Source organism: Nonomuraea sp. PA05, from assembly GCF_008086045.1.
GTDB lineage: Bacteria > Actinomycetota > Actinomycetes > Streptosporangiales > Streptosporangiaceae > Nonomuraea > Nonomuraea monospora.
In genome coordinates this window covers 268,079-323,589 of record NZ_VSEY01000003.1, presented here as the reverse complement: position 1 = coordinate 323,589, position 55,511 = coordinate 268,079, and the positions used below count along the sequence as shown (strand labels likewise).

Genomic DNA, 55,511 nt, shown 5'->3' with positions numbered 1-55,511 from the left:
CGTCGAACAGGTCGAGCATGGGCTCGGCCAGGCTGAGGTGCGGGCTGGTGAGCACCAGGTCCAGCACGCCGTGCCCACCGGGCACGGGGATGAGGGTCTGCATGACCACCGAGTCGAGCTCGCCCGTCTCGACGCCGGCCACGCGTACGGCGCGGCCCGCGTCCAGCTCGACGATCTCGACGGCGCGCCAGCCCGGCGTGCCGGGGGTGGGCGGCACGGCGACGACGCCCGAGGCGATCGCCTCGACCGTGTTGCCCCCGGGGTCGGAGCGGCCCCGCGTGTGCAGCACCATGAGGGTGGCCAGCACGGTGCCGGCGTCCTCCAGGTGGTCGGTCATCGCGGCGCCGAACACCGCCCCGTGCCGCGTCGCCAGCTCGGCGACCTCGCGCAGCACCTTCAGCAGCACCGCCCGGTGCGGGGCCAGCTCGGGCGTGGCCGCCACCCGGGCGTCCACGAGGCGGGCCAGGTCGCCGGTGCGTCCCGCGCGCCAGACGTCGAACTCGTACCACGAGTCGGGGACCCGCACGGTGAATCCGAAGGGTAGGTCAGCCATGGGTCAGCTCCTCGATGAAGGCGTCCACGGGCTCGGGTTCGAGCGTGACGCCGCCGATCCGGACGTCCCGGCCCGGCACGAGCCGGGGTGCGGGCTGCTCGGCGTCGCCGAAGCGCACGGCGCCGACCTGGCGCCCGCCCGGCAGGACGATCCAGCCGCCGACGACCGACGCGCCGCGCACCTGCTCCGTCGCCCTGTAGAGGCCGGACGGCCGCTCGACGACGGGGGCGGTGAAGCGGAAGGCGGCCTCGCCGAGCACCAGGTCGCCCGTGGCGTCGTCGTCGCCGAGTTCGGCGGTCATCAGGGTCTCGCCGTCCTCGGTGCCGGTGAGCGTGGCGCGGTTGTCGCGCGCGTCGCCGGACATCCACACCTCGCGGCGGCCGTCGCAGAAGTAGCCGACGGCCTTGCCGCCGCGGATCGAGAGGGCGACGAGCCCGCCGGCCACCCGTCCGGCGAAGTCGGCCTTGTCCGTGGTGGGGTCCTCGGTCGCTTGTGTCTTCCGGGGTGCGGCCGCCTGCCCGGACGGCTCATCGACGTACAAGGCCCGCGCCTGCGGCTGGTCCGTCAGCGCGAACACCAGCGACGCCGCGACCGTCGCGACCAGGACGCCGGTGAGCACACCCAGGCCGAGCGCCTTCATCCCGAGCCCCCGGAACTGGTCGAGAGCGAGTCGGCCAGCGAGCCGTCGAGCGTGCCCGTGCCCTCGACGAGGGCGTCCAGCAGGCCCGCCGCGCGCTCCAGGAGCTGGTTCATCCGCTCCCGGTTGTCGGAGGACTCCTCGAAGAACCTCCGTACGGCGTCGTCGACCTTCTCCGAGCCGGTCCGCGCGTCGAGCGCGCCGGCCTGTCCGTCGTCCAGTGCCGCGCGGATGGCCTTGAGGTCCCGCGCGACGTTCGCGGCCTCCTGGCGGTTCGCGGCGAATTCCTCAGCCATTGGTCCTCTCCCCCTTGATGGCCTCGAACGCGCGCCAATCCCGGTAGACGGTCTCGACGGTCTGGGCCGCGCCGCCGCGGCTCTCCATGCGCAGGCGCAGCCGTACCGGCAGGCCCTGGCCGTCCACCTGGAGCGTGAACCGCACCGGACCCTCGGCGGGCAGGCCCGCGTAGGTGGCGTCGCCCTCCTCGCCCCTGACCCGGTGCGCGGGGACCGATCCGGTGAGCGTGCGGCCGTTCCCGGCCGCCGGCGCGCTGGTCACGCCGGTGCCGGCGGCGTCGATCAGGCCCTGGACGGTGCGCGGCGAGCTGAGCTCGCGCACGGTGGGCGCCGTCGACTGGACGCACGACTCCCCCGGCGGACGGTCGGTGTCGAACACCGCCCCCGCGGCCGTCCCCCTGGTGCCGACGAGGGACACGGAGACGGGCTGTGGATCGTTCCCGCAGGCGAGTTTCATGTCGTACGACGTGGCGGGCGCGCCGGGGTCGAAGCTCAGCCGCCCCTCGGACCGCACCCGGCCCGCCGTCCCCACGCCGTCCGACACCTGGCTGAACGTGGCCGTGCGTCGGCCGACCGCGGTGACCACGTCGCTCGCCTCCGGCGCGCTCCCCTGGCCCGAGATCAGGATGACCGCGCCGGCCGCCGCCGCGACGAGCGCGATGCCGATGGCGACGCCGGTGAGGTACGCGGGCCTGCGCCAGAACGGCGTGGGCACGACGTGCTCCTCGTACGGCGCGGGCTCCTCCGGCCTGGTCCGCCGCTCGGCCTCCAGCAGCAGTTCGTGCACCGTGGCGCCCTGGGCCGCGCCGGAGTGGCCGAGCAGGATGCGGACCAGATCGACGGCCGACGGGCGGGAGGCGGCGTCGGCGCGGCGGCACTCGTCGATCACCGCGCGCAGCGCGGGGAGCAGCTTGTCGAGGTCGGCGCCCTGGTCGGGCTCGCGGCCCGTCGCCGCGAACACGACCACGCCGGCCCAGTCCCTGACGTCGTGAGCGGGAAAGACGCTGTCGCGCGGCCCCGCCGCGAACGACACCTGGCCGCGCGGCCCGACCACGACGTTGCCGGGGGTGAGCCGCAGCCCGGCGATGCCGCCCAGGTGCAACCGGGCCATGGTGGTGGCGCTGCCGAGCGCGAACAGGTAGAGCGTTTCGTCCCGCAGGGGACCCGCCGTGCCGACGGCGGCGGCCAGCGTGTGGCCCTTTCCCAGGTAATCGCGCGGCCGCAGGGCCAGGCCGTCGCTCCATCCCTGAAATTCCATCGCCATCCCCGTGGCAGCCGGTCAGCGCGGCGAAGCACGCTCGAAATACGCCTTCGCGCAGGTCAGGTGGCGTTTTTCGGTGTGGGCGCGTGCTGTTGTCCGACAGGTTGTACGCGGCGGGGCGGGGGTGGGTTCAATCGAATTCGCGAGAATCCTTCTGGGTTGCCGGGATCGGCATGGGTTCGGCCGTGAAGAGCTCGTAGCTGTGGCCGTCGGGGTCGCGGACGTACACGCCCCTGCCGCCGCCGAGGTGGTTGATCCGCCGGTCCCATCCGTTCATGGGGCCCGAGCCGTGGTCGATCGCGGCGTCGGCGCGGAGCCGGTCGAGCACCGCGTCGAAGGTGGCGTCGTCCACCAGGAACGCGTAATGGCCGGGCTGGGGGTGGTGGCGGTCGTCGAAGTCGAGCGTGAGGTCGTCGTTGACCCTGACGGGGGCGAACGGGCCGGACGGCGGCCCCACCCGCAGGCCGAGCAGGTCGGCGAGGAACGTGGCGGCGGTGCTCTTGTCGGTGGCGGGGATGATCAGGTGGTTCATGACGATGGCCATGGCGATGCCTTCCTCTCCGGAATGTATGCGATTCGCATGGAATCATATGTGCGTATCGCATGCAATCCGTCGTAGGCTGGAGCGCATGAACGATCTCGACGAGGGCGGGCCCGCACTGTTCCGACTGGTGCGGTTCTGGTCGCGCCGCTGGGCCGGGCAGGCGGCGGCGCTCACCGGCGAGGCCCGGCACGTGCAGCACATCCTCGTGGTGGAGGCCGTGCGGACCGACCCTACGGAGGCGACCGTCGGCACCGTGGCGCACCAGCTCGGGCTCGACCACTCCGGCGCCAGCCGCATGGTGAAGGAGGCCGTGGACGCCGGCTACCTGGCCCGCGCCACCTCCGAGCACGACCGCCGCCGCGCCGCGCTGCGGCTCACCGACAGCGGGCGGGCGCTGCTGGAAGGGGCTCGGGAATGGCAGCGGCACGCCTTCGGCGAGCTGACCGCCACCTGGGAGGAGCACGACCGGCTGCGGTTCGCGGCCTATCTGGAACGGCTGGCCGACGAGGTCGGCGCCTGACCATTTCGGCGGCGGGTCATTCCCGGGACTTATTCAGGACCTGTGCATCAGGTGGCCCGACGGCCTTTCCCGGCATTGTTGAGCCGTGCCCGAAAAGGCGGCACGACCGACAATCCGAAAGGACCAGAACAATGACCGAGACCGCTATTCACGGCCTTTCCGTGGCAGACCTCGACGACCTCATCGCGCGGGCCCGCCAGGCGGCTCAGGACGACGCGAGCGCACTGGAGCGGGCGAAGTCCGCCCTGTCCGGCAGCGAGCCGACGACCCAGGAGGGCGGCCTCGACACGGAGGGGTGGAAGCGGCGCGTGCTGATCCTCGCCCTCCGGATGAGCGGCTCCGCCCTGGCGGGGATCCTGCAGTCGCTGGTCCCGCAGGCGGCCGACTTCGTCAGGGACCACGCCGGGCAACTGGCCGCCGCCATCGACGCAGGCGTGATCAAGGTGAAGTCCGAGCTGGTCACCTGGCTGGTGCGGATGGGCGCCGACCTGCAGCTGGCCAACATGATCGCCGACGTCCTGGACTGGTACCTCTAGCAGTGCTCCACGGGTGCGGCGCCTCCCGGGCGGCGCCGCACTCCCGCCCTGATCTCAGGCCGCCTCCCGCGCCGCTCCGAAACCGGCGTCCCTGGCGCGGGCGACGGCCTCCGCCCGGCGGGTGACTCTCAGCTTCTGGAAGATGTTGGAGACATGATTGCGCACCGTCTTCTCCGACACGACGAGAGCACGGGCGATGGTCCGGTTGTCCTGGCCACGGGCGAGCAGGTCGAGGACTTCCCTCTCACGTGCGGTCAACGTCTCGGCGAAGGGCCGGGCCTGGCAGCATCGGTGGACGGCCTCCCCCTTTTCCGCAACGGGAATCAGTATGAGCACGAGCACTGATTCGAGCGCGATTGAGCTCATCGAATTACTGATCTTCACGCGATAGGTTTCCTCTTCTTTCGCGGCCCCCTCCTTTGGACGGGTTGAGCGGGATCGCAGTTCCTCATGATCGAGGGTCATCCCGATTCTGCAATTTCCGGGTTGACCTTGACGCGACGTCAACGTGTCTCATGAGAGGTGAGTGAACGCGTCGAGGGAGGGCCGATGGTCAGGTTGGTGCTGCGGGTCGTGGGGTTCGAGCTCAAGGGCCTGGCCGCCATCGGGCTGTGGATCCTGCGCCGCAGGCACGGGGTACCCGAGGGGGCGGCCGTCGCGACGTATGCCAGGGAGCAGGCATTCGTGCTGACGTTGTTCGCCTTCGCGATGGCCGTCGAGACCGTGGTGATCGACCTGCTGCTGGTAGGGCTCGACGTGCCCGCGTGGCTGCGGTTCGGGGTGTTGATCGCCGACCTGTACGGGCTGCTGTTCGTAGCCGTGATGGCGGCCGGATGCGCGACCCGGCCGCACGTCGTCACCCGGGAGGAGTTGCACATCCGGTACGGGGTCTACTTCGAGCTGCGGGTGCCCCGTGAGCGCATCGTCGCCGTGCGGAGCAGCCGGAGCCTCAACGAGGACGGCATGGTGTCGGTCAAGGACGGGCGGCTGGTGGTGGCGGTGTCGTCGCGGACGAACGTGACGGTCGAGCTGGACGGGCCCGTCACGGTGGTGCGGCCGCTCGGGCGGCGGGCCGAGGTGAGCTCGATCCGGTTCTTCGCCGACTCGCCCGAGGTGATGCTGGCGGCGCTGCGGGCCGAGGAGGCCACTCACTCATAAGCGGCGACCGGGACGTGAGCGGGCCTAGGCGAAGGGCTTTTGTGGCGTTACGTTCCAGAGAAGCACCATCTCGGGATCTTCCACCCTCGACCTCGGATGGAGGCGCCGCCATGCTCTTATCCAGCCGTCGCACCTGGAAAAACGGCATGAGATCACTCATCGTCGCGGCGATCGTCACCCTCACCCTGACCCCGGCCCCCACCCCCGCCCTGGCCGCGGCCCCGCCGGACATCCCGCTGGCCAACGTCAAGGCGCACCTGACGCAGTTCCAGTCCATCGCCAACGCCAACGGCGGCACCCGGGCGCACGGCCGCCCCGGCTACCTGGCCTCGGCGAACTACGTCAGGTCCCAGCTCGACGCCGCCGGTTACACCACCGCCCTGCAGTCGTTCACCTACAACGGCGCCACCGGCTACAACGTCATCGCCGACTGGCCGGGCGGCGATCCGAACGACATCCTGATGGTCGGCGCGCATCTCGACAGCGTGACGGCCGGGCCGGGCATCAACGACAACGGCTCGGGCAGCGCGGCCATCCTGGAGACCGCGCTGGCGGTGTCCCGCCAGGCGCTGCAGCCGACCAAGCATCTGCGTTTCGCCTGGTGGGGCGCGGAGGAGCTGGGGTTGCGCGGCTCGCAGTTCTACGTGAACAACCTGCCGGCCGCCGACCGAGCGCGGATCAAGGGGTATCTGAACTTCGACATGGTCGGCTCCCCGAACGCCGGATATTTCGTGTACGACGGCGATAACTCGGACGGAACGGGGTCGGGGCCTGGACCGGCCGGCTCGGCGCAACTGGAGCGGACGATCCAGGACTACTTCACCTCCATCGGCGTGCCCACCCGCGGCACCGACTTCGACGGGCGCTCCGACTACGGGCCCTTCATCGCCGTCGGCATCCCGGCGGGCGGCACGTTCACCGGCGCGGAGGGCATCAAGACGGCCGCCCAGGCGACGCTGTGGGGCGGCACCTCGGGGCAGGCGTTCGACGTCTGCTACCACCGCGCCTGCGACACGACCGCCAACATCAACGACACCGCGCTGGACAGGAACGCCGACGCCATCGCGTACGCGGTGTGGACGACCGCCACCGCCGTCCCGCCCATCACCGTCTACCAGGACACGTTCGAGTCGGCCACGGGCTGGACCGCGAACCCCGGCGCCACCGACACGGCCACCCTGGGCCAGTGGGAGCGCGGTGACCCCGAGGCGACCACGTCCAGCGGCGCCAAGCAGCTCGGCACCACGGTCAGCGGCACGAACGACCTGGTCACCGGCAGGCTGGCGGGCGCTTCCGCGGGCGCGAACGACATCGACGGCGGGATCACCTCGATCCAGTCGCCGCCGATCACGCTGCCCGCCACGGGCGCGCTGACCCTGTCGTTCTCGTGGTACCTGGCGCACGGCTCGAACGCCTCCACCGCCGACTACCTGCGCGTACGCGTGGTCGGCAGCACCACCGCCACGGTGTTCAACCAGGCGGGCGCGGCGACAAACCGCAACGGCGCCTGGGCCACGGCCTCGGCGAGTCTGAACGCGTTCGCCGGGCAGACCGTCCGTATCCTCGTCGATGCCGCCGACGCCTCAGGCGCCTCGCTGGTCGAGGCGGGCGTGGACGACGTACGGATCACCCGTTAGCTCCCCTCACCATCGCGGGCCGGACCTCCGACAGGTCCGGCCCGCCATCCCTCGTGGAGCAATGTCATGGCACTGACACCGCTCATCCGTAAATCGGCCCTGCCCTTCTGCGCCGCCGCCCTGCTGGCCGGGGTGCTGACGCCCGCCGCCGAGGCGGGCGCGCCGCGCGACGCGGAGATCGAGAAGATGGTCCGGCAGGTGGACGCGCGCAACCTGGGCCGCGTCATCACCGAGCTGGCCTCCTTCGGCACCCGCCACACGCTGTCCAGCCAGGACGACCCGGTGCGCGGCATCGGCGCCGCCCGCGACTGGATCTACGACGAGTTCTCCAGGATCGCCGCCACCTCCGGCGGGCGCATGACGGTGGAGAAGCAGTCGTTCGTCCAGCCCGTCTCGCCGCGCATCCCCGCCCCCACGGTGATCACGAACGTGGTCGCCACGCTGCGCGGCACCCAGGACGCCTCCGCCGGCCGCACGTACGTGGTCAGCGGCCACTACGACTCCCGCTGCTCCGACGTCATGAACGCCACCTGCGACGCCCCCGGCGCGGACGACGACGCCTCGGGGGTGGCGGTCGCCATCGAGGCCGCCCGCGTCATGGCGACCCGCACGTTCGACGCGACCGTGGTGTTCATGGCGGTGGCGGGCGAGGAGCAGGGCCTGTACGGGGCCGCGCACTTCGCCCAGCAGGCCAAGCAGAACAACGTCGACATCCAGGGCATGTTCACCAACGACATCGTGGGCAGCGCCGACGGTGAGAACGGCCGGGACGCCAAGGCCGTGCGGGTCTTCTCCGAAGGGGTGCCCACCTCGGAGACCCCGGCGCAGGCCGCCGTCCGCCAGTCGGTCGGCGGCGAGAACGACGGGGTGTCGCGGCAGCTCGCCCGCTTCGTGCATGAGACGGCCACGCAGTACGTGCCGCGCTTCGACGCGCGGCTGTACTACCGCAGGGACCGCTACCTGCGCGGCGGCGACCAGATCCCGTTCCTGCAACAGGGGTACGCGGCGGTGCGCTTCACGGAGGTGCACGAGGACTACCGGCACCAGCACCAGGACGTGCGCGTGGAGGACGGCGTCCAGTACGGCGACCTGCTGCGGTTCGTCGAGACCGACTACGTGGCGCGGGTGACGCAGGTGAACCTGGCCGCGCTGGCGGCGCTGGCCCGCGCGCCGCGCTCGCCGGGGCGGGCGGCGATCGTGACGAGCCGGCTCACCAACGACACGGACCTGCGGTGGGACGCCAACCCCGAGCCCGACATTTCGGGGTATGAGGTGGTCTGGCGGGACACGACCGAGCCGTTGTGGACGCACTCGCGCTTCGTGGGGAACGTGACCTCGTACACGGTGGAGGGATTGTCGAAGGACAACTTCCAGTTCGGCGTGCGGGCGGTGGACGAGCAGGGGCATCGCAGCCCGGTCAGCCACCCGGCACCCGCGACCAGCTAGAACGAGGCCGGGTGGGCGGACGCGCCGCCCACCCGGTCAGGACCCGCTATTCGGCCGAGGCCGACAAGGCGGCGGCCGGCGGCGCCGTCCTGGGCGGGATGGCGCGCAGGTTGTAGGCGAACCTGGCGACCGAGTCCGCGATCGCGTCCGAGTCCACGTCGAGCGCGGTGTCGTTGATGTTGGCGATGGTGTCGCAGGCCTGGTGGTAGCAGGCGTCGTACGCCACCCCGGCCGTACCGCCGAACAGCGCCGCCTCCTCAGGCGTCTTGATGCCCTCCGCACCGGTGAAGATGCCGCCGGACGGGATGCCGACGGCGATGAACGCCCCGTAGTCGGAGCGGCCGTCGAAGTCGGTGCCCACGGTCGGCAGCGACCGGGAGCCGAAGAACGCCGCGAGCTGCGCCTCGATCTGGGCCGATCCGGGCGGGCCGGCGGGCGAGCCGACGCCGTCGGAGTCGTCACCGTCGTACAGCTTGTACGCGTAGTTCGGCGAGGCGATCATGTCGAAGTTCAGGTACACCCTGATCCGGTCGCGCTGCGCCTCCGACAGGGCGTCCACGTACTGGTCGGACCCGAGCAGACCGATCTCCTCGGCTGCCCAGAACGCGAAGCGCACCTTGTTCTTGACCGGGACGTACGCCATCTCCTCCGCGATCTCCAGGAGCGCCGCGCTGCCGGAGCCGTTGTCGTTGATGCCGGGCCCCTCGGTCACGCTGTCGAGGTGGGCGCCGACCATGACGACGTTGCGCGGGTCACCGAAGGGACTCTCGGCGATCACGTTGTCGTTGGTGCCGAGCACGAGGTTGGCGTCGACCTTGAGCCGGACGGTGGCGCCGGGCGTGGCGGCCAGCTCGTTGCCCACGGCGAAGCTGGCGAACACCATGGGGATGCCGCCCCGCCACTCGCCGATGTCCAGCGGGAACGGGTCGGTGCGGCCAGGCTGGCCCTCGTTGAAGACGATGAGCCCGGAGGCTCCGGCCTCGGCGGCGTTCATCACCTTGTTGACGAACGGGCAGGTCCCGCGCTGGACGAGCGCGATCCGGCCGGGGACGAAGCCGGCGAAGTCGGCGGCCTCGCAGCCGCTGGTGGAGCTGGGCGCCGGGGTCGGCGGCAGCGTCAGGTCCACGCCCTGGACCTGCGCGGTCACGTCGCCGGGCGGGGAGGGCTGGAAGGTGACGAAGTCGGTGCCCGGCACGTACGACTTGGGGGTGGGCGCGGTGATGTCGAGCACGGGCGGGCTGTTCTCGCTCCAGCTCTCGACGAAGTTGATCGGCTGGCGGGTGACCTTGTAACCGGCCCTGCGCAGCTTGCCCTCGACGTAGGCGACGGAGGCGTCGTAGCCGGGCGTGCCGGCGGCGCGGTTGCCGCCGTTGGCGTTCGCGATGGCCTGGAACGCGTCCAGGTGCTTCTTGACGTTGGCGCCCTTGACCTTCTTGACGAGCACCTTGGCGAAGGCGTCGTCGAGCCCGCCAGCGTGCGCGGGCGGAGCCATGGCCAGGGCTAAGGCGAGTACGGTGAGCAGGACGATGGCGAATCTTCGCATGCGGGTGTCCCCCCATGGGCTGAACGGGAACGCGGCCCTTCCCCCCGAGCGACCGCTGCCCGAACGTAACCCGTCGGCGAACTACCGTGAAGACCCACTAATGTGGCAATTTGCGGACATTACTCCGCGCGGCGGGCGCGGGCCCGCCGCTTGCCCTCGTGCATCGCCTGTACGCGGGCGACCGGGATCGTGTGCCCCTCCTCGACGAGGTCGTCAGGCAGCCGCTGCGGCTCGGGCATCTGCCCGGCCCACGGGTCGGCGTCCTTCAGCAACCCCGGCGCGGTCCGCACCGTGAAGTCCCGCGGCGACACCGAGTCGAGCTCCGACCACGCCAGCGGGAAGGAGACCGGCACGCCCGGCCTGATGCGAGGGCTGTAGGCGGCGACGACGGTGGCCCCGCCCGCCCTGGTGGAGTCGAGGAACACCTTGCCCTCGCGGTCCTCCCTGATGAACGCCGTGGTCGCCAGCGCCGGGTCGAGCCGCTCGGCCCGCGCGGCCAGCGCCCGGGTGGCCGCCGCCAGGTCGTCCATGGCGGTGCCCGGCACCACGGGCACGAACACGTGCACCCCCTTGGCGCCGCTCGTCTTGACCGCCCCAGCCAGCCCCATGTCATCGAGGGCCTGCCGGACCAGCAGCGCGCCGCGCACGGCCAGCGAGAAGGAGTCGTCGTGCTCGGGCGGGTCGAGGTCGAGCACCAGGTGCGTGGCGTGCTCACCGGCGAACAGTGCCGGGTGGTACTCCACCGCCCGCTGGTTGGCGAACCACAGCAGCGTCCGCCTGTCGTCGCACAGCGCGTACGTCACCTGCCTGCGCGACGCCTCCGCCCACATCGACACCGACCGCACCCACTCCGGGGCGTACTTGGGCAGGTTCTTCTGCATGAACGGCGCCTGCCCCGGCCGCACCCTGACGACCGAGAGCGGCCGGTCACGCAGCACCGGGACGATGCGGTCGCTGACGGCGTCGAGGTAGTCGACCAGGTCGCGCTTGGTCGCGTCGGCGCCGTCGAACAGCGGCTGGTCCAGGTTGGTCAGCTCGACCCCGTCACGCGTCTCATCAGCGGCCACCCGCCCTACGATGCCGACACTCGAACGTGTGGTCAACAACCCCTACGCCACCCGCACCGCGTAACCCTCCAGGCCCGGCACGGCCGGATAGCGCTCCAGCACGAGCGGGTCGTGCCCGGCCACGACCAGCTCCGGCGAGCCGGCCAGCTCACGGACCCGGTCGAAGGCGTCGTACATGGCCGGCAGGTCGTTGACGATGCCGTACGGCCGGTCGGCCTCGATGTTGGCGTAGAAGTGGCTGGCGTCCGAGGCGACGACCGCGTACCCGCGCGCGGTGCGCACCCGGACGACCTGCATGCCGGGCGTGTGACCGCCCACGTGGTGCACGCTCAGGCCCGGCAGCAGCTCGTGGTCGCCGTCGAGCTGCCGCACGCGGCCGGTGAAGTTCTCCCGCACCAGGTAGGCGATGTCGCCGGGCTCGGCCAGGTGCGGGTGGTCGCCGCGGTGCGCGTGCGGCCCGGTCCAGAACGCCAGCTCGGCCCGCTGCAGCACGATCCTGGCGCCGGGGAAGTCGCGCAGGTGGCCGGTGTGGTCGTAGTGCAGGTGGGTGAGCACCACGTGGCCCACTCCGGCGGCTTCCACGCCCAGGGCGGCCAGGGTGTCCACGGGTGAGCGCAGGTGGTGGCGGTTGCCGCGGCGCGCGGCGGTCTCCTCGGTGAAGCCCGCGTCCACCAGCACCACGCCGTGCTCCCCGACGGCCGCCCAGACGTAGTAGTCGATCGGGTAGGGGTCGAGGGCGCACGGATCGTGGCCGTAGAAGTGCTCGCCGCGCACCGACGCGTCGCGATGCGCGTAGCGAATGGCGTACAGCTCATACATCGGCTGCTCCGGCCGCGTGGACGCCCGCGCGGCGGCCGAAGACGGTGCCGGAGGTGAGCCCTGAGCCGCCCGGGTAGTTGCCGGAGAACAGGCCGCCGACCAGCTCGCCCGCCGCGTACAGGCCGGGGATCGGCGCGCCGTCGCCGTCGAGGACGCGGGCGTCGGTGTCCACCCGCACTCCGCCGAACGTGAACGTGATGCCGCACGTCACCGCGTACCCGTAGTAGGGCGGCGCGTCGAGCGCGAGCGCCCAGTTCGACTTGGGCGGCTGGACGGCCGCCGCCCGGCCGTCCTTGACCGACGGGTCGAACGGCACCGCGGCGTCGATCGAGGCGTTGAAGCGCGCCACGGTCTCCTCCAGCCCGGCCGGGTCGATGCCCAGCGCGGCGGCCAGCTCCGCCAGTGTGTCCGCCTGAGCGGCGGTGATCGGGTGCGAGTCGTACTCCTCGCTCCGCAGCAGCGGCCTGCTCCCGGCGTCGAAGAGCTGGAAGGCGACGCCGCCCGGCTGGCGGAGGATCTCCCTGCCGTACTTGGCGTAGGTGTAGTTGCGGTAGTCGGCGCCCTCGTCCACGAAGCGGCGGCCCTCGCGGTTGACCACGATGCCGACCGGATAGCTCTGGCGGGTGAGCTGGTTGGTCAGGGTGCGGTTGCCGCCGCCGTCGGGGGCGTTCGCGTCCCAGGCGGTGCTGTGGCAGGAGGTCCAGTCGCCGTACGGCTGCGCGCCCGCCGCGATCGCCAGGTCGAGCACCTCGCCGGTGTTCAGCGGGTTGCCGCGGATCTTGGCCCGCCGCCACTCCGGCCCCAGGTGCCGGGCCCGCCGCTCAGGGTCGGCCTCGAAGCCGCCCGCCGCCAGCACGACCGCGGACGCGGTGACCTCGTGGGACGCGCCGGACGCGTCGCGGTACTCGACGCCCGTCACCCGCCGCCCGTCGTGCGGCAGCGCGGTGACCGCCGCGCCGTACCGGATCTCGACGCCCGACGCGACCGCCGCCTCGGTGTGCCCGGCGATCAGCCCCTTCCCGCCGCCGGACGTGCCGACGACCAGGCCGCCGAAGAAGCGCCAGTGCCCGTCCGACTCGTAGGCCTGCCGCTCGTACATCAGCCGCCACCGGATCCCCTTGCCCGCCAGCCACCTGACCGCCTCCGCCGCGTCGCCCACCAGCACGTCGGTGAGCACGGGGTCGCAGCGGCCGTCGGTGACCCGCTTCATGTCGGCCAGGAAGTCCTCGGCCGTGTAGGGCGGCACGTCGGTCGTGGCGTGCCTGGGGTCCTGCTCGATCAGCGGCCGCAGCTCGTCCAGGCCGGAGAAGGGGAAGCGGAAGGCGCCCGCCGTGTAGAAGGAGTTGCCGCCCGCCTCGTCGGCCGCGCCCTTCTCCAGGAGCAGCACGCGGGCTCCGCGCTCGCGCGCGGCGTGGGCGGCGGAGAAGCCGGCGTTGCCACCGCCCACCACGATCACGTCGTACGAGGTCATGCTCACTCCTTCTCCGAGATGGGGCGGCCGGTCCACTGCTCCCACAGGGTGGCGATCGAGGCGTAGTCCTGGCGGCCGAGCCCGCCGCCGACGGCGATCTCGTACACGCTGTGGCAGGCCTGGATGGCGAACAGCGGGATGCCGGCGTCCTGGGCCAGGGCCAGCGCGAGCGTGGAGTCCTTGCGGGCGGCGGCGGTCGGCATGCCGCCCTCGTAGTCGCCGGGCAGGACGCGCTCCAGGAAGCGGTGGGTGAGCGGGCGGGTGAGCCCGGCCTCGGGGTCGGCCAGCAGCTCGGCGAGCCGCCGCTCGGACACCCCGGTGGCCGCCGCCATCGCGCCGGCCTCGGCCAGCACGACCATGACGGCGTGCGCCACGGCGTTGTTGATGACCTTGGCGGCCATGCCCGCGCCGATCCCGCCGAGCACGAGCTGCCGGGGCGCGAGCGCGTCGAGCACCGGGCGGGCGCGCGCGACGTCCTCCTCGTCACCGCCGATGAGCAGCGTGGACGTGCCCGCCGCCATCTGCGCAACCCCTGACAGGATGGCGGCGTCGAGCACGCGGACCCCGTGCGGCGCGCACAGCTCGCGCAGCCGGTGCATGTCCGCCGGGTTGACCGTGCTGGTCTCGACGATCAGCGACCCCGGGCGCATGCCGGGCGCGATCGCGGCGGCGGCCTGCGCCGAGGCGGCCGGGGTGGGCAGCGACAGCACGACCGTCTCTGCCTGTGCCAGGTCGGCCACTTCCGCGACCCCCGTCACGCCGTCCAGCTCGCCCGCGGCCTCGGTGCGGGCGGGGTCGAGGTCGTAGGCGAGCACTCGGCAGGTCTCGGAGAGCCGCCGCGCGACGGCGGACCCCATGTTGCCGAGGCCGCACAGCCCCACTGGTGATCTCATGTGGCGTTCCCTTCAGGTCCGCATGGCGAACGGGTCGGCGGCCCGGCCGGACAGGTCGATCATGACGTTCTTGGTGCGCAGGTACTCCTCCATGGCCTCCTCGCCGCGCTCGCGGCCGTACCCGGACATCCGGGTGCCGCCGAACGGCGCCTGCGCCGCGCTCGCCCGGTAGGTGTTGACCCAGACGGTGCCCGCGACCAGCCGCTTGGCGACCCGGTGGGCGCGGGCCAGGCTGGTGGTCCAGATGCCGGAGGCCAGCCCGAAGTCGCTGTCGTTGGCGATCGCGACGGCCTCCTCCTCGTCGCCGAACGGGATGACGCTCAGCACCGGGCCGAAGATCTCCTCCCTGGCGATCGGCATGCCGTTGTGCACGTCGGCGAAGACGGTCGGCCGGACGAACAGCCCCTTGTCCGGCACCTCCCGCTCGGTGGTGACCCGGCGCGCGCCCGCCTCGTCACCGGCCGCGATCATCCGCTGGATGCGCTCGTGCTGCGGCGCGTTGGCCACCGGGCCCATCTGGGTGTCCGGCAGCAGCGGGTCGCCCAGCCTGATGGCGTCAGCGCGCCGTGCCAGCTCGTCCACGACCCGCTGGTAGACGGGCCGCTCGACGAGCAGGCGGCTGCCCGCGATGCAGGTCTGGCCGCCTGCGGCGAAGATCCCGGCCATCGCGCCGGCGATCGCCGCGTCGAGGTCGGCGTCGGCGAAGACGAGGTTCGGCGACTTGCCGCCCAGTTCCAGGGTGACGGGGACGAGCGTGCGGGCCGCCGTGGCGGCGATGGCCTGGCCGGTGGCGACGCTGCCCGTGAAGCTGATGCGGCCCAGGCGCGGATCCGCGACCAGGCCGGTGCCCGCCTCGGCTCCGCCGGTCACGATGTTGATCACGCCGGGCGGGAAGCCGGCGCGTTCGACCAGGTCGGCCAGCTCCAGCGTGGTGGCGGAGGCGTGCTCCGACGGTTTGATCACCACGCAGTTGCCGGTGGCCAGCGCGGGGGCGAGCTTGTTGGCCAGGAGCTGCATCGGGGAGTTCCAGGCCGTGACGAGCGCGGCCACGCCCACGGGCTCGCGCAGCGTGTAGTCCAGGGTGTCCGGGTTGTCCAGCGGGATCGTGCGGCCGTACAGCTTGTCCGCGTACCCGGCGAAGAACCGGTAGTTGCGCGCGGCGAACCTGGCCTGCCCGGCGGTCTCCTTCAGCAGCTTGCCGTTGTCGGTGCTCTCCAGGCGGCCCAGCTCGTCGGCGCGCTCCTCGATCAGGTCGGCCAGCCGGTGCATCAGCCGCGCCCGCGCCACGCCCGGCGTCGCCGCCCAGGTGCTCTCGAACGCCTCCGCCGCCGCGGTGACCGCCGCGCTCACGTCGGCGGCCGTGGCGTCGGGCACCGTGGCGAACTCCGCCCCCGTGTACGGGCTGACCGCCGCGAGCCTGCGGTCGCCGGCCGCGTCCACCCGCTCGCCGCCGATCAGCATGCGATATCTCATCCGGCCGTCTCCCTCGTCTTGCCGTCGATCTCGTCCAGCGCCCTGAGCAGGTGCCCGGCGAACTCCGCCGGGTTCTCGGCCATCGGGAAGTGGCCGAGCCGGGGCATGGTCATGAAGACCGCGCCCGGGATGCGCTCGGCCGTCCGCCGGGACATCTCCGGCGTGCACGAGTAGTCGTACTCGCCGGTCAGCATCACCACCGGGCAGCGGGCCGTGTCGATGCGGCCGACCCGGTCGCGGGCGTCCCAGTCGCCGCTGTAGAACGCGATGTCCCCGGCGAACGTGCCGAAGCCGCCCTGGGAGTAGCCCCACCACACCTCGCGCCGGTGCTCCGGCGGGCTCTGCGGGGCCATCAGCCCCTCCACCCATTCCGGCACGAACAGCGTCTGGTTCACCCTCGGGTCGCGGGCCCAGCCGACCTGCCGGCCCGGCACGTGGTCGGCGGCCTCGCAGGCCACCACGCCGCCGAGCCGGTCGGGGTGGCGCAGGGCCAGCTCCAGGCAGATCTCGCCGCCCATCGAGCAGCCGACGACGATGGGGCTGTCGAGGTTCAATGCCTCGACCACGGCCATGACCGTGGCGACGTAGCGGTCGGTGTCGAGCGCGTACGCGCCGGGGTGCTCACTGGGCGGACCGCCGGAGCGGCCGTGCCACGGGAGGTCGAAGGCCACCATGTGGCAGCGTTCCGCCAGCCGGTCGTCGTTCATGAGGTGGTGGAACTGACGGCCGTCCGCGCCCGCGGTGTGCAGGAAGAGCACGTCGCGGCCGGTGCCCGCGTGCTCGTAGAACAGCCGCACGGTCTCCTGGCCCACCTCTGCCCGCAGGTAACGCCCCTCGATGCGATCCACCCGCGCCACTGCTGGAGCCGCGGCCGGCGCGGGCGGCGGGCCCGCGATCACCGCGCGGCCGATCTCCAGCACCCGTCGCACCAGGTGGGCGTGCTGGGCGAAGCACACCTCGTCGCCGGTGACGGCGGTGCCGGGGACGCGCATGAGCATGCCGAAGAGGTGATGGTGCGGCGGCCGGGGCTCGGCCGTGAAGAACAGCCGCCACGCCGCGGGCTCCGCGACCACCTCGAAGTCGGTCCGCGCCGCGGCGCCGGTCAGCCTCCCGTCGCGGAAGGCGAAGGTCGCCACGTCGTCCCCGGCCCTGATGCCGAAGCCGACCTCGCCACGGCAGCCCAGCGCCGCCAGCGCGGTGTCGGCCACGCAGGCCGCGTGCCAGTCGTCGGCCCGCTCCGCCAGCCTCACGGTCACCTCCTCAAGTGCGATGTATACCGTTGAATACGGAGATATCCACTCATCGGGGTTCGTGTCAACTACGGCGGCCAACCATTGACAATATCGGGATACCGTTGCATACACTCGCTCCTCACACGCTCCGGCACCCCATCGTGCGACGCGGTGCAACGCAGAGAGGCAGCGCCTGTGACCCCCCAGAACCAGCAACCGATCAGGCAGGTCGTGCTCGCCAGCTTCATCGGCACCACCATCGAGTGGTACGACTTCTTCATCTACGGCACGGCCGCCGCGCTGATCTTCAACCAACTCTTCTTCCCGACGTTCTCCGACGTCGCCGGCACGCTCGCCGCCTTCGCGGTCTTCGGCGCCGGCTTCGTGGTCCGCCCGCTGGGCGGGATCGTCTTCGGCCACTTCGGCGACCGGCTCGGCCGCAAGTCGATGCTGGTCCTGAGCCTGTTCATCATGGGCGCGGCCACGTTCCTGATCGGCCTGCTGCCCACCTACGACTCACTCGGCGTGCTCGCGCCCGTCCTGCTGGTCGTGCTGCGGCTGCTGCAGGGTTTCGCGGTCGGCGGCGAGTGGGGCGGCGCCGTGCTGATGGCGGTCGAACACTCGCCCGAGAACCGGCGCGGCTACCACGGGAGCTGGCCGCAGTCCGGCGCGCCCGCCGGGCTGGTGCTCGCCTCTGCCGCGTTCGCCCTGGTCTCGCTGCTCCCCAAGGACGACTTCATGAGCTGGGGCTGGCGGGTGCCGTTCCTGTGCAGCGTGGCGTTGCTGCTGGTCGGCCTGTTGATCCGGCTGCGGCTGGCGGAGACGCCCGACTTCGAGAAGGTCAAGCAGTCGGGCGGGCAGGCGCGGCTGCCGGTGGTCGAGGCCATCCGCCGCCACCCGAAGAACCTGCTGCTGGCCTTCGGCGCCTGCATCGCGCCGTTCCTGCAGTTCTATCTGTTCGGCACGTACATCCTCACCTACGCCACCACCGAGCTGAAGATGGAGCGCGGCACGGTGCTGCTCATCGTCTCCATCGCCGCCGCCCTGGAGGTGATCACGATCCCGGCGTTCGCGGCGCTGTCGGACCGGATCGGCCGCCGCAAGGTGTTCCTGGGCGGCACCATCGCCTTCATCCTGTACGCCTACCCGTTCTTCCTGCTCATCGACACGGGCTCGCCGCTCGTGCTGGCCCTGGCCACGATCCTCGGTTTGTCGGTCATCCACCCCGCCATGTACGGGCCGCTCGCTGCCCTGTTCGCCGACATGTTCAGCGCCCGCGTCCGCTACAGCGGCGCCTCGCTCGGCTACCAGATCGGCGGCATGCTCGGCGGCGGCTTCGCCCCGGTGATCCTGACCTCGCTGCAGGCGGCGGCGGGCAGCGCCATCGTCGGCATCCCGCCCTACATGATCGCGGCCGGGCTGATCACCATCGTGGCCACCTATCTGGCCACCCGCGCCGCCACCACCCGGGAGGCCCACGCCGTCGAGGTCTGAGCGCCTGTTATTGTGGCCGATGACGCGGGGTGCCCGGGAAGGCCGGGCTGAGATCACACCCGTCGAACCTGATCTAGTTCGGACTAGCGAAGGGACGTCACGGCCGTGAGCGCTGTTCCCAAAGTCCTGTCCATCGCGGGCACCGATCCCAGCGGCGGCGCCGGGATCCAGGCCGACCTGAAGACCTTCTCCGCGCTCGGCGCGTACGGCATGACCGTCGTCACCGCGCTGGTCGCGCAGACCACCACCGGCGTGACCGGCATCCACGAGGTGCCGGCCGCGTTCGTGGCCGAGCAGCTCGACACGCTGCTGACCGACGTGCCCGCCGACGCCGTGAAGATCGGCATGCTGGGCAACGCGGCGCTGATCAAGGCGGTGGCGGCGGCGCTCGACACCTACCGGCCCGCCTACGTCGTGCTCGACCCGGTCATGGTGGCCAAGAGCGGCGACCGGCTGCTGCCCGCCGACGCGGTGGCGGCGCTGCGCGAGACCCTGCTGCCCCGCGTCGATCTCATCACGCCCAACCTGCCGGAGGCGGCCGACCTGCTCGGCGAGGAGCCGGCCGGGAGCCTGGCCGCGATGCACGAGCAGGCGGCGCGGCTGCGGGCGCTGGGCGCGCGGCAGGTGCTGCTCAAGGGCGGCCACCTCGACGGCGACACCTGCGTGGACGTGCTGGCGACGCCGGAGGGCACGATCGAGCTGGCCGCGCCCCGCGTGGACACGAAGAACACGCACGGCACGGGCTGCACGCTGTCGTCGGCCATCGCGGCGCTGCGCCCCCGTCACGACGACTGGGCGGGCGCGGTGCGGGCGGCCAAGACCTACCTGACCGAGGCGCTGCGCGCGGCCGACAGCCTGCACGTCGGCTCGGGCCACGGCCCCGTCCACCACTTCCACGCGATCTGGTAGGGGCGGCATGTTCTGCGACGACGTCTGGCAGCGCACGGCCGAGCTGATGCGCGCCGTCCACGAGCACCCCTTCATCACCGCCCTCGGCGACGGCACCCTCGACCGCGAGCGGTTCGGGTTCTACATGGTGCAGGACGCCCGCTACCTGGAGGCGTTCGCCAAGGTGCTGGCCACCGCCTCGGTGCGGGCCACCACGCCTGACGACGCCGCTTTCTGGGCGCAGAGCGCGCACACGGCGCTGGCGGCCGAGCGCCTGCTGCACGCCGGGTACATCGAGGAGCTCGACGCCTCGGGCCCGACCTCGCCGACCTGCCTGGCTTACGCGTCGTACTTGCAGGCCACCGCGCTGAGCGCGCCCTACCCGGAGATCGTGGCGGCGGTGCTGCCGTGCTTCTGGATCTACCAGGACGTCGGCGCCGCCCTGCTGAAGCGGGCCGGCGACACCGGCGGCCACCCGTACGGCAAGTGGATCTCCACCTACGCCGACCCCGGCTTCGCGGCCTCCGTCGAGCAGGCCAAGGCCATCGCCGACCGGCTCGCCGCCGCCGCGGGGCCGGACACCCGCGAGGCGATGGCGCGGGCGTACTGCCGGGCGGCGGCGTACGAGTGGATGTTCTGGGACAGCGCGTGGCGGCGCGAGGCCTGGCCGACGGAGCGGTGGCTAACCGCTCGATGACGACGCCTTCGCCATCGCCTCCTTCTCCTCCCTGGTGGCGATGAGCCCGGCCGGGGCGTAGATCTTCGACTCCTCGAACGGCGCCTCCGTGCTGGGCAGCGGCTCCCTGGCTCTGATCGCCTTCATCCACACGCGGGCGGCGTCGAGGATCACCACGATGATCAGGACCGCGAACAGCGCCGCCAGGATGCCGTCCACGGTGGAGTTGACGACGATCTGCCGCATCGCGTCGGTCGTCTTGGCCGGCGCGAGGAGCTGCCCCTGGTCGAGCGCCGTCTGGTAGCGGTCGCGCTGGGCGAAGAAGCCGAGCGTCGGGTCGGGCGAGAACACCTTCTGGTAGCTGGCGGTCAGCGTGACCGCCGCGTCCCAGGCCAGCGGCACGCCCGTCACCCAGGCCCATTTGAGCCGCCCGCTCTTGATCAGCAGGGTCGTGGCCACGGTGAGCGCCACGGCGGCCAGCAACTGGTTGGCGATGCCGAACAGCGGGAAGAGCTGGTTGATGCCGCCGAGCGGGTCGTTGACGCCCTGGTAGAGGAAGTATCCCCAGGCGGCCACGACCACGGCGCTGGTCACCACCAGGCCTGGCCACCAGCTCACCCGGGAGATCGGCTTCCACAGGTTGCCCAGGGTGTCCTGGAGCATGAACCGCCCCACCCGCGTGCCGGCGTCCACGGTGGTGAGGATGAACAGCGCCTCGAACATGATCGCGAAGTGGTACCAGAACGCCTGCAGCGCCGCCCCGCCGAGGAAGCCGGAGAAGATCTGCGAGATGCCCACGGCCAGCGTGGGCGCGCCGCCCGTCCTGGCGATCAGCGTCTCCTCCTGCACGGCCGCCGCGGCGGCCTGCAGATCCTGGGGCGTGATGACGAAGCCCATGTTGGTGACCGCCTCGGCGGCGGTCTGGACGGTCGGGCCGAGCACCCCCGCCGGGGAGTTCATCGCGAAGTAGAGGCCGGGGGTCAGCACGCAGGCCGCGGTGATCGCCATGACCGCCACGAACGACTCCATCAGCATGGAGCCGTAGCCGATCATGCGGACCTGGGTCTCCTTCTGGATCATCTTGGGCGTCGTGCCGGACGAGATCAGCGAGTGGAACCCGGACAGCGCCCCGCAGGCGATGATGATGAACACGAACGGGAACAGCGACCCGGCGAAGACCGGGCCCTTGCCGGTGAAGGCGAAGTCGGTGAACGCCGTGGTCTGCAGCGGCGGCGCGGTGATCGCGATGCCGATCGCGATCAGCACGATGGTGCCGATCTTCATGAAGGTCGACAGATAGTCGCGCGGGGCGAGCAGCATCCACACGGGCAGCACGGCCGCGACGAACCCGTACGCGATCAGCCACAGCGCCAGCGCCGACGGGCTCAGCGTGAAGAACGGCGCCCAGCTCGACTCCTGCACCCAGCCGCCCGCCACGATCGCCAGGAGCAGCAGCGCGACCCCGATGACCGTGACCTCGACGACCCGGCCGGGCCGCAGCACCCGCAGGTAGAAACCCATGAACAGGGCGATCGGGATCGTCATCGCGATGGAGAAGACGCCCCACGGCGACTGCGCCAGCGCGTTCACCACGACCAGCGCCAGCACCGCCAGCAGGATGATCATGATGGCGAAGACCGCGATGAGCGCCGCCGCCCCGCCGACCGGGCCGATCTCCTCGCGGGCCATCTGCCCGAGGCTCCTGCCGTTGCGGCGCATGGAGAAGAACAGGATCACCATGTCCTGCACCGCGCCGGCGAAGATCACGCCGGCGATGATCCAGATGGTGCCTGGCAGGTAGCCCATCTGGGCCGCCAGCACCGGCCCGACCAGCGGCCCCGCCCCGGCGATCGCGGCGAAGTGGTGGCCGAACAGGATCCGGCGGTCGGTCGGCTGATAGTCGATGCCGTTGTCGAGCCGCTCCGCCGGGGTTGCTCTGCGGTCGTCGGCACGCAGCACCTTGCGCACGATGAAGCGGGCATAGAACCGGTAGGCGATGGCGTACGAGCCGAGCGCGGCGCACAGCAGCCACACCGCGTTGACGTTCTCGCCCCTGGACAGGGCGAGCACCGCCCACCCCACGGCGCCGACGAGCGCCACCGCCGTCCAGATGATGATGGAACGCAGCTTCACCGGTTACCTCCCGTGAAGAGGGCCATATAGAGGGCGCCCCAGGCAGCAGCGCAGACCGGCGTCCGGCGGCAGATCGGAGGTGAAGCGCCGCCAGCGCCACAGCGGGCGGCAGTCGATCGTCACGGGAAGGTCGGCGAGGTGCAACCAGGCGATGGGATGGGCGTACACCGGCTCTGACCGACTCAGCGGGCGGGCCCGCCTGGGCAGCCTGGCTCGGCTCAACGCCCTGACCGAGAACTCCCCCGCGTCCGCGCAGCAGAGGCCGGTGACATGCCAGTCGAAGAAGACCACTTCTCCGTCGCGGAGGGCCTCACGGGCCGCGGGAGTGAGCGTGATACGGGACATCTGGGGCTCCTGAAGATCAGGCAGCTCAGAATCAACCCGACCCTTACCCACGGTGATCGCCGCTGAAACGGCGGAAGCGCCCCCCGATATCCCGGGGGGCGCTTCCTCTCGTCAGAAGGTCACTTACTCCACGGCTCGAAGTAGGCCACCGTGGCGAAGTCGACCTCCAGCGCGAACGGCGGGGTGCCGCCCGTCGCGCTGGAACCCGTCACGAAGATGCGGACCCCGTCGGCGGCGGTCGCGTCCACGGCCACCCCGTGGGCGTTGTCACCCGCGCCGACCGCGCCGTCGTAGCGGCCCGTCCAGAGCGGGGAGCCGCTCGCCGCGTCGTAGGCGATGGTCACGTAGTCGGCGCCCTTCGCCTGGTCGTCGGCGCTCTGACCGGCGACGACGACCTTGCTCCCGTCGGGCGTCACCCTGACGGCCCAGGCGTAGTCCTCGTTCTTCGCCTGCCCGTCGAAGCGCTGCACCCAGGCCCGCTGCCCGGTCGCCGCGTCGTAGGCGAGCGTGGTGTAGTCGGAGCCGGTGCCCTCGCCGGTGGTGTTGCCGGTGACGTACAGCCTGCCCTGCGCGAGCGTCACGTCGTGCGGGGTGTCGCTCTCGTGCCCCGGGCCGTCGTAGCGGTCGGCCCACAGCTCCTTCCCTGTGGCGACGTCGTAGGCGACCGTCATCACGTCGCTCTGCGTGTCCTGGGTCTCGATGCTGCCGGTCACGTAGACGGCCTTGGCGTCGGCGGCCATGCCCGAGGGCACGTCGATGCGGTTCGCCGGGCCGTTCCGCCTGGCCGTCCAGAGCTGCTGCCCGGTGGCGGCGTCGTAGGCGACCGTGCCCCAGTCGGACAGGCCGGTGCCCTCCTCGCCCTGGCTCTGGCCGCTGACGAACAACTTCGTCCCGTCGGGGGTCAGCTCGACCACGCGGGCGTCGTCGGTGCCCTTGCCGGGGCCGTCGTAGCGGGCCTGCCACTTCTCCTTGCCGTCGGCGGTGTCGTAGGCGGCCACGAAGTAGTCGGCCTCGCCGTTGTCGCCGACCGTCGTCATGCCGGTCACGTAGGCGGTCTTGCCGTCGGGCGCCACGTCGATCCCGTTGGCGTGGTCGGAGTGCGCGTTCGCCGCCGTGTAGCGGGCCTCCCAGAGCTGCTCGCCCGTCGCCGGGTCGTAGGCGAGGGTGACGGCGTCGGTGCCGCTCTCCTTGCCCGCGCTGATGCCCGCCACGAACAGCTTGCCGCCGTCAGGGCTCAGCTCCAGCGCGAACGGCTCGTCGTAGTTGCCCGCCGGGCCCGTGTACCGCTTGCTCCACAGCTCCTTGCCGGTGGCGGCGTCGTAGGCGACGGTGGCGATGCTCGGGCTGAGCAGGCCGGGCGTGGAGCCGTAGCTGGCGCCTGTCACGTAGATCCGCTTACCGTCGGGGTCGTTGACGATGAACTCGGCCGAGTCCTGGCCGCCGGCCACGCCGTACGTGGCCGCCCACTTCTCGGGCACCGGGCGCACCACGACGGGCACCCGTACGGTGTGCTTGCGCTCCTTCCAGGCGAGCTGCCCGCCCGCGTAGGCGTTCATCGCGGCCGTCGTCCGGGTGAAGGTGACCGTGAACGACTTCGTCTCCCCCGCGCGCAGCTTCAGCCGGCTCGGCGACACCTTGACGTCGATCCCCTCCAGGCCCGTGACGGAGGCGGTGTACGTGGCGGTCGAGCGGCCCACGTTGGTCACCTTGCGGGTCACCTTCTGCGTGCCGGGCAGCCTGCCGACGGCGATCGAGGGCACGTTCATGTCGCTGGGGTCGAAGGAGTGGCCGCGCTCGGCCAGCGCGTCGCAGACCTTCGGCTCGACGGCGTTGGTGCTGCCGCACAGGAAGGCCATCCAGTCCTTGATGCCGCTGTCGTAGACGAGGCCCGGGTCGGCCGCGCTGTTCGGAGCGACGTGCCCGGCCCCCTGGCCGAAGATGACCGACGGGTCGGTGGACGGGCCGTCCTTGACGTCGTAGCCGCTGGTCATCAGGGCCGACTTGACGGCCATCGGGGACCAGCGCGGGTTCAGGTCCTTCAGCAGCGCGGCCAGGCCCGCCACGTGCGGGGCGGCCATGGAGGTGCCGCTGGAGACGTTGAACTCCAGCCCGTTGGCGCCGGGCGGCGCGAACGCGGCCAGGATGTCCTGGCCGGGGGCGATCAGGTCCGGCTTGAGCAGGTCGCCGCCGGCCGCCTGGAGCGGGCCGCGCGAGGAGAACGCCGCCACGTACGGGGCGGGCGCGTCCGTGGTGATCTTCGCCTGCTCCACCGTGGCCGTGGCGCCAGCCGTGGCGGCGTAGTCCTTGACGGCCTGCCGGTCCTTGACCGCGAGGTGCACGGTGGGGATGGGATGCAGGTCGGCGTTGAGCGAGTTCTCATCCGTGTTGGTCAGGATCACGCCGGCGCCGCCCGCCTCGGAGACCGCGACGCTCTTGTTGACGCGCGGCGTCGTCCCGCGGTCGCAGAGCACGATCTTGCCCTTGACCTTGGCCGGGTCGAGCACCGCCGTGCCGCCGTTGTCCCTGGCGGCCCAGCACTGCGCCGCCTTCACCGGGTCCGCGCCGGCCACCCCGGCCGCCGCGGCGTCGATCAGCGGAGCGGGCCCCGCCTTGGTGGCGGCCACGGAGACGCCGGAGTACGAGGCGCCGTTGCCGAGCGTCGCCGTGCCCTGCGTGCCGCGGTTGTGCGTGCCGGCCGCGACCGTGGTCACCCACGGGGACGGGTGCGCCACCGTGGCCGCCGCCGGCCCGTCGTTGCCGCCCGCCGCGGCCACGAACACGCCCGCCTCGGCCGCCGCGAGGAACGCCATCTCGGCCGGGTCGAGCAGGTCCGTGCTGGTGCCCGAGACCGAGTAGTTGATCACGTCCACGCCGTCGGCCACCGCCTGGTCGATGGCGGCGACCAGGTCGGAGTAGTAGCCGTTCGCCGTCGAGGCGTCCTGGGTGGACCACAGTGCCTTGTACGCGGCGATCCTGGCGCGCGGCGCGATGCCGCTGATCTTGCCGAACCCCGCCGCGGGGCCCGTCACTGTCACGTCATGGTTGCCGCCCGCCGTGGAGGCCGTGTGCGTGCCGTGGCCGTTGTAGTCGCGCGGCGACTGGAACTCCCACGGGAGCTGCTCCTTGATCCCCGCGTCGCCGCCCCAGCCCTCGTTGAAGTGCTTGGCCGCCACGATCTTGCCGTTGCACAGCGCGGCGTCCCACGACTGGTCGGGGCTGCTCTGCGCGCAGCCGCCCGCGAAGCCGCGCAGCGGCCCGTACCGCTTCCCGGAAGCGTCCGGGTTGGCGAAGCTCTGGCTGCCGGCCCAGATGCCGCTGTCGATCACACCGATGACCAGGCCGTCGCCGGCGCCTCCGCCCTTCCGGCCGCCTGTGGGGCCGCCGAGCCGGTCCCACAGGCCGCCGCGGTCGTCCAGGCCGAGGAAGGCCGGGGTCGAGGAGGTCGCCACCGAGACCTTCCTGTCCTCGGTGACCGCCATGACCTCGGGTAACGTCCGCATCTTGGCCGCCTGGCCCGCGGTCATCCGTGCGGCGAAGCCGTCGTAGGAGTAGACGTACTCGTAGAGCTTCTGGCCACCCGCCTTGCGCAGCACGGCGTCGCCCCGGCCCTTGAGGTGGTCGACGTACTCGCTCACCTCGGCGGAGCCCGTCTCGATCTTCTCGCCCTCGCCTGGCTTGGTCTTCGCCAGACCGGCCACGTCACCCTCGTACGTGGCCACGGGGTCGGCGGCCAGTTGCACGATGTAGGTTTTCTGCTCCTCCGCGGCGGCAGCGGCGCTCGGCCAGCCCGGCCCGGCCATCGTCAGACCGGCCAGCGTGGCGGTCGCCACCAGCCGTCTGGGGGTTGTGGACAGATGCATCGTCGCCCCTTCATGCGCGTTCCGCGATCACGCGGATGATCGCTGACGGTATTGAGGGGCGGGCGGCAGCCACATCCGTACCGGATACGGATTTATGCCGTCATTAAACGGAAATTTAGGATCCGGTAGCCTGTTGCCGCTGATATCCGGTAGGAGGTGGCCGCTTGCCTCTGGGACCGGCCCCTTCGGGCTCGCTCTCCGACGTGCTCGTCGGCCGCCGCTCCGAGCTGGCGCTGCTGCGTTCCTCCATCGCGGCGCCGCCGTCGCTCGCCCTGGTCGAGGGTGAGGCGGGCATCGGCAAGAGCCGCCTGGTGGCGGAGCTGTTCGCCGCGCCCGACCTGGCCGGGACGCGGCGGCTCGTCGGCCAGTGCGAGCAGCTCCAGGAGCCGCTGCCGCTCTCGCCGCTGCTCGACGCCTTCCGCCTGGCGGGAGACGAACTCGCCCGTTCCCCCTTACCGCTCAACCCCGTGGCGGGCGCGCTGGCGCCGCTGCTGCCCGAGATCGCCGAGCACCTGCCCCCGCCCCTCCCGCCGCTGCCGGACCAGCGGGCGGAGCGGCACCGCGTCTTCCGCGCGGCCGTCGCGCTGCTCGAACACCTCAGCCCGCTCGTGCTCGTGCTGGAGGACGTGCACTGGGCCGACGCCGGCACCCACGACTTCCTCGCCTTCCTCGCCGCCCACCAGCCGCGCGACGTGGCGGTCATCCTCACCGTACGCACCGAGGCCGGCCTGCTCCCCATCCGCGAGGCGTTCGCCAGGGCGCCCTCAGGCCCGGCCCGCACGATCAGCCTGGCCCCGCTCAGCCTGCCCGAGGTGGAGGAGCTGGCGCGCGGCGTGCTCAAGGCCGACCTGCCCCCGGAGTTCGCCGCCCCCCTCTACGAGAAGACCGGCGGCATCCCGTTCGTGGTGGAGGAGGTGCTGCGCACGCTGCTGGAGCGGCTGCCCGCCGGCGAGATCCCCGGCCGCCCCGACGTGCTGGCCGACCTGGCCGTGCCGACCGTGCTGCGGGACGTGGTGCTCCAGCGCCTGTCCTCGCTCGACGACCCCGCGCAGGAGATACTCGGCGCCGCCGCCGTCATCGGCATGACCCCCGACGACCGCGTGCTGGCCGAGGTCAGCGACCGCAGCCCGCCCGAGGTGGCCAGGGCGCTGGCCAGGGCGCAGGCGGTGGGGCTGCTGCACGAGGAGGACGGCCGCTCCCGCTTCAGGCACGCGCTGGCCCGGCAGATCGTGTACGAGTCCGTGGCCGTCTCCGGGCGGCGCTGGCTGCACCTGCGCACCGCGCGGGCCCTGGAGTCGGGCAGCGGCCCCCGGCCCGTGGCCAGGCTGGCGCACCACTTCCAGCGCGCCGGCCGCACGGCCGACTTCGTGGGCAACGCCGAGGCCGCCGCCGACACGGCGCTGTCCCACGGCGACGACGCCACGGCCGCCCGCTTCCTGCTGCGGGCGCTGGAGGTCGAGGAGCTGCCGCGCGACGTGCGGGTGCGGCTGGCCGTCAAGCTCGGCCGGGTGGCCGTGGACGGGCTCGCGCACGCTCAGGCCGTACCGATCCTGGAGCGCCTGCTGGCCACCGAGCCGCCGCCCGCCCCGCTGCGCGGCGAGCTGCGCTTCGCGCTCGGCCGCCTGCTGCGCCAGCACGGCGAGGTCAGGGCCGGCTACCTGCAGATCGAGGCCGCGATCGAGGACCTGCGCGAACGTCCCGCGCTCCTGGGCCGGGCGCTGGCCGTGCTGTCCGCACCCGAGACCGTCGCCGACCGGGGCATCGGCGAGCACACCGCCCGCTGCGACCAGGCGGAGCTGGCCGCGCGCCGCAGCGGCGACCCGGACATCGGCATCGCGGTCCGCATCGCCCGCGCGTCGCTGCTGCTGGAGCAGGGGGACCCGGCGGCGTGGCGGTTGATCGACGCGCTGCTGGCCGACGAACGGCTGCGCGCGACGCCGCGAGAGCACGCCCGCGCCTGCCTCAACTGGGCGCAGGGCGCGCTGCACATCGGCCGCCTCGACCGCGCCGAAGCGCTGCTGGCCGAGGGGCGGCAGGTGGCGAACGAGGCCGAGTACCTGCGGGTGGCCGAGGTCGTCGAGCTGGTCACGGCCGCCGTGGACCACGCGGCCGGGCGGTGGGACGGGCTGGAGGCCCGCGTCGCGCGGCTGGCCGGCGCGTTCGCCAGGTTCGCGGCGGCCCTGCCCGACTCCCGGCTGCTGCACGGGGCGCTGCTCGCCGCCATGGGGCCCGCCGAGCGGGCCGCCGGCTGCCTGCGCGAGGTGATCGCCGTCGCGTCGCGGGTGGGGGCGGTCTGGCCGCTCATCCCCGCCCGGATGACGCTGTCGCGGCTGCTGCTGTCCCTGGACGACGCCACGGGGGCCGCCGAGCAGGCCCGCGCCGCCCTGGCGCTGGTACGGGCGAAGGGCAACTGGGTGTGGGGCGCCGAGAGCGTGTTGTGCCTGGTCGACGCCATGGACGCGCAGGGGCGGGCGGCGGAGACGGCGGGGCTGGTGGCGGAGCTGCGCGCCGGGCTCGCCGGGGCCGGCGCGCCGCTCGCGCAGGCGGCGCTGCTGACCGCCGAGGCGGTGCTGGCACGCGCGCACGGGGGCGAGCGGGCCGATCAGCTTCAGGACCGGGCGCGGGTCCTGCTGGGCGAGGCCGGGCTGCGTTACGAGGAGGCGCTGGCCGGGGAGCGGCTGGGGCGGTGGCGCTGCGAGCGCGGCACCGGCGACGGCGGGACCCTGCTGGAGAAGGCCTTACGGGCCTACGGGGCGCTGGGCGCGGATCGCGACATCGCCCGGATCTGCCGGGTCATGCGCCAGAACGGCGTCCCCATCCCGTACCCCTGGCGAGGCGGGCGGCCCTCGCACGGCGGCACGCTGTCGTCCCGGGAACGCGAGGTCGCGCTGCTGGCGGCGGCGGGCAGGACCAACCAGGAGATCGCCGACGCGCTGTTCCTGTCCAGGCGGACGGTGGAGAGCCACATCGCCAACGCCTTGCGCAAGCTCGGCCTGGCCTCGCGCAAGGAACTGCGCACGTTCCCGGTCGCCTAGGGCAGGAGGCGGCTCTCCCAGGCCCAGGCGACGATCTCGACCCGGTTGCGCATCCCCAGCTTGGTCATCACGGACGACACGTGGCCCTTCACCGTGCTCAGCGAGATGCGCAGCTCCGCGGCGATCTCCTGGTTGGTGCGCCCCCTGGCGACGGCCCGGACGACCTCGGTCTCGCGCTCCGACAGCGCCGGGGAGGGGGCGCGGGCGGTTCGTCGCGTGGTGGCCGTGAGGTGGCGCAGGAGGCGGAGGGTGATCGACGGTGAGATGAGCGCGTCGCCGGCGTGCGCGGCCCTGACCGCCTCGACGAGCAGCTCGGGGCCCGCGTCCTTCAGTACGAATCCGGCCGCGCCGCCCCTGAGGGCGCCGTAGACGTACTCGTCGAGGTCGAACGTGGTGACCACGATCACCCGGAGCGGGTCGCGGACGTCGGGCCCGGCCAGGGCGGCGGTGACCTCGATGCCGTCGAGGCGGGGCATCTGCACGTCCACCAGGCAGACGTCGGGGCGCAGCCTGCGGGCCACGGTGACCGCCTCCGCGCCGTCGGCGGCCTCGGCGATCACCTGGATGTCGGGCTGGTCCTCCAGGATGAGGCGCAGGCAGCTCCGGATCATGGGCTGGTCGTCGGCCAGCAGCACGCTGATGCTCACCGCCGCCCGCCCAGGGCGCCGTCATGCGGCGCCGTCCTCGGCGCGGCGGCTCGCTCGGGCAGGGGCAACGTGGCACGCACCGTCCATCCGCCCCCTGCGCGCGGGCCCGCCGACAGGCCGCCGCCGAGCGCCTCGGCCCGCTCCCGCATCCCGACCAGCCCGAAGCCACCCCCTGAGCGCGCCCAGCGCTTCCCCTCGCCATGCGGAGACGGCGGCGCGTCGTCCGTCACCTCCACGACCACCTGCCCCTCCCCCTGCGTGACACTGACGACGACCGCCCCGGCGCCGGACGCGTGCCGGGACACGTTGGTCAGCGACTCCTGAACCACCCGGTAGACGGTCCCCGCCACCTCGGACGGCCACGCCGGCTCCCCGTCGGGCAGCCGCAGCGTCACGGGAGGCCCGCTGAACCGGCCGACCAGCTCCCCGAGCCGCTCGGCGGGCCCGAACGCAACCGGCCTGCCACGCTCACGCAGCAGCCCGACCACGCGCCGGGTGGCGGCCAGCGCGTCGGACCCGGCGGCCTCGATGTCGGCGAGCGACCCGGCGACCCGCTCGGGGTCCTTGCGGGCGACGAGCTGCGCGGCCTGCGCCTGGAGCACGACGCAGGTGACGTGGTGGGCGACGACGTCGTGCAGCTCCCTGGCCAGCTCCAGCCGTTCCGCGTGGCGTACGCGCTCGGCGACGGCGGCCCGGCGGGCGGCGAGCAGCCGGGGCCCCAGCCCGCCCGCGACGGCGGCGAGCCACGCTGCGAGGTTCAGCGTCAGGACGCCGATGTGCGGCGAGCCGGAGAGCTGGCTGCCGAGGGCGACCGCGAGCCCACCGGCGCCGACGCCTGCGGCCTGCGGCGCCGGGAGCCTCCTGAGTGCGGAGCCCACCAGCACGGACAGCCCGAGTGCCAGTCCAGGGCCAGGCTCGGCGGGCAGGTCGGCCGGCCGGACGATCGCGATGGCCACCGCAGCGACCGCCATCCCGGCGACGGCCGTCCACAGCGGGGCGCGGCGGCGTACGAGGGCGAGCAGGCACACCACCGCGCCCGCCGCGCAGCCGAACACCCAGTAGCCGCCGCCCCAGCTGTCCACGATCCGGTGGCTCCAGACGGCGAGCACCACCGCGCACGCGACGCCGAGTCCGGCGGCCTCCCACCGCTCCCGCATGCCTCCACGCTAGAAGCAGGGGCGCGGGCGCAGTACCGGCCGAAAGTATGGTTCCGTGTGGCCGCCGCCGCGACCCCCCTCCTGCCCGGCTTCGGCCGGCCGTCCCGCCTCGACTACGCCGACCTCAGCACCCTGCACGGCGACGACCAGTTACTCCTGACCACCCTCCAGGGCGTCGTCAACCGCCGCGGCCCCGCCTCTACTTCAACTACAACGCCGAGAACTACGACGCCGCCTGGCTCGACAGCACCGGCGCGAGGATCACCCGCCACGACCGCCCGCTCGACCTCATCACCCGCTGTGGAACCAGTTCCTGGTCACCGCCACCACCACGGCGCCCACCCGGGTGGAGCCCTTCCCCTACTTCCGCGACTACACGGTGGCGACGCGGGCCATGGTGTTCTGGCTGCCGCCCAGCGGGGAGACGGGCGCGCTGCTGGACGAGATCCTGAGCGAGGTGCGGCCGACGACGCCGTACGCGGGCTGGTTCTCCAACGACGTGGCCGGCGAGTGGGGCGGCGTGGACCGGGCCTCGCAGCACGCGGTCGAGGTGGTGCCCGCCGACTACTACATGAACGCCACCGTGCACGCGGGCGTCCAGGCCAGGATCTCCGACCGCGTACGCCCGGTGCCACGCACCTCTCTGCGCAACCGGGTCTACCTCACGCTCACCGTCGGCGAGGGCGACAACATCCAGTACTGCCAGCGCAGGATGCGGCAGATCTGGGACGACCCCGCGCGCGGCCGGGTGCCCACCAACTGGACGGTCAGCCCACTGCTGGCCGACGTCGGGCCCGCCCTGCTGGCGTACTACCAGCGCACCGCCACCGGCAACGACCTGCTGATCGCGGGGCCGTCCGGCGCCGGCTACACCTACCCGGGGTCGTGGCCGCAGGGCGACCTCGACGCGTACACCGCGCTGACCGGGCGGTTCCTGCGCCGCACGGGCATGGACCTGGTCTACGCCTACAACCATCGCAACGCGGCGGGCGACGGCTGGGTGGCCTTCGACGAGCGGATCGCGGCCTCGTACCGGAAGAACACGCCGCTGCGCGGCGTCATCCAGTCGTGGGAGACCGGCGACCTGCGAGCCGCCCCGCCGGGCTGCCGGTGATCGGGAACTTCTCGCCGCAGGGCAGGGCGCAGGAGTACCGGGACACGCTGGTCAGGCACATCGAGGGGTGGGACGGCGGGCGCCCGCTGTTCATCGCCGGGGCGGTCAACGCCTGGAACTGGGCGCCGGCCGACATCGCCGAGCTGAGCGAGCTGCTCGGCGACCCGTTCGAGATCGTCCGTGGCGACGCCTTCTTCAAGCTGCTCCGAGAGGTCATGATCACGGTGTGAGGTGATCTGACGCGGGAGGTCATGCGTGGTGGACGAGACGGAGACGACGGCGGCGATGTACCGGCGCTTCGCGACCCTGGAGGCGCCCGGCGCCTCGCCGCTCTACGAACGGCTCGCCTCCGGCGTGGCCTCCGACCGCGAGCTGCTCGCCCTGCTCGGCGGGCTGCCCCCGGCCAAGCGGCAGCCGAACCTGCTCTTCGCCGCCGCCCGGTACGTCACCGGCACCCCGTCCGGGTACGACGACTTCCGCGAAGCCCTCTTCGAGCACCGTGAGGCCGTCGTCGCGGCCATGCTCGCCCGGCGCACCCAGACCAACGAGCCGGCCAGGTGCGCCGCCCTCTACCCGCTGCTCGCCTCGCTGCCCCAGCCGCTGGCGTTGCTGGAGGTGGGCGCGTCGGCCGGGCTGTGCCTGCTGCCCGACCGGTACGCCTACACCCAGAACGGCCATGTGTTCGGCGCCGTGGGCAGCCCGTTGCGGCTGAACTGCCAGGTCGAAGGCACCCCGCCCCCGCACCTCACCCGCCCCGGCCCGATCACCGTCGCCTGGCGCGCGGGCATCGACCTCAACCCCCTCGACGTCACCGACCCCGACGACGTGCGCTGGCTGCGCACGCTGGTCTGGCCGGAGCAGCACGAGCGGCTGCACCGCCTGGAGACCGCGATCGGCCTGGCACGCGACGACCCGCCGCCCATCGTGCGAGGCGACCTGAACGACCGGCTCGCCGAGGTCGCGGCCCAGGCGCCGCCGGACGCCACGCTCGTCGTCTACCACACGGCGGTGCTCTACTACGTCAGCGACGAGGGCAGGGCCGCGTTCGCCGACCAGCTCGCCCGGCTCGGCTGCCACTGGATCGGGCAGGAGACCGAGGGCATCCTGCCGCAGGTCACCGCGCGCCTCCCCCGGCCTCACCCGGACGGCCCCCTGATGTACGTGCTGTCCCTGGACGGCCGGCCGGTGGCGTTCTCGGCGATGCACGGCGGCCGGCTGCACTGGGTGTGAGCCTCGGCTGCCCCCGGACACCATGGGAGAATACGGTCATGCCCATCGACCCCCATCTGCTCGCCCTCTTCACCGTCACCACGATCATCGCAATGATCACACCGGGGCCGGACATGCTCTTCGTGCTGGGGTGCGGGATGCGCGGCGGCCCGAAGGCCGGCCTGCTCGCCACCGCCGGCGTGGCCACCAGCGAGGCCGTCCACGTCGCCGTGGCGGCAGCGGGCCTGGCGGCGCTGTTCGAGGCGGTGCCGGTCGCCTTCACCGTGGTGCGGGTCGTCGGCGCCGCGTACCTGATCTACCTCGGCGTCCAGGCCATCCGCAAGCGTGACGACAGCCCCATGGACGTGGCCATGAGCGGCGGCGGCATGTCGGGACGCAAGGCGTACCTGAGCGGGCTGATGACGAACCTGCTCAACCCGAAGATGGTCACCTTCACCATCGCCTTCCTGCCGCAGTTCATCAATCCGAGCCTGGGTCAGGTGTGGCTGCAGTTCGCGATCCTCGGGGTGATCCTCATCGCGCTGGAGTTCGCCGTGGACGGGGCGGTCGGCGTGCTCGCGGGCCGCATCGGCGGCTGGCTGCGCCACCGGCGGGCCGCGCGGCGCCGCATCGACGTCGCCACGGGCGGCATCTTCGTCGGGCTCGGCGTGAAGCTGGCCCTGGAGAGGTCGTGAACTCGGCTCGGTGAAAATGAGTGGCGCCGGGCCGGTCGCCGGAGGTCCACTGGAGCGACCGCTTCCCGAAGGAGTCCGCTCACAGTGATCGCCGTCTCGGCCGCCTCCGGCGCGCTCGGCCGCCTCGTCATCGACCGGCTACGCACGCGGGCGGAGGTGGTGGCGGTCGTCCGCGATCCCGTACGCGCTCCGGCGGGCGTCCAGGCCCGGCGCGGCGACTACGACGACCCGGCGAGCCTGCGCACCGCCTTCGAGGGGGTCGAACGCCTGCTGCTGATCTCCTCCCCCGAGCTCGACACGCCCCGCAGGATCGCCCAGCACCAGGCCGCCGTGACCGCCGCCGCCGACGCCGGCGTGGCCGCCATCGCCTTCACCAGCTTCCTGGACGCCGACACCGCGCCCACCGGTCTCACCGAGGCCTACCACGCCACGGAGCAGGCCATCCTCGCCACCGGCCTGCCGTACACGTTCCTGCGCCACCCCTTCTACAGCGACGCCTTCCTGCCCCGGGTCACCGGCGGCGAGCTGACGAGCGGCACCGCCGGCCGCGGCCTGAACACCGCGTTCCGCTCCGACCTGGCCGAGGCCGCCGCGAACGTCCTGACCGGCGAGACCCCCCTGGGCCGCGCGTACGACCTCACCGGCCCGCTCTGGACCCACCCCGAGGTGGCCGAGGCCCTGGGCGTCACCTACCGGGAGGTTCCGGACTCCGGCCGCGGCCCGATGAGCTGGATCAACGGCCTGATCCGGGCGGGCGCGCTGGAGCGGCAGACGTCCGATCTGGAGCACCTGCTCGGCAGGCCCGCCGAGACCGTCATCGCCCGTCTCCTTGGAGGAGAACCCGCCCAATGACGCCCGACCTGCGCCTTGCGCCCATCACCCCGGCCAACCTGGACGCGGCCATCGCCGTGAAGGTGCGCCCCGACCAGGAGCACTTCGTCACGTCGGTGGTGAAGTCGCTGGCCGAGGCGTACGTGCATCCGCGCACGGCCTGGCCGCGCCTCATCCTCGACGGGAACGTGGCCGTGGGCTTCCTCATGGCGTTCCTCGACATCGACTGGAACGGCAAGGGGGTGGACTTCCGCTCCGGGCTGTGGCGGCTCAACGTGGTGCCCGACGCGCAGGGGCGCGGGGTCGGGCGGTTCGCCGTCGCGTCCGTGGCCGGCGAGCTCAGGCGGCGCGGCGCCACGCGGATGTACGTCACCTGGCATCCGGGGGACGGCGGGCCCGAGGGGTTCTACCGCAGGCTCGGGTTCGAGCCGACGGGCGAGGTCAGCGGCGACCAGACGGTCGGCGTCCTGCCCCTGTGACGGCGCGCGCACTTCCTCTGTGACGGCAACGCCCACTGCCCCTGTGACAGCGACGCGCACTGGCTCTGGGACGGCGACGTGCGCCGGCTCCGGGACGGCCCGCGCGTATCCTTGGTCGGGTCGCCGAGCGCGCGACCGCGAAGGGATGCGGGCATGCGTCGTTACTCACGGGTCGTGGTCAAGCTCAGCGGCGAGGCCCTGTCGGGAGAGTCCGGCTGGGGCACCGACCCGGCGAGCCTGGCCCAGCTCGCGGACGAGATCCTGTCGGTCCACGACCTCGGCGTGCAGATCGCCGTGGTCATCGGCGGCGGCAACTACTTCCGCGGGCGCATGGCGGACGGCTGGGGCATCGGCAGGGCCGAGGCCGACAACATCGGCATGCTGGGCACCGTCATGAACGCGCTGATGCTGCGCGGCGTGCTGACCGCCCGCTCCGACACCGACGTCCGGGTCATGACGGCGATGCCCATGCAGAGCGTGGCGGAGCCGTTCATCAGGCTGCGCGCCGACCGGCACCTGCGCCGCGACCTCATCGTGCTGCTCGCCGGCGGCATCGGCCAGCCGTACGTCACCACCGACTACCCCGCGGTGCAACGCGCCCTGGAGTTGGACGCCGACGCGCTGCTGGTGGCCAAGCGCGGCGTGGACGGCGTGTACGACAGCGACCCGAACCTCAACCCGGACGCCAAGCGCTTCACGAACCTCACCTACCGTGAGGCGCTGGCGGCCAAGGTGCGGGTCATGGACGAGAGCGCGTTCGTGCTGGCCAACGAGCAGGGCCTGCGCATGCACGTCTTCGACGTGGCCGCCAGGGGCGTCATGCGGGCCATCTGCGAGGGCGAGGACATCGGCACCCGTATCACCACCGACGACGCCGTGCCGCCTGCCTAGTACCCTGCCGGGATGGCGACCGGTCACGGCAGGGGCACGCGCCGCCGGGCTCGACTTCATCGCCGTCACCGAGCACAACACGCCCTCCGCCTGGGCCGACTGGGCCGCGCTCGCGGTCACCCTGCACACCGAACGCGGCACGGTGCTGCGCGAAGCGCTGCCCGGAACGGGCCCGGCCTGGTGAAGTGGCGGACGAGCGCGGCGGAGTCGGCGTTCGTCCGCGCCGAGATCCGCCACCCGGACGGGCGCATGGCCGCCCTCACCAACCCCGTCATCCTGCTCTGACAGTGAGGATCCCGCCCGACGCGGTTCTGACGGTCGCGGTTGCTAGCATTCCCTCCCCTGCAGTCGATCATCAGGAGTTCTCCCGTGCGTTCGATCCCAGCCTTAGCGGGCCTGTTCACCCTGCTCGTCGCCCTCGTGACGGGCTGCTCGGCCGCGGGCGGCGGGCCGAGCCTGGCCGTCCCCGACAGCCCGGTGGGCAAGCAGTTGCAGTGGTATCTGGACGCCGTCAACCGCACGCCGATCCCCGAGAACGAGCTCGGCGAGCACCTCAGCGAGGCCTTCCTCAAGGAGATCCCTGCGGACAAGTTCAACGGCATCGCCAAGGACCTGGCCGGGCTCAAGCTGGACGAGCTGAGCAGCACGAAGCCGAACGAGCTGGCCGGGGTGACGTCCATCCCCGCCGGGCAGAAGTACGACACGAAGATCTCCGTCGGGGACGACGGCAAGATCGACTACCTGCTCCTCGAACCCCAATGATCACGCCCGTCGCGAGCGGCGGCGTACCCATCGCCGCTCATGACCACGGCGGCTCCGGCCAGGACGTCCTGCTCCTGCACGGCGGCGGTCGCACCCGCCACGACTGGGACGTCTTCGCCCGGCTCCTCGTGACCGCCGGGTTCCGGCCGGTGTCCATGGACCTGCGCGGCCACGGCGAGTCCGGGGCCGCCCCGTGGTCGTGGCAGGCGGCCCTCGGCGACGTCACCGCCGTCGCCGGCGCGTACGGGCTGCACCGGCCGGTGATCGTCGGCCACTCACTCGGCGGCATGGTCGCCGCGCTGTGGGCGTCCGAGCACCCGGACTGCCCGCTCGCCGTGAACCTCGACGGCCACGGCAACCCGACCCGCCCCGGCCAGTTCGCCGGCCTGGAGGAGGCCGCGGCGTCGGCCGCCTGCCAGGAGATGACCGCCTTCCTGACGGAGCTGGGCCAGGGCCTTCCGGAGGAGTTCTTGCAGGTCATGCGGGAGATCGACGCCCTGGACCTGTTCAAGGTGTACCGCGCCGCGCGCTGCCCGCTGCTGGTGGTCAGCGGTGACGCGACGGCATTCGCCGCCGTCTTCCCCGATCGGCTCGTGCCGGCGTGGGAGGCGTACTGCCTGTGGACGCGGCGGCAGCTCGGCGCGGTGGTGGAGGAGTGCCCGCTGGTACGGGAGGCGTCCCTGGCCACCGGGCACGACCCGCACGTCGAGGCGCCCGAGACGGTGCTGCGGCTGCTCTTCGAGCACCTCGAACGGTGACGCGCACGGCTTGCGGGCGGCGCGCCCGCCGGTGAAGGATCATGCCCATGACCCGAGAGCCACAGATTCTCGCCTGCTCAGGAGTGCTCTATCCGCCTGAGGGGTTCACCCACGCGGGCGTGCAGATCTGGCAGGCGATGCGACTGGCCGAGGTGCCCAGGCCGCGCGTCTGCCTGATCGCGACAGCGACGGGGGACGCGCGGGAGCAGATCGACGGCTGGTACGGACTCGTGCCGAAGCTCGGCGACGCCGAACTCTCCCACCTGCAGCTCTTCACCCAGCCGAACGTCAAGGACGTGCGCGCGCACCTGCTCTCCCAGGACGTCGTCTTCGTGTCAGGGGGCAGCGTGGTGAACCTGCTGGCGGTCTGGCGGGCGCACCGGCTGGAGGAGATCATGCGGGAGTGCTGGGAGGCGGGCGTGGTGCTGGCCGGGCAGAGCGCGGGCAGCCTGTGCTGGCACCTGGGCGGGGTGACCGACTCCTTCGGCGACCAGCTCGACCCGGTGCACGACTGTCTCGGCTTCCTGCCGTTCAGCAACGGCGTCCACGACGACCTGGGCGACCAGCCGCGCCGGGACACCTACCGGCGGCTGGTCGGCGAGGGGACGCTTCCGCCGGGATACGCCACGGAGGACGGTGTCGCGCTGCACTACGTGGGCACCCGGCTGCACGAGGCGTTGAGCGTGCTTCCTGACAGGAACGCGTGGTTCGTCGAGCGTGACGGCGACGGCACGAGCCGGGAGACGGCCGTCCCGGCCCGCCGCTGGGTCCCTTGAGCCTGGACGCGGACGGGCCGGGCGCGGACGGGCCGGGCGCGGACGGGCCGGGCGCGGACGGGCCGGGCGCGGACGGGCCGGGCGCGGACGGGCCGGGCGCGGACGGGCCGGGCGCGGACGGGCGGCGTCGGAGCCCGTGGGTTCTGGGGTCGCTCTCCGTGCTGGTCGCCGCGCTCCTGGCGTTCCACTCGGCCGTCCCCAACGCCGTGGGCAACCTCGGCAGCCTGCTGGAGACCTTCCTGCCCTGGCTCGGCCTGCCCGCCGTGGCCCTGCTCGCCCTGGCCTCATTACGACGCTCACCCGCCGCGATCGTGGCCGCGATCGTGCCGGCGGTGGTCTGGGCCGTCATGTTCGGCGCCTGGGTGTTCCCAGGCTCGTCGCCTCCCGGCCCGGCGTTCCCCGGCGCGCCCGAACCACCGTCCGTCCTCACAGTGCTCCAGCACAACGTCGCCGACGACAACGCGACCCCCGCCACCACGGCGAACGCCCTCGCCCGCGCCGGAGCCGACCTCATCGCCCTCCAGGAGCTGACCCTGGAGGCCCTGCCCGTCTACGAAGCGGCCCTCACCCCGGAACACCCCCACCGGATCATCGTGGGCACAGTCGGCCTCTGGTCCCGATACCCCCTCACCGACAGCCGCCCCCTCGACATCAAACCCAAGGCCATCACCGCCGACTGGAACCGCGGCCTGCGCGCCACCGTACAAACCCCGGCAGGCGACATAGCGGCATATGTCGCCCACCTCCCCTCAGTCCGCATCCGCCTCCAGGACGGCTACGGCACGGCCTGGCGCGACGAGAGCGCCACCGCCCTGGGCGCCGCCATCGCCGAGGAAGAGCTGGCCAGGATTGTCCTGATGGGCGATCTCAACGGCGCCGTGCACGACCGCGGCCTGTCCCCCCTCACCTCCCGCCTGACCCCGGCCCTCGACGGCTTCGCCTTCACCTGGCCCGCCGCGTTCCCCCTCGCCCGCATCGACCACATCATGACCCGCGACGCCCCCTCCACCAGCACCTGGACCCTCCCCTCCACCGGCAGCGACCACCTCCCCACCGCCGCCCGGCTCGACCTCAGAAAAACAAATCCCGATTGATGGCCACACGGATGTCGAGAACGTCGCGCCGGCTCCGTCCCAGGGTCACAAGCGGCCACCACGGCCCGCGGGACGAGGAAGAGGACCAGTCATGCAGCAGCACGAGATCACCGAGATCCTGAACCGCCCGTACAGCCAGGAACTGCTCGCCCGTGACCTGACCCGCCTCGCCTACGTCGCCAAGGACGGCACCCCCCGCAACATCCCGATCGGGTTCACCTGGAACGGCTCGCAGATCGTCATGTGCACGACGAAGAACTCCCCCAAGCTCGCCCACCTGCGCGAGAACCCCGCGGTGGCCCTGACGATCGACACCGAGGTGCACCCGCCCAAGATTCTGCTCATCCGCGGCCAGGCCGAGCTGGACGTCGTCGACGGCATCCCGGACGAGTACCTCCAGATGAACGGCAGCTACCAGATGACGCCCGAGCAGCGGGTCGTGTGGGAGGCGGAGGTGCGTTCGCTCTACGACGGCATGGTCCGGGTCGTCGTCACCCCGACGTGGGTCAAGCTGATCGACTTCGAGACGACGCTGCCGAGCGCGGTCGAGGAGCTCATGCACGAGCGAGCCGCACGCCAGCAGGCCTGAACCCCTTCACGAAACCGCACACAGGAGAACATGATGGCCAAGTACCTGCTTCTCAAGCACTACCGAGGCGCTCCCGCGGCGGTCAACGACGTGCCGATGGACCAGTGGACGCCGGAGGAGGTCTCCGCCCACGTGCAGTACATGCGGGACTTCGTCGCCCGGCTGGAGACCACTGGCGAGTTCGTCGACAGCCAGGCGCTCTCCCCTGAGGGCACGTTCGTCCGCTACGACGGCGAGGGACGGCCGCCGGCCACCGACGGGCCGTTCGCCGAGACCAAGGACCTGATCGCCGGCTGGATGGTGATCGACGTCGAGACGTACGAGCGGGCGCTGGAGCTGGCGGCCGAGCTGTCCGCGGCTCCCGGAGCGGGCGGCCGGCCGATCCACGAGTGGCTGGAGGTGCGCCCGTTCCTGTCCGCGCACTCCACCGTCACGGAGTGACGAACGGTGGACGAGACCCTGCTGCGGACCCTCACCCCCACGGTGATCGGCGTGCTCGTCCGCCGCGGAGCCGACTTCGCGGCGGCCGAGGACGCCGTACAGGATGCCCTGATCGAGGCCGTGCGCGTGTGGCCGGACGACCCGCCCCGCGACCCGAAGGGCTGGCTGGTCACCGTGTCGTGGCGCAAGTTCCTGGACGCCACCCGCGCCGACGCCTCCCGCCGCGACCGCGAGGGGCGCGTCGAGGCCGAGCCCGCGCCGGAGCCGGGCGACCCGGTGGACGACACGTTGCAGCTCTACTTCCTGTGCGCGCACCCGTCCCTGACGCCGGCCTCGGCCGTCGCGCTGACGCTGCGCGCGGTCGGCGGCCTGACCACGCGCCAGATCGCGCAGGCCTACCTGGTGCCGGAGGCGACCATGGCCCAGCGCATCAGCCGGGCCAAGCGGACCGTCTCGTCCGTCCGCTTCAACCAGCCCGGCGACGTCGCCACGGTGCTGCGCGTCCTCTACCTCGTCTTCAACGAGGGCTACTCAGGGGACGTCGACCTCGCCGCCGAGGCGATCCGGCTGACCCGCCGGCTCGCGTCCGGGACCAAGCACGAGGAGGTGGCGGGCCTGCTCGCGCTCATGCTGCTGCACCACGCCCGCCGCCCCGCCAGGACGGGCCGGGACGGCAGCCTCGTCCCCCTCGCCGAGCAGGACCGCTGCCTCTGGGACACCCGCCTGATCGCCGAGGGCGTGGACGTGCTCCAGGCCGCCCTCGCCCGCGACCGGCTGGGCGAGTTCCAGGCCCAGGCCGCCATCGCCGCGCTGCACGCGGACGCGCGCACGGCCGGGGAGACCGACTGGGTGCAGATCGTCGAGTGGTACGACGAGTTGCTGCGCCTCACCGGCAACCCGGTGGCCCGCCTCAACCGGGCGGTCGCCGTCGGCGAGGCGGACGGCCCGCGCGCCGGGCTGGCGGCCCTGGCGGAGCTCGACCCGTCGCTGCCCCGATACACCGCGGCCGAGGCGTACCTGCGTGAGCGTGACGGGGACCTGGCTGCGGCGGCGCGCCTGTACGCCGAGGCCGCCCTCTCCGCCCCCAACCTGCCCGAACGGGACCATCTCACGCGGCAGGCCGCCCGCCTCAACGCCAAGCTCCGAGATTGAAGGCCTTCAGGCGCCCTCACCGAGGGCGCCCACATGCTGTCGCCCCCTCCCCAGCCGCGACTTCCCTACGGAAAACGACTCGTTGCGGGCGTTGAGCGACAGCTAAGGTGATCACTGTGCAGGACGAGGTCTACCGCTACAACGCGGAACGCTGGGAAGCCCTGGTGGAGGCGGACGCGCTGTTCACCCGCCCCATGCTCGACCTGGACGAGGAGAAGGCCCGCGGCTACCTGGGCCTGGAACGGCTGGGCGTCCCCGGCGACGTCGCGGGCCGCAAGGTGCTCTGCCTGGCGAGCGGAGGCGGCCAGCAGTCCGCGGCCTTCGCCCTGCTCGGAGCCGACGTGACGGTCTTCGACATCAGCTCCGGCCAACTGGAGCGGGACCGCTCGGCCGCCGATCACTACGGCGTCGCCGTCCGCACCGTCCAAGGCGACATGCGGGACCTCTCAGCCCTCGGCGACACCGCCTTCGACCTGATCTGGCACCCGTACTCGCTGACCTTCGTCCCCGACTCCCGGGTCGTCTTCCGCGAGGTCGCCCGCGTCATCGCGAACGGCGGCCACTACTACCTGATGTGCGCCAACCCGTTCTTCTCCGGGCTGACCCACCACTCCTGGAACGGCGAGGGCTACACCCTCACCCAGCCCTACACGGACGAGGCCGCCACCTCCTACCCCGACCAGGACTGGGTCCACGACCAGGAAGCCTCCGGCATCCGCGAGCCCAGGGAATACCGGCAGACGCTGAGCCGGATCGTCAACAGCCTGATCGGCGAGGGCTTCACGCTGACCCATCTCTCCGAGGTGCGCGGCGACTACCCCGGCGCGGAGCCGGGCAGCTGGGCGCACTTCACGGGGGTGGCCCCGCCGTGGCTGGAGTTCGTCTGGCAGTACCGCGAGCGAAAGTACGAGGGCGATCGTTGCTCAAGGGTGTGATGTTCGACTTCTCCGGAACGCTGCTCCGCATCGAGCCCACGGAGCAGTGGCTACGGGCCGTCCTGCAAGACAACGGCCAGTACTCTCTCTCCGACGCCGAGATCACCGCCTGCGCCGACCGCCTGGAGATCATGGGCGCACAACCAGGCGGCCCCACACCCCGCGAAGTCCCCCACCACCTGACCGGCCTCTGGCGCGATCGCGACCTGACCGACGACCACCACCGCGCCTGCTACACCGCCCTGGCCAGGGAAGCCCGCCTCCCGCACCCGTCCCTCGCGGACGCCCTCTACGAGCGCGCCCTCCAGCCGATCGCCTGGCAGCTCTACCCGGACACCCGCCCCGTCCTCCAGGAGCTGCACCGGCGCGCGGTGCCCACAGCGGTCGTCAGCAACATCGGCTGGGACCTGCGCACCGTCTTCGCCTTCCACGACCTCACCCGGTACGTCGACGCCTTCGTGCTCTCCTACGAGCTCGGCGTGACGAAACCCGACCCCCGCATCTTCCGCGCCGCCTGCGACAAGCTCACGTTGCCGCCCGGCAGCGTCCTCATGGTCGGCGACGACCGCCACGCCGACACCGGCGCCACCGCACTCGGCTGCCCGGTGCACCTCGTCGACCCCCTGCCTGTCAGCGCTCGGCCGGACTCGCTGACGCCCATCGTCGAACTCTTCGAGGAGGGGTAGCTCCGGGCCGCCGTGTCACTCCTCGATGACGGCGTCCTCATCGACGATCGTGTCCAGATGGGCGGAGAGGTCGTCGACGAGCCGGCCGATCAGGCGGACGAGGTCGCGCTGGTCGTCTTCGGACCATCCGGCCAGCGCCTGGTCGAACCACCCGTTGATGACCTGTAGATAGCGGCCGATGAGTTTCTCGCCCGCGGGAGCGAGGGCGATCAGGCGGACTCGCTGGTCGTCCGGATCCGGGACGCGCTTGACCAGCCGACGCCGTTCGAGTCCGTTCAACTGGCGGGTGACGTACGGGCCGGCAAGCTGCATCCGGGCCGCGAGCTCACCCACCCGCAGAGGCCGCTCGGCGGCCTGGAGGGTGACCAGGGTGGTCACCACGGGCCGGTCCAGCGTCACCCCTGCGGCTGCGGTGGCCCGCTCGAACAACTGCCCGCGATTCAGCGTGCTGCTGAGCTGGGTCATGCGGGGCAGCAGCCCCATCAGCGCATCGTTCGTGCTGCTCATCGGCCCTCTCTTGATTAGATATCTACCTTAGGTATATTGTCGCACGCATCCACTCAAGCGGCAACGAAGCCGCCTGACCGAACAATAGATATCTAAGGTAGGTACCTAAAATGACGGACGTTCTGATCGTCGGAGCCGGGCCGACCGGGCTGGCCCTGGCCTGCGACCTTGCCCGCCGTGGCATCGACTGCCGCGTCGTCGACCAGGCGCAAGGCCCCGGCACGGCCTCACGGGCCAAGACGATTCAGCCGCGAACGCTGGAGGTGGCCGACGATCTCGGCGTCATCGACCGTGTACTGGAACTGGGAGCAGTGCACGTGCCGACCCGGCACTACGACCGCGGCCGGGTGATTTCCGAAGCGGTCGAGGCGGCGATCGGGACGTCAGAGCCGGGAGTCCCCTATGCGCCGGTGTGGCTGTCGCAACCGATGTTCGAGCAGATCCTGCGTGATCGCCTGACGGAACTCGGCGGCCGGATCACGTGGGGCACGGCCGTCACCACCGTGCAGGAAGACGGCGACGCCGTCGAGGTGAGCATGCGAACCGCGACCGGCGAGCAGTCGATCACCGCCCGCTACGTCATCGGCTGCGACGGCGGCCGCAGCCTCGTCCGCCGGCAGATCGGCGCGACGCTGCAGGGCGTCTCCTACGGCGATCACCGCTGGTGGCTCGGTGACGTGCGCGTCCAAGGACTGGACCGGCACTGCCAGCACCTGTGGATGAGCCCCGAGCACGGCATCTTGTCGCTGTTCCCGCTGCCGGGCACGAACCTGTGGCAATTCCAGGCGTCCATCCCCGCTGACGACCCGAACCCCGTCCAGCCCTCACTCGACCTGTTCCGGCGCCTCCTCACCGAACGCGCGGGGCTGCTGGACGTCACGATCACGGACGCGGACTGGCTGTCGCTCTACAAGATCAACGTCTGCCTCGCCGACCGGTACAGGATCGGCCGCGTCTTCCTCGCCGGGGACGCCGCGCACATCCACTCACCGGCCGGCGGCCAGGGCATGAACACCGGCATCCAGGACGCCTACAACCTCGGCTGGAAACTCGCCGCCGTCCTCGGCGGCGCCGGCCCCGCCCTGCTGGACACCTACGAGCTCGAGCGCCGGCCGGTGGCACGCGCCGTCCTGGAGGACAGCACCGCCCGCCTGCACGCGGTCATGCGCGCCACCCGCGACGGTGACGGATCGGCCGCGCAACGCGGCCTGACCGGCGACTTCACCACCGGCCTCACGATCGCCTACCCCGACAGCCCGCTCACCACCCCGCTGCCGGACTCCGACAGCGCCCGCGTCCGGCCCGGCGACCGCGCCCCCGACGCCGAAGGCGTCCAACCCGGGTCCGGCCGCACGGTCCGCGTGTTCGACCTGCTCCGCGGCCCGCACTGGACCCTGCTCACCTTCGACCGCGGCCACCCCGCACCCTGCAGCACCATCGACGACCCGCTTCGCACAGTCCGGATCACCACCGATACCAAGGCCACCGGCCCCGGCGTCGTCCTCGACACCGATGGCCAGATTCACCGCGTCTACGACATTCGCGAGGACAGCGCCGTGCTCATCCGTCCGGACAACTACATCGCCACCCGCTCCCCCATCCGCCCCGACACCCACCAGATGACCACATGCACGGCCCAGCCGAGCTGACGCCTGTTCGCGAGGCGCTGCGGCGACCCGTAAGCGGCGGCGTCTCGGGGAGGTTGGTCGCTTACCAGTCCGGCTCCCATCTGTAGCTGTACCAACGGCCCTCCAGGTGGCTGTAGCGGTTGCCGCCGTCGCTGCTCTCACTGGGTTCTCCGGAGGGCAGCCACAGGAAACCCTTGCCGTCGTCCAGGAACAGGTCTCGAACGGCGAACTCGACACTGCCGGGAAACTCTTCCCCCGTGGTGGCGTCCTGATGCCGCATCCCGCCGCACGCGTAGTACAGGCCAACCCATTGACACGCTTCCGCACGGCGGGGATTTTCGTTCACGGATTCGACGTAGGCTTCCATGCTCGATTCGGAGAGCGTGAAACGAACCCAGGACGGCGCTTCCGTCATCAGCGCGATCAGCACGACACCGGCGACGTACCACGGCATGAGCGTGCGACTGCGTATGCCCTCCGGCAAGGCTCCTTTGTGGTCGGCCCAGACCACTCGAATCGCCCAGTAAACGAATAAGACGAGGCCGACGGGAACTGCGTGAACGAACGTCTCAAGCCCCAGCCAGGACGGGTGACCGGCCCATGTCAAGAGAACGGCCGCCGCCGCCGAGAAGACGACCAGGAACGGTAATCCAGGCGGCTTGTTGATCACAGCGCCACCCTAGCGCGCAACAGGGAGAAGAACCGCTCCCCTCGATGTCAGGAAGGAAATGACCGGTAGCGCTCGAACACCTCCAGGCGCGCCCCGGGCAAGCTTTCCGCCATCTCCCTCCCCGCGCGCCCGCCACGACGAGCGCCGGACACCGAACGGACGCCAGCCCCTCGGTCAGCCTTGGACATGCGTGGTTGGGCACCATGCGAGCCACCCGGAACCCTCCACAATCTGTCGGCATACGGCGGCGGGCACCATGAGGATTTCCCCAGGCGCCGGCGTCGCGCCGCCACTCTTTCCCAGGAAGAATCGAGGGAGCCGCTTAAACTCAGGGACGGACGAATCAGGAGCAGAACACAGCATGGATGCACAAGACTTAGGCAAGGCGTTCCACGGCACGGACATCATCGCCGAGCCCGGCGAGGTAGTCGTCCGCAAGGGCAACGCGAATCTGTGGCGCGGCAAAGAGGCCGTGGGCGGCCGGCTCTGGCTCACCAGTAATTGGCTGGTCTTCCACGCTCACTCCGTGAATTACCAGGCAGGCGTCTGGGCTTGGCCGCTCAAGGACATCATCACGACGACCCCGGTCAACACGCTCGCCATCGTGCCGAACGGCATGGAAATCGCACTGCGGAGCGACGAACGCATCCGATTCGTCGTGCACCGCCGCCGGGAATGGATGAACGCGATCGAAACCACGAAAGGCTGAGCGCCCCTCACGCTGCGACCGCGGGCACCGACGTCTACGGCTACATCGAAACCCGTCACCCATGTGCCGGCGAGGACTGGTACGACAGCGAACCATGGCAACCGTTCGACGCCCCTCTACCCCCTGTACGACGGCCGCGACCACGACGCGTTCGGCTGCCTCTTCGGCGTCCGCGACCAGCTCGACTGGCCTCCTGCCGCAGCCGCCCGTGGCCTACCGGCCGTCACTTCTCGCCACTTCGAAGCATCCGCTGCCACCGACCCCGCCGTCCACGACTGCACGTGGATCACCTGGACGGAGACTCGCGACCTGGACATGACCGTGCAGCCCGCGGAGTGCTGCACATCAACTCGGCAGTATCGAATCGACGACCATTGGCCGAAGGAACTCGCGAGGCTCTACCCCGTTCCTCTCTTCGCTGCGAGCATGTTTACCGTGCGAGCAGTGCCGCGCGAACATCGGCGAAGAAGGCAGGATCGGTCGCCATCCGCATAAGAAAATGATGAGGGGCCCAACTACGCATCCCGGAGACCAAGGCCGCCTCAGTCAACCGTCGCATGACCAGGACCATCTCACGCGCCTCCCCATCTGGCCGCACGACGTACACGGCCTCGCTGAGCAGCCCAACCATCACACCCATCTTGGCGCCGATCAGGTATTCATCGGGATCGGCCCACGGCTGCCGCATCGGCCATTCCAGATGCCGGCTCGCTATCTCATCCCTCTTCAGTCTGGCGAGAACCCCGTGCAGCACACGCGGCGCGATACAGGAAACGCTCTCGACCAAGTCCATCTCCTGGGCATATTCGAAAGACGTGAGTCGCGTCTCCTGGCCGTCCCTGACGTAGTTGCGCAGGCAGACGTCAGGGGGCAGCGTGCAGCCGCCGTAGATGCGCAGCGCCTCGCCGTTGATGGTGCTGACGGGCGCTTGCGCGATCTCGTCCAGCGCCTGAGCGCCAAAGCGGTCGCGTAGCAGATCGGCGGCGGCGTTGTCGCTTTCCTCGATCAAAGCGGAGACCAGCTCGTCCAGCGTGACGCTCGCGCCGGGCTTGAGCCGTCTGAGCGCCGCTTCGTGGGCGCCGCCATCGGTGTCGGGCAGGTGATAGGCGTCCCAGAGCGCTACGGAGACTGGTTCGTCCGGCTTGGCCAGGCCCTTGCGCACGGCATCGGTGTAGGCGGCGAGGTGAATGATTTTGATGGCGGACGCCACGGGGGTGAGGCGGTCGGCATTGTGCTCGATGCCCTGGGTCATCAGTGCGATGGTGTCAGGGTGAGCGCGGATGTGGGCGAGTACGGCCTCGGTGTCCTTGAGATCGTCGTTCATCGGGGCCATGCAGGAGACAAGAACAAAGCAGGAATGGTTCGCATCCCTCGATTCAACTCAGGAGACTTCGCATACAGAAACGATTTTTGAGGTTACGGGTGACCGAAGTTCGGCTTGGAGCTTGTTCTTCTCCTTTGTACGACCTGATGATTCCGGCCTGTTCCATCCGCAGACGCGGTGCTTGCTGGAGAAGCATGGCCGACCGGCAACGATCCGGTCGGCGCGCTGTGCGGGATGGAGGCGGATACACAACCTCACCCCGCACACGAGCAGGCAGGCCATGACCTGGGGATCGGAGACCAGCTACGGGAGATCCGCAAGCGCCGAGGCTTGTCCCAGAAGGTCATATCGGAGCGCTCCGGGATGACCCAGCCCGCTCTGTCTTACATCGAGGGCGGGTGGCGGCATCCCGGATATTGCGACACTGCTGCGCCTCGGTGCGGCAATGGGAATCCGGTTCCGCGTCGAACTCGCATGAGCTGAGGGCGCGCCACTTCACGCGAGCAAGTGCGACGGTCGCCCCCCGCATACCGCCACGCGGTCGCCGTGAATTCACCGAACCCGGCTCAGACTTCGGTGAACGCCTCGTCTTCGCTCAATACCAGCACCTGTCAGCAGGGGGGCTGAGCAGCCGCCAAGCCGATCCGAGCGCCTTACGGAGTCCGGACGCCGATCTCTGCTGATCTTGCCGCAGGGTCGGCTTTCTCCATCCTGCGAGATCAGTAGCCGCGAAGGCATCGTTCAGAGAAAACGCGCAGACACGACCCGAATGCGAGCAGAACCCTCAAACCGCAGGATGCCGCTTGGAGTCGCGAGCGGGCCGCATGGCCGGAGCATCACCCTGCAAGCACTGACCGGCGCTGCTCCCCCTCGACGAGCACCACGACCATACGGACCTCATAGCATGGGCTTGCTGCGATGGTCGCGTGATCACGCTGCCCGAACCGCCGTTTATACGGTTGCTGAACCGGGGCAAGCTGTCTACTTTGCCACGGTGAGTGAAACTACGGAGTTGAACGGCCCTACGCTGCTGCGCATTATTGGGCCCCCAGCGGTCGGCAAGATGACGGTCGGCTATGACATCGCTCAGCTGACCGGGATGAAGGTCTTTCACAATCATCTGGCCATCGAGCCGGTGCTGCGGTTCTTCGAGTTCGGCAGCGAGCCTTTCGCGCGCCTCGTTGGCGGGTTCCGCCGTCGGGTTTTCGAGGAGGTGGCTGCCAGCGATCTGGCGGGCCTGATCTTCACGTTCGTGCGGGCGTTCGACGTCCCTGCCGATGAGATCGAGCTTGAGAGTTACGCGGCTCCGTTCCACAGCAGGGGAGGACGGGTCTTCTACCTGGAACTGTCCGCGAGCCAGGAGGTGCGCCTGGAGCGGAACGAGGGTGAGCTTCGCCTGGCTGAGAAGCCGTCCAAACGTGATCTCGAGTGGTCGCGGCGAAATCTTCTGGAGCTGGACGCCAAGTACCAGCTGAATTCGAATGGCGAGTACGAGGGCCGGGCCGACTATTTGCGAATCGACAGTACCGAGCTGTCCTCGGCTGCAGTCGCGAAGCTGACGATCGAGCACTTCGGTCTCGGACAGCGGTCATAGGCCCCGCTTGGAGAAGGCTCGTCTGCGTTCTCGCCCGCGGCGTAGTCGCCCGGAGCGCGCTCTGCCGGCCCAGGACCGGGAATCGCTCCTCAGCGGTGACCGAGGCGTTAACCGTCGCCGGAAGGTCCGGGGGAGGTCCGCATCACACACCGTCCTAAGCTTCGGTGGCGAACTTCTCCGCCCACAGGTCGAAACTGCGGGTCAAGGTGCGACGGCGGTACGCCTCGTCGGGCTGCGCGGCGGCTTTCGCGTAGGCCTCGGCGATGGCGCCGTCCACGTCGAGTGCGCGCCGTCGCTCCTCTATCGACAGAAGCCAGACATGTTCGGTGACCCGCTCACCCCCACCGCCGAGGACGGCCTCCGCGTCGGCCCGGCCGGTCGAGACGATCCGGCCGGTCACCGTGTCCAGGCGCCAGGCCGCCGTCGGGGCGGCGTCGTCGGTGAGGTCCACCCGCACCGGCTCGGATTCGAGGAGAAAGTACGCCCTGCGCCGCTGTACCTGCCGCCACATCTCGTAAGTGGCACGCCGGGTCTGCGCGGTTCGCCCGTCGCGCGCCGCCCGCTCGTACGCGGCGAAGATGTCCGGCTTGTCGTGACGCTGAAAGAACGACTCGCGGAGCAACCGCTCCCGTCGGTGCTCGACCGCTTCGATGAACTCGTCCTCGTCACGCAGCGGCCAGGTCTCGTCGTCCTCCAGGCCGTGCGCGCACTGTAAGGCGCACCGCGTGTCGGCCTCGAACTCGCCGGTGGCATCGTTGAGGCCATATCCCGCCGCCCGGCGTCCCAAGATGGGATCGAAGGGGCCTTGACCGTACGGGAAGGTCTCGACGAGCTGGCCCCAGCAGTCGAAGTGCCGCTCCGAGTACAACGGATCGAACGATGCGTCGACGGGCACGGCCGGTCGAGTCGCGCTCGCCGATCGAGCCGGCGAGGTGAGGCGCCGACGCCACGGATACACCGGACCGTGAACGTCGAGAAAGGTACGGAACTCGGCCCAGCTCGGCCAGTGGTCCAATTCTTTCTCGTTCCCCGCGATATTGACCGGACGGAAATCGGCGACTCGTACGCGCAGGTCGGTCTGCTCCAATGCTTCGCGAACGGCGGCACGCGCCTGCTCCGGATCCGCGTAATCGCGACCGTCAATGACGAAGCCCGCCTCCGGCCCTGTGTACGGGCCGCCGACGATCCACACGAACGTCAAACGCCGGCGGTAATCGATCGGCCCAAGGACCAGCGATTCCATCAGATCTCCTCCAGTCCGGCACGGACGCTGGGGCGGATATCCCTCGGTGGCCGGGATCTTGGCTTGTAGACGCGTCGACCTGTGGCTGAGGTTCTCCTGAGTGACCGTAGTTGGTCCCTCATCATCTCCTCAGCGGCACGGCGATCAGGCTCGCGACCCCAGTCGTTGCCACCATGAAGGTTTGCTGACGCGGGCGATTGATCCGCGTGGCGCTTCGCCCGTGACGGCGTACTTGAAGAACGTCTCCAGGTCATGTACATATCCGTTGTGGATCCGCTTGGCGACCTTGTTGTGCGGGTAGCCGCGAAGTCCCGCAGGGCTCTCCACAGCAGCGGCATTCTCGTTCGCGCAGTACACCCATTTACAGTCGCTATTTCGGACGATCATCTCGCCCAGATACGCCCCTGCGCTCATGATCACGCTGTGGACGGCCTCAGGAGACGACTTCGAGGTCACGAAATGGGTGCAGTAGTTGTCGAGATGGTGAATGAACGCCGGGTCCCAGTCGAAGGAGTATCCGTCCTCGCGTGTGTGCTCAACAAAGTGCTCGGCCAGGCTCCGCATGTACCCGGCAGTCTCAGCGTCGCTGGGGGCGGTTCCTGCTGCGACTTCCTGCGCACCATCGGCTCCTAGGTTCCGGTTCGGATCATCAGCGCAGCTTCCCATGGCACGGTCGAAGGACGAAAGCCGAGGCACCGACCTCACTGATCATGCCGTCCCCGTTGACGCGCCCGAAGGACCGGGGCTCTGGGGACAAGGTGGCGCCCCCAACCTCGTTCCCGTGGCCCTGGTCTGCTCGGGTTGTCCCGGCTCGATGCCGGACGGGATGATCACGCTGCCGACAGCCGCTTACGTCCCGCTCCTGCGAGGCGGCGATCATCCCGGAGCTGGAGTGCCCCCGCCGGAGGCACTGGGTTTCCAATAGGGAGGCCGTGTGATGCCGAGCTTTCGGGCGCTGAGGGGAGAGAGCGTCATGGGTGTGAGCCATCCTTGCCGGGTCACGACGACTTGGGCCGGCAGTGGTGCGGATGGGGAGACCTCGATGCCGCGAGCCCAGTTGAGGAGGATGCCTTCGGTTCCATCGGTGTCGGCCAGGATGACGGAAATCGGTTGCTGGTCGTTGGCCCAGGTGTTCCAGACGGCCCAGCCGTCAGATGCCGGGGGTATCCCCAGTCGGGTGCAGATTTCTTCGTAGGTACCCTCCATGTCTGAAGGGATCGCCTTCGGGTGGAGGAGGACGATTCCTGCGAGCTGCATGGGCGGGAGATCGTCTTCCAGGCAGCCGTCTCCGCTGAAGTGGTGGTGGCGGATCTGACGGGCCAGCTCGTTCACGGCTCGGTGGAGAGCAGTGGCGGGTGTCGCCTCGCGGTCGTAGGTCAGCCATCCTTCTTCGTTGGCGGCGTGTATGACATCGTGGGCGAGCAGTTCGATGTGACGTAGGTACTCCGTCTCGCTGAGGTTGGCTGGAGGCATGAGGCCCAGTTTGCACCTGCTTGCGGATCTGGCCCAGTCAGCTCGGGAATCGCAGGGATGTCGCCTCGTGAGAGCTTTGACATGGGTCTGAGGCCGGTCGTGAGTGACCGTGGTTGCCCCCTCGTCACACCTCCTAATGGCCCGCTAATGGTCCGACGACCAGCCTTCATCCTGGCATGACGCGAGCACCGAGGTACGTAACAGGGCAATTTCACTTCTCCAAGACCCGGCTCTTGCTTGCACTATAACGTTTGTGTTATGAACTGAGGAGAGGTGGAGCTGGAGCCAGAGGTTGATGAGTGGTTCGACACTCTTGATCAGGAGGACCAGGAAACAGCGGCGTTCTACATCGACCTACTGGCCGCGCGTGGTGTCCTGCTCGACGAGCCCTACACTCGTCAGCTCCGCGGCAAACTACGGGAGCTGCGATTTCACCTCCGCCGAGAGGCGGTGCGGATCACCTACTGGATCGCTCCGGGGAGACGGATCGTCATGCTGACGGTGTTCCGCAAGCAGCGGATGCGCGAGACCACTGAGATCGATCGTGCGTGGCGGGCCATACAGCGGTGTATCACTGAGGCGCACACCACTGATGAGGAGTGAGCGGAGTGAGCGAGCGCAAGACTTGGGCCGACAGGAAGTCCGAAATCATGAATCGTCCCGGTGCTGGAGCGGCCTACGAGGCGGCCAAGATCCGGTTCGAACTGGGCGAGGCCGTGAGGCTGCGGCGTGAGCAACTCGGACTGACCCAGGCTGAACTAGCGGAGCGCACTGGGCTGCAGCAGCCAGCTGTTGCACGGTTCGAGGCAGGAGGAACCATGCCGAGCATCCCCATGCTGGAGCGCCTGGCAGAGGCTCTGGAGATGCGGCTCAACGTCGAGTTCCAGCCGCTGCGTGAGGCCGGCTGATCTTGCTCGAAAAAGTCCCGGCACCCACGACCTGGCTGCCGGTACGCGTCGCTGGTTGCACGGAAGATCGAGAACAGCCCCCGAAAACGATCAAAGCCAGGCTGGGAATCCATCCCGGACCTGGCCTCCTAGTGAGAGCGGGTGACGGGAATCGAACCCGCGCTGTCAGCTTGGGAACTGCATCGATCACGGCCCGCTGGGGCGCTGAACTGGGCAGAAAGCCGGTCCTGAGTGACCGTGATTGACCCCTCTTTGCCCCCTCCTAATGGCCCGCTAATGGCCCGGCGATCAGCCCGCGACCTGGCGTTTTCCCGCGTAACGCGCACACCGTCCGCCTGATCACCCTCATCCGCCGTTGTTCCGTCCCAAAGAGGAAGTCAGGAGAGCACCCAGCTCTCGCCGATGTGCAACCACGAGTAGTAGGCGTCCCGACGCTCGTAAGGCAGCCGCGACACCGCAGGAGGATAAGCGGTAGGATAAAGAGCATGAGCGAGCCTACTGGCAAGTATTCGATCACCATGCCGCGTGACATCGCCGAGGCAGCCCGATCCCGGAGCGGCCCTTCCGGCCTGTCGGCTTACGTCGCCGCCGCCGTCGCCCGCCAGATCGAGCGCGACAACCTCAGCGAACTCATTCAGGTCGCCGAGGCCGAGCATGGCCCCATCACCGACGACGAGGTCCAGGCACTGCGCGACCAACTCCACCAGGCTCGGCGGGGACAGGCCAATGGTGGGGCGGCTGCGTGACCCGTTCTCCCGCTGCTCCCGGCGGCACCCTTGTCCTCGACAGCGAGGGACTGGCCAAGGCCGTCCTGCGCGACCGTACGATCACCGCATGGCTCGCTCTCGCCCGCGCCGACGACCTCCGAGTCATCACCTCCGCCGCCACCCTCGTCGAGGTGGTCCACCCCCGCGTTAACCGGCCGGCTCTGGAGTGGACGCTGTCCCGCCTTGTCATCGAGCCAATCACCGAACCAATCGCCCGCCACGCCGCCACCCTCTTGTCCAACGTCGGCCTGCACGGGCACAAGTACGCCATCGACGCCATGCTCAGCGCCACCGCCCTCGCAGCCCCAGGCCCCGTCACAGTCCTCACCTCCGACCCCGAGGACCTCGCCGCACTATGCGGCGTACGCGTCACCGTCATCAAGGTCTGAGTCAGGCCCCTGCCCTGCTAGCTCCGACAGGGCTATCATCCAAGCTAATGGCACCCAGAGCCCAACAACCCTGGACAACACCAAAGCCCAGGCACCGAATCCATCGGCCTACCTGGGCTTTCCCTATGAGAGCGGGTGACGGGAATCGAACCCGCGCTGTCAGCTTGGGAAGCTGATGTTCTGCCATTGAACTACACCCGCGCAAACCCGAAGGCCGCGCCCCCCACTGTAGCGGAAACTTGCCCCACAACAGCAATCCCAGCCAACACTCGTCGAACCAGACCGGTAAGTTGCTCACCGTGTTGCTATCTGACCGTGACATCCTCGCTGCGATCGAAGCCGGCCGTCTGAACATCGACCCGTTCGACCCGGAAATGATCCAGCCGTCCAGCATCGACGTTCGGCTAGACCGCTTCTTCCGGGTGTTCGAGAACCATCGGTACCCGCACATCGACCCGTCCGTCGAGCAGCCGGATCTCACGCGGATGGTGGAGCCGGAGGGGGATGATCCGTTCATCCTGCATCCGGGTGAGTTCGTGCTGGCCTCCACGTACGAGGTGGTGAGC

58 protein-coding genes, 1 tRNA gene and 1 riboswitch (2 of these 60 running past the window's edge) are annotated in these 55,511 nt (G+C 70.9%); of the genes, 34 read left to right on the top strand and 25 right to left on the bottom strand.

The genetic code is table 11. The features are described 5' to 3' along the window. From FXF51_RS06990 to FXF51_RS06970, 5 genes are all read right to left on the bottom strand, one after another. A protein-coding gene (locus tag FXF51_RS06990) for a hypothetical protein (protein WP_148433425.1) crosses the window boundary here: on the bottom strand, nt 1-553 show its 5' portion. Its footprint begins 44 nt before the window's first position; the window shows 553 of its 597 coding nt (coding positions 1-553); the start codon lies at nt 551-553; its stop codon lies off the left edge, out of view. Then, nucleotides 546-1,193, bottom strand: a complete 648-nt coding sequence (locus FXF51_RS06985) for a hypothetical protein (RefSeq protein ID WP_148433424.1) — start codon at nt 1,191-1,193, stop codon at nt 546-548. Before FXF51_RS06985 ends, FXF51_RS06990 begins: the two co-directional genes overlap by 8 nt. Next, nucleotides 1,190-1,486: a hypothetical protein gene (locus tag FXF51_RS06980; protein WP_148433423.1), complete on the bottom strand. Its 297-nt coding sequence runs from the start codon at nt 1,484-1,486 to the stop codon at nt 1,190-1,192. The genes FXF51_RS06985 and FXF51_RS06980 overlap by 4 nt, the downstream gene beginning before the upstream one ends. Then, complete coding sequence (locus tag FXF51_RS06975) at nt 1,479-2,744, bottom strand: hypothetical protein (RefSeq protein WP_148433422.1); 1,266 nt, start codon at nt 2,742-2,744, stop codon at nt 1,479-1,481. The genes FXF51_RS06980 and FXF51_RS06975 overlap by 8 nt, the downstream gene beginning before the upstream one ends. 133 nt (nt 2,745-2,877) lie before the next feature. After that, a complete protein-coding gene (locus FXF51_RS06970) occupies nt 2,878-3,291 on the bottom strand; it encodes a VOC family protein (RefSeq protein ID WP_148433421.1) in 414 nt (137 codons plus the stop codon). Nucleotides 3,292-3,376: 85 nt separating this feature from the next. On the opposite strand from FXF51_RS06970, the gene FXF51_RS06965 reads away from it, so the two are divergent. Both FXF51_RS06965 and FXF51_RS06960 read left to right on the top strand, forming a co-directional pair. Further along, nucleotides 3,377-3,811: a MarR family winged helix-turn-helix transcriptional regulator gene (locus FXF51_RS06965; protein WP_148433420.1), complete on the top strand. Its 435-nt coding sequence runs from the start codon at nt 3,377-3,379 to the stop codon at nt 3,809-3,811. A gap of 131 nt (nt 3,812-3,942) precedes the next feature. Next, on the top strand, nt 3,943-4,347 hold the full coding sequence (locus FXF51_RS06960; RefSeq protein WP_148433419.1) for a hypothetical protein: 405 nt from the start codon (nt 3,943-3,945) through the stop codon (nt 4,345-4,347). A 54-nt stretch (nt 4,348-4,401) separates the two neighbouring features. Here the strand turns inward: FXF51_RS06960 and FXF51_RS06955 are convergent, their stop codons facing one another. Further along, nucleotides 4,402-4,812, bottom strand: a complete 411-nt coding sequence (locus FXF51_RS06955; protein WP_148433418.1) for a response regulator transcription factor — start codon at nt 4,810-4,812, stop codon at nt 4,402-4,404. Between the two features lie 84 nt (nt 4,813-4,896). On the opposite strand from FXF51_RS06955, the gene FXF51_RS06950 reads away from it, so the two are divergent. From FXF51_RS06950 to FXF51_RS06940, 3 genes are all read left to right on the top strand, one after another. Next, nucleotides 4,897-5,505, top strand: a complete 609-nt coding sequence (locus tag FXF51_RS06950) for a hypothetical protein (protein WP_148433417.1) — start codon at nt 4,897-4,899, stop codon at nt 5,503-5,505. 146 nt (nt 5,506-5,651) lie between these two features. After that, nucleotides 5,652-7,142, top strand: coding sequence for a M28 family peptidase (locus FXF51_RS06945; protein WP_148433416.1), 1,491 nt, complete (start codon nt 5,652-5,654; stop codon nt 7,140-7,142). A 66-nt stretch (nt 7,143-7,208) separates the two neighbouring features. Then, nucleotides 7,209-8,588 carry a M28 family metallopeptidase gene (locus FXF51_RS06940; protein WP_148433415.1) on the top strand — a complete coding sequence of 460 codons (1,380 nt, stop codon included), beginning with the start codon at nt 7,209-7,211 and terminating at the stop codon, nt 8,586-8,588. Nucleotides 8,589-8,634: 46 nt separating this feature from the next. On the opposite strand, the gene FXF51_RS06935 is transcribed toward FXF51_RS06940, so the two are convergent. From FXF51_RS06935 to FXF51_RS06905, 7 genes are all read right to left on the bottom strand, one after another. Further along, nucleotides 8,635-10,131, bottom strand: coding sequence for a M28 family metallopeptidase (locus FXF51_RS06935; protein ID WP_148433414.1), 1,497 nt, complete (start codon nt 10,129-10,131; stop codon nt 8,635-8,637). Nucleotides 10,132-10,250: 119 nt separating this feature from the next. Then, a complete protein-coding gene (locus tag FXF51_RS06930) occupies nt 10,251-11,198 on the bottom strand; it encodes a DNA polymerase domain-containing protein (protein WP_148433413.1) in 948 nt (315 codons plus the stop codon). Between the two features lie 42 nt (nt 11,199-11,240). Continuing rightward, a complete protein-coding gene (locus FXF51_RS06925; protein ID WP_148433412.1) occupies nt 11,241-12,017 on the bottom strand; it encodes an N-acyl homoserine lactonase family protein in 777 nt (258 codons plus the stop codon). Next, on the bottom strand, nt 12,010-13,488 hold the full coding sequence (gene tcuA, locus FXF51_RS06920; protein ID WP_148433411.1) for an FAD-dependent tricarballylate dehydrogenase TcuA: 1,479 nt from the start codon (nt 13,486-13,488) through the stop codon (nt 12,010-12,012). The genes FXF51_RS06925 and tcuA overlap by 8 nt, the downstream gene beginning before the upstream one ends. Nucleotides 13,489-13,490: 2 nt before the next feature. Beyond that, nucleotides 13,491-14,381 carry an NAD(P)-dependent oxidoreductase gene (locus FXF51_RS06915; RefSeq protein ID WP_148433410.1) on the bottom strand — a complete coding sequence of 297 codons (891 nt, stop codon included), beginning with the start codon at nt 14,379-14,381 and terminating at the stop codon, nt 13,491-13,493. 12 nt (nt 14,382-14,393) lie between these two features. Then, the gene (locus FXF51_RS06910; RefSeq protein ID WP_148433409.1) at nt 14,394-15,854 is read right to left on the bottom strand and encodes an aldehyde dehydrogenase family protein; all 1,461 of its coding nucleotides are present in this window, start codon (nt 15,852-15,854) and stop codon (nt 14,394-14,396) included. Further along, nucleotides 15,851-17,104: an alpha/beta fold hydrolase gene (locus FXF51_RS06905; protein ID WP_222871151.1), complete on the bottom strand. Its 1,254-nt coding sequence runs from the start codon at nt 17,102-17,104 to the stop codon at nt 15,851-15,853. Before FXF51_RS06905 ends, FXF51_RS06910 begins: the two co-directional genes overlap by 4 nt. Before the next feature lie 177 nt (nt 17,105-17,281). Here FXF51_RS06905 and FXF51_RS06900 point away from each other — a divergent pair, with 177 nt between their 5' ends. The 3 genes from FXF51_RS06900 (at nt 17,282) to tenA (ending at nt 20,165) form a co-directional block, all read left to right on the top strand. Next, complete coding sequence (locus FXF51_RS06900) at nt 17,282-18,580, top strand: MFS transporter (RefSeq protein WP_187414229.1); 1,299 nt, start codon at nt 17,282-17,284, stop codon at nt 18,578-18,580. Nucleotides 18,581-18,595: 15 nt separating this feature from the next. Then, a riboswitch (TPP riboswitch) is annotated at nt 18,596-18,692 on the top strand. Continuing rightward, complete coding sequence (gene thiD, locus FXF51_RS06895; RefSeq protein WP_148433407.1) at nt 18,686-19,489, top strand: bifunctional hydroxymethylpyrimidine kinase/phosphomethylpyrimidine kinase; 804 nt, start codon at nt 18,686-18,688, stop codon at nt 19,487-19,489. (Overlaps the previous riboswitch by 7 nt.) 7 nt (nt 19,490-19,496) lie before the next feature. Then, a complete protein-coding gene (gene tenA / locus FXF51_RS06890; RefSeq protein WP_148433406.1) occupies nt 19,497-20,165 on the top strand; it encodes a thiaminase II in 669 nt (222 codons plus the stop codon). Here tenA and FXF51_RS06885 read toward each other — a convergent pair. The 3 genes from FXF51_RS06885 to FXF51_RS06875 form a co-directional block, all read right to left on the bottom strand. Further along, on the bottom strand, nt 20,151-22,277 hold the full coding sequence (locus FXF51_RS06885; RefSeq protein ID WP_148433405.1) for a carbon starvation CstA family protein: 2,127 nt from the start codon (nt 22,275-22,277) through the stop codon (nt 20,151-20,153). The genes tenA and FXF51_RS06885 overlap by 15 nt on opposite strands. A 3-nt stretch (nt 22,278-22,280) precedes the next feature. Beyond that, complete coding sequence (locus FXF51_RS06880; RefSeq protein WP_148433404.1) at nt 22,281-22,622, bottom strand: hypothetical protein; 342 nt, start codon at nt 22,620-22,622, stop codon at nt 22,281-22,283. Nucleotides 22,623-22,741: 119 nt separating this feature from the next. After that, the gene (locus FXF51_RS06875) at nt 22,742-26,482 is read right to left on the bottom strand and encodes a S8 family serine peptidase (RefSeq protein ID WP_148433403.1); all 3,741 of its coding nucleotides are present in this window, start codon (nt 26,480-26,482) and stop codon (nt 22,742-22,744) included. A 164-nt stretch (nt 26,483-26,646) separates the two neighbouring features. Between FXF51_RS06875 and FXF51_RS06870 the strand changes: the two genes are divergently transcribed. Further along, nucleotides 26,647-29,517, top strand: a complete 2,871-nt coding sequence (locus FXF51_RS06870) for an ATP-binding protein (RefSeq protein WP_148433402.1) — start codon at nt 26,647-26,649, stop codon at nt 29,515-29,517. On the opposite strand, the gene FXF51_RS06865 is transcribed toward FXF51_RS06870, so the two are convergent. Continuing rightward, nucleotides 29,514-30,164 (bottom strand): response regulator, encoded by a 651-nt coding sequence (locus tag FXF51_RS06865; RefSeq protein WP_148433401.1) that lies wholly within the window; start codon nt 30,162-30,164, stop codon nt 29,514-29,516. The two genes, FXF51_RS06870 and FXF51_RS06865, sit on opposite strands and share 4 nt — an antisense overlap. Next, on the bottom strand, nt 30,161-31,321 hold the full coding sequence (locus FXF51_RS06860) for a sensor histidine kinase (RefSeq protein WP_148433400.1): 1,161 nt from the start codon (nt 31,319-31,321) through the stop codon (nt 30,161-30,163). Before FXF51_RS06860 ends, FXF51_RS06865 begins: the two co-directional genes overlap by 4 nt. A gap of 346 nt (nt 31,322-31,667) precedes the next feature. Here FXF51_RS06860 and FXF51_RS06855 point away from each other — a divergent pair, with 346 nt between their 5' ends. The 16 genes from FXF51_RS06855 (at nt 31,668) to FXF51_RS06780 (ending at nt 43,733) form a co-directional block, all read left to right on the top strand. Continuing rightward, nucleotides 31,668-32,435: a GxGYxYP domain-containing protein gene (locus tag FXF51_RS06855; RefSeq protein ID WP_222871149.1), complete on the top strand. Its 768-nt coding sequence runs from the start codon at nt 31,668-31,670 to the stop codon at nt 32,433-32,435. After that, nucleotides 32,390-32,665, top strand: coding sequence for a hypothetical protein (locus FXF51_RS61780; protein ID WP_222871148.1), 276 nt, complete (start codon nt 32,390-32,392; stop codon nt 32,663-32,665). Before FXF51_RS06855 ends, FXF51_RS61780 begins: the two co-directional genes overlap by 46 nt. A 25-nt stretch (nt 32,666-32,690) precedes the next feature. Beyond that, entirely contained in the window at nt 32,691-33,665 is a 975-nt protein-coding gene (locus tag FXF51_RS06850) for a DUF2332 domain-containing protein (RefSeq protein ID WP_262379324.1), read from the top strand. Nucleotides 33,666-33,703: 38 nt separating this feature from the next. Beyond that, nucleotides 33,704-34,339 carry a LysE family translocator gene (locus tag FXF51_RS06845; protein ID WP_148433399.1) on the top strand — a complete coding sequence of 212 codons (636 nt, stop codon included), beginning with the start codon at nt 33,704-33,706 and terminating at the stop codon, nt 34,337-34,339. An 84-nt stretch (nt 34,340-34,423) separates the two neighbouring features. Then, nucleotides 34,424-35,191, top strand: coding sequence for an NAD(P)H-binding protein (locus FXF51_RS06840; protein WP_148433398.1), 768 nt, complete (start codon nt 34,424-34,426; stop codon nt 35,189-35,191). Next, nucleotides 35,188-35,649, top strand: coding sequence for a GNAT family N-acetyltransferase (locus tag FXF51_RS06835; protein ID WP_148433397.1), 462 nt, complete (start codon nt 35,188-35,190; stop codon nt 35,647-35,649). The genes FXF51_RS06840 and FXF51_RS06835 overlap by 4 nt, the downstream gene beginning before the upstream one ends. Before the next feature lie 153 nt (nt 35,650-35,802). After that, nucleotides 35,803-36,540, top strand: coding sequence for a UMP kinase (gene pyrH, locus FXF51_RS06830; RefSeq protein WP_148433396.1), 738 nt, complete (start codon nt 35,803-35,805; stop codon nt 36,538-36,540). A 369-nt stretch (nt 36,541-36,909) separates the two neighbouring features. Then, nucleotides 36,910-37,302, top strand: coding sequence for a Cpe/LpqF family protein (locus FXF51_RS06820; protein ID WP_148433395.1), 393 nt, complete (start codon nt 36,910-36,912; stop codon nt 37,300-37,302). Further along, nucleotides 37,299-38,060 (top strand): alpha/beta fold hydrolase, encoded by a 762-nt coding sequence (locus tag FXF51_RS06815; protein WP_148433394.1) that lies wholly within the window; start codon nt 37,299-37,301, stop codon nt 38,058-38,060. Before FXF51_RS06820 ends, FXF51_RS06815 begins: the two co-directional genes overlap by 4 nt. Before the next feature lie 47 nt (nt 38,061-38,107). After that, complete coding sequence (locus tag FXF51_RS06810; protein WP_222871147.1) at nt 38,108-38,836, top strand: peptidase E; 729 nt, start codon at nt 38,108-38,110, stop codon at nt 38,834-38,836. Beyond that, nucleotides 38,833-39,930: an endonuclease/exonuclease/phosphatase family protein gene (locus tag FXF51_RS06805; RefSeq protein WP_262379323.1), complete on the top strand. Its 1,098-nt coding sequence runs from the start codon at nt 38,833-38,835 to the stop codon at nt 39,928-39,930. The genes FXF51_RS06810 and FXF51_RS06805 overlap by 4 nt, the downstream gene beginning before the upstream one ends. 91 nt (nt 39,931-40,021) lie before the next feature. Further along, nucleotides 40,022-40,519 carry a pyridoxamine 5'-phosphate oxidase family protein gene (locus tag FXF51_RS06800; RefSeq protein ID WP_148433392.1) on the top strand — a complete coding sequence of 166 codons (498 nt, stop codon included), beginning with the start codon at nt 40,022-40,024 and terminating at the stop codon, nt 40,517-40,519. 33 nt (nt 40,520-40,552) lie between these two features. Then, nucleotides 40,553-40,960, top strand: coding sequence for a YciI family protein (locus FXF51_RS06795; RefSeq protein WP_222871161.1), 408 nt, complete (start codon nt 40,553-40,555; stop codon nt 40,958-40,960). Nucleotides 40,961-40,966: 6 nt separating this feature from the next. Beyond that, nucleotides 40,967-42,112: an RNA polymerase sigma factor gene (locus tag FXF51_RS06790; protein ID WP_148433390.1), complete on the top strand. Its 1,146-nt coding sequence runs from the start codon at nt 40,967-40,969 to the stop codon at nt 42,110-42,112. Nucleotides 42,113-42,228: 116 nt separating this feature from the next. Beyond that, nucleotides 42,229-43,047, top strand: a complete 819-nt coding sequence (locus FXF51_RS06785; RefSeq protein WP_148433389.1) for a class I SAM-dependent methyltransferase — start codon at nt 42,229-42,231, stop codon at nt 43,045-43,047. Beyond that, a complete protein-coding gene (locus FXF51_RS06780; protein ID WP_148433388.1) occupies nt 43,047-43,733 on the top strand; it encodes an HAD family hydrolase in 687 nt (228 codons plus the stop codon). Before FXF51_RS06785 ends, FXF51_RS06780 begins: the two co-directional genes overlap by 1 nt. A 15-nt stretch (nt 43,734-43,748) precedes the next feature. Here the strand turns inward: FXF51_RS06780 and FXF51_RS06775 are convergent, their stop codons facing one another. Continuing rightward, the gene (locus FXF51_RS06775) at nt 43,749-44,240 is read right to left on the bottom strand and encodes a MarR family winged helix-turn-helix transcriptional regulator (protein ID WP_148433387.1); all 492 of its coding nucleotides are present in this window, start codon (nt 44,238-44,240) and stop codon (nt 43,749-43,751) included. A gap of 110 nt (nt 44,241-44,350) precedes the next feature. Here FXF51_RS06775 and FXF51_RS06770 point away from each other — a divergent pair, with 110 nt between their 5' ends. Further along, nucleotides 44,351-45,889: an FAD-dependent oxidoreductase gene (locus FXF51_RS06770; RefSeq protein WP_148433386.1), complete on the top strand. Its 1,539-nt coding sequence runs from the start codon at nt 44,351-44,353 to the stop codon at nt 45,887-45,889. 61 nt (nt 45,890-45,950) lie between these two features. On the opposite strand, the gene FXF51_RS06765 is transcribed toward FXF51_RS06770, so the two are convergent. After that, the gene (locus FXF51_RS06765; RefSeq protein WP_148433385.1) at nt 45,951-46,538 is read right to left on the bottom strand and encodes a hypothetical protein; all 588 of its coding nucleotides are present in this window, start codon (nt 46,536-46,538) and stop codon (nt 45,951-45,953) included. 361 nt (nt 46,539-46,899) lie between these two features. Between FXF51_RS06765 and FXF51_RS60615 the strand changes: the two genes are divergently transcribed. After that, nucleotides 46,900-47,247 carry a GRAM domain-containing protein gene (locus FXF51_RS60615; protein ID WP_187414228.1) on the top strand — a complete coding sequence of 116 codons (348 nt, stop codon included), beginning with the start codon at nt 46,900-46,902 and terminating at the stop codon, nt 47,245-47,247. A 430-nt stretch (nt 47,248-47,677) separates the two neighbouring features. Here the strand turns inward: FXF51_RS60615 and FXF51_RS06755 are convergent, their stop codons facing one another. Beyond that, on the bottom strand, nt 47,678-48,571 hold the full coding sequence (locus FXF51_RS06755; protein ID WP_187414227.1) for a serine hydrolase: 894 nt from the start codon (nt 48,569-48,571) through the stop codon (nt 47,678-47,680). Between the two features lie 234 nt (nt 48,572-48,805). On the opposite strand from FXF51_RS06755, the gene FXF51_RS06750 reads away from it, so the two are divergent. Continuing rightward, nucleotides 48,806-49,054 (top strand): helix-turn-helix domain-containing protein, encoded by a 249-nt coding sequence (locus FXF51_RS06750; protein ID WP_262379341.1) that lies wholly within the window; start codon nt 48,806-48,808, stop codon nt 49,052-49,054. A 421-nt stretch (nt 49,055-49,475) separates the two neighbouring features. Then, nucleotides 49,476-50,165 carry an AAA family ATPase gene (locus FXF51_RS06745; RefSeq protein ID WP_222871146.1) on the top strand — a complete coding sequence of 230 codons (690 nt, stop codon included), beginning with the start codon at nt 49,476-49,478 and terminating at the stop codon, nt 50,163-50,165. 154 nt (nt 50,166-50,319) lie between these two features. On the opposite strand, the gene FXF51_RS06740 is transcribed toward FXF51_RS06745, so the two are convergent. The 3 genes from FXF51_RS06740 to FXF51_RS06730 form a co-directional block, all read right to left on the bottom strand. Further along, nucleotides 50,320-51,408, bottom strand: coding sequence for a hypothetical protein (locus FXF51_RS06740; RefSeq protein ID WP_148433382.1), 1,089 nt, complete (start codon nt 51,406-51,408; stop codon nt 50,320-50,322). Between the two features lie 144 nt (nt 51,409-51,552). After that, on the bottom strand, nt 51,553-51,972 hold the full coding sequence (locus FXF51_RS06735) for a hypothetical protein (RefSeq protein ID WP_148433381.1): 420 nt from the start codon (nt 51,970-51,972) through the stop codon (nt 51,553-51,555). A gap of 312 nt (nt 51,973-52,284) precedes the next feature. Then, a complete protein-coding gene (locus FXF51_RS06730; protein ID WP_148433380.1) occupies nt 52,285-52,881 on the bottom strand; it encodes a hypothetical protein in 597 nt (198 codons plus the stop codon). Between the two features lie 273 nt (nt 52,882-53,154). On the opposite strand from FXF51_RS06730, the gene FXF51_RS06725 reads away from it, so the two are divergent. The 4 genes from FXF51_RS06725 (at nt 53,155) to FXF51_RS06710 (ending at nt 54,945) form a co-directional block, all read left to right on the top strand. After that, nucleotides 53,155-53,484: a type II toxin-antitoxin system RelE/ParE family toxin gene (locus FXF51_RS06725; RefSeq protein ID WP_262379322.1), complete on the top strand. Its 330-nt coding sequence runs from the start codon at nt 53,155-53,157 to the stop codon at nt 53,482-53,484. 5 nt (nt 53,485-53,489) lie between these two features. Next, nucleotides 53,490-53,789 (top strand): helix-turn-helix domain-containing protein, encoded by a 300-nt coding sequence (locus tag FXF51_RS06720; RefSeq protein WP_187414226.1) that lies wholly within the window; start codon nt 53,490-53,492, stop codon nt 53,787-53,789. Nucleotides 53,790-54,274: 485 nt separating this feature from the next. Then, on the top strand, nt 54,275-54,535 hold the full coding sequence (locus tag FXF51_RS06715; protein ID WP_148433379.1) for a CopG family transcriptional regulator: 261 nt from the start codon (nt 54,275-54,277) through the stop codon (nt 54,533-54,535). Continuing rightward, nucleotides 54,532-54,945, top strand: coding sequence for a type II toxin-antitoxin system VapC family toxin (locus tag FXF51_RS06710; protein ID WP_148433378.1), 414 nt, complete (start codon nt 54,532-54,534; stop codon nt 54,943-54,945). Before FXF51_RS06715 ends, FXF51_RS06710 begins: the two co-directional genes overlap by 4 nt. A 130-nt stretch (nt 54,946-55,075) precedes the next feature. Here the strand turns inward: FXF51_RS06710 and FXF51_RS06705 are convergent. Then, nucleotides 55,076-55,146: transfer RNA gene (locus FXF51_RS06705), tRNA-Gly, on the bottom strand. Between the two features lie 98 nt (nt 55,147-55,244). Between FXF51_RS06705 and dcd the strand changes: the two genes are divergently transcribed. Beyond that, nucleotides 55,245-55,511, top strand: the 5' end (the start) of a protein-coding gene (gene dcd, locus FXF51_RS06700; protein ID WP_148433524.1) for a dCTP deaminase. Its footprint extends 309 nt past the window's final position; the window shows 267 of its 576 coding nt (coding positions 1-267); its start codon is at nt 55,245-55,247; its stop codon lies beyond the right edge, outside the window.

What these genes read in the sequence shown, in the direction of transcription:
- FXF51_RS06985 (WP_148433424.1), bottom strand. Translation starts at nt 1,193, where the DNA reads ATGAAGGCGCTCGGCCTGGGTGTGCTCACCGGCGTCCTGGTCGCGACG.
- FXF51_RS06980 (WP_148433423.1), bottom strand. Translation starts at nt 1,486, where the DNA reads ATGGCTGAGGAATTCGCCGCGAACCGCCAGGAGGCCGCGAACGTCGCG.
- FXF51_RS06975 (WP_148433422.1), bottom strand. Translation starts at nt 2,744, where the DNA reads ATGGAATTTCAGGGATGGAGCGACGGCCTGGCCCTGCGGCCGCGCGAT.
- FXF51_RS06970 (WP_148433421.1), bottom strand. Translation starts at nt 3,291, where the DNA reads ATGGCCATCGTCATGAACCACCTGATCATCCCCGCCACCGACAAGAGC.
- FXF51_RS06965 (WP_148433420.1), top strand. Translation starts at nt 3,377, where the DNA reads ATGAACGATCTCGACGAGGGCGGGCCCGCACTGTTCCGACTGGTGCGG.
- FXF51_RS06960 (WP_148433419.1), top strand. Translation starts at nt 3,943, where the DNA reads ATGACCGAGACCGCTATTCACGGCCTTTCCGTGGCAGACCTCGACGAC.
- FXF51_RS06955 (WP_148433418.1), bottom strand. Translation starts at nt 4,812, where the DNA reads ATGACCCTCGATCATGAGGAACTGCGATCCCGCTCAACCCGTCCAAAG.
- FXF51_RS06950 (WP_148433417.1), top strand. Translation starts at nt 4,897, where the DNA reads ATGGTCAGGTTGGTGCTGCGGGTCGTGGGGTTCGAGCTCAAGGGCCTG.
- FXF51_RS06945 (WP_148433416.1), top strand. Translation starts at nt 5,652, where the DNA reads ATGAGATCACTCATCGTCGCGGCGATCGTCACCCTCACCCTGACCCCG.
- FXF51_RS06940 (WP_148433415.1), top strand. Translation starts at nt 7,209, where the DNA reads ATGGCACTGACACCGCTCATCCGTAAATCGGCCCTGCCCTTCTGCGCC.
- FXF51_RS06935 (WP_148433414.1), bottom strand. Translation starts at nt 10,131, where the DNA reads ATGCGAAGATTCGCCATCGTCCTGCTCACCGTACTCGCCTTAGCCCTG.
- FXF51_RS06925 (WP_148433412.1), bottom strand. Translation starts at nt 12,017, where the DNA reads ATGTATGAGCTGTACGCCATTCGCTACGCGCATCGCGACGCGTCGGTG.
- tcuA (WP_148433411.1), bottom strand. Translation starts at nt 13,488, where the DNA reads ATGACCTCGTACGACGTGATCGTGGTGGGCGGTGGCAACGCCGGCTTC.
- FXF51_RS06915 (WP_148433410.1), bottom strand. Translation starts at nt 14,381, where the DNA reads ATGAGATCACCAGTGGGGCTGTGCGGCCTCGGCAACATGGGGTCCGCC.
- FXF51_RS06910 (WP_148433409.1), bottom strand. Translation starts at nt 15,854, where the DNA reads ATGAGATATCGCATGCTGATCGGCGGCGAGCGGGTGGACGCGGCCGGC.
- tenA (WP_148433406.1), top strand. Translation starts at nt 19,497, where the DNA reads ATGTTCTGCGACGACGTCTGGCAGCGCACGGCCGAGCTGATGCGCGCC.
- FXF51_RS06880 (WP_148433404.1), bottom strand. Translation starts at nt 22,622, where the DNA reads ATGTCCCGTATCACGCTCACTCCCGCGGCCCGTGAGGCCCTCCGCGAC.
- FXF51_RS06875 (WP_148433403.1), bottom strand. Translation starts at nt 26,482, where the DNA reads ATGCATCTGTCCACAACCCCCAGACGGCTGGTGGCGACCGCCACGCTG.
- FXF51_RS06860 (WP_148433400.1), bottom strand. Translation starts at nt 31,321, where the DNA reads ATGCGGGAGCGGTGGGAGGCCGCCGGACTCGGCGTCGCGTGCGCGGTG.
- FXF51_RS06845 (WP_148433399.1), top strand. Translation starts at nt 33,704, where the DNA reads ATGCCCATCGACCCCCATCTGCTCGCCCTCTTCACCGTCACCACGATC.
- FXF51_RS06835 (WP_148433397.1), top strand. Translation starts at nt 35,188, where the DNA reads ATGACGCCCGACCTGCGCCTTGCGCCCATCACCCCGGCCAACCTGGAC.
- pyrH (WP_148433396.1), top strand. Translation starts at nt 35,803, where the DNA reads ATGCGTCGTTACTCACGGGTCGTGGTCAAGCTCAGCGGCGAGGCCCTG.
- FXF51_RS06815 (WP_148433394.1), top strand. Translation starts at nt 37,299, where the DNA reads ATGATCACGCCCGTCGCGAGCGGCGGCGTACCCATCGCCGCTCATGAC.
- FXF51_RS06810 (WP_222871147.1), top strand. Translation starts at nt 38,108, where the DNA reads ATGACCCGAGAGCCACAGATTCTCGCCTGCTCAGGAGTGCTCTATCCG.
- FXF51_RS06800 (WP_148433392.1), top strand. Translation starts at nt 40,022, where the DNA reads ATGCAGCAGCACGAGATCACCGAGATCCTGAACCGCCCGTACAGCCAG.
- FXF51_RS06795 (WP_222871161.1), top strand. Translation starts at nt 40,553, where the DNA reads ATGGCCAAGTACCTGCTTCTCAAGCACTACCGAGGCGCTCCCGCGGCG.
- FXF51_RS06780 (WP_148433388.1), top strand. Translation starts at nt 43,047, where the DNA reads ATGTTCGACTTCTCCGGAACGCTGCTCCGCATCGAGCCCACGGAGCAG.
- FXF51_RS06775 (WP_148433387.1), bottom strand. Translation starts at nt 44,240, where the DNA reads ATGAGCAGCACGAACGATGCGCTGATGGGGCTGCTGCCCCGCATGACC.
- FXF51_RS06770 (WP_148433386.1), top strand. Translation starts at nt 44,351, where the DNA reads ATGACGGACGTTCTGATCGTCGGAGCCGGGCCGACCGGGCTGGCCCTG.
- FXF51_RS60615 (WP_187414228.1), top strand. Translation starts at nt 46,900, where the DNA reads ATGGATGCACAAGACTTAGGCAAGGCGTTCCACGGCACGGACATCATC.
- FXF51_RS06755 (WP_187414227.1), bottom strand. Translation starts at nt 48,571, where the DNA reads ATGAACGACGATCTCAAGGACACCGAGGCCGTACTCGCCCACATCCGC.
- FXF51_RS06750 (WP_262379341.1), top strand. Translation starts at nt 48,806, where the DNA reads ATGGAGGCGGATACACAACCTCACCCCGCACACGAGCAGGCAGGCCAT.
- FXF51_RS06745 (WP_222871146.1), top strand. Translation starts at nt 49,476, where the DNA reads ATGGGCTTGCTGCGATGGTCGCGTGATCACGCTGCCCGAACCGCCGTT.
- FXF51_RS06740 (WP_148433382.1), bottom strand. Translation starts at nt 51,408, where the DNA reads ATGGAATCGCTGGTCCTTGGGCCGATCGATTACCGCCGGCGTTTGACG.
- FXF51_RS06735 (WP_148433381.1), bottom strand. Translation starts at nt 51,972, where the DNA reads ATGCGGAGCCTGGCCGAGCACTTTGTTGAGCACACACGCGAGGACGGA.
- FXF51_RS06730 (WP_148433380.1), bottom strand. Translation starts at nt 52,881, where the DNA reads ATGCCTCCAGCCAACCTCAGCGAGACGGAGTACCTACGTCACATCGAA.
- FXF51_RS06715 (WP_148433379.1), top strand. Translation starts at nt 54,275, where the DNA reads ATGAGCGAGCCTACTGGCAAGTATTCGATCACCATGCCGCGTGACATC.